This is a genomic window from Escherichia sp. MOD1-EC7003 (assembly GCF_002965065.1).
Classification (GTDB): domain Bacteria; phylum Pseudomonadota; class Gammaproteobacteria; order Enterobacterales; family Enterobacteriaceae; genus Escherichia.
Genome location: NZ_PTRE01000015.1, coordinates 1 through 57,671, shown reverse-complemented (window position 1 = coordinate 57,671; position 57,671 = coordinate 1). Strand labels below are relative to the sequence as shown.

At 52.0% G+C, this 57,671-nt stretch carries 53 protein-coding genes and 1 pseudogene (1 of these 54 running past the window's edge); 18 read left to right on the top strand and 36 right to left on the bottom strand.

Annotated features, from left to right (window positions below; all coding sequences use genetic code 11):
- The 3 genes in view from nlpE to A7090_RS02360 are tightly spaced (at most 13 nt apart) and all read right to left on the bottom strand, a layout consistent with a single transcriptional unit that may run on beyond the window.
- A protein-coding gene (nlpE, locus tag A7090_RS02370; protein WP_105272881.1) for an envelope stress response activation lipoprotein NlpE crosses the window boundary here: on the bottom strand, positions 1-219 show its 5' end (the start). 492 nt of this gene lie to the left of the window's left edge; only the first 219 of its 711 coding nucleotides appear in the window; the start codon lies at positions 217-219; its stop codon lies beyond the left edge, outside the window.
- A gap of 13 nt (positions 220-232) precedes the next feature.
- Positions 233-655, bottom strand: coding sequence for an alternative ribosome rescue aminoacyl-tRNA hydrolase ArfB (arfB, locus tag A7090_RS02365; RefSeq protein WP_105272880.1), 423 nt, complete (start codon positions 653-655; stop codon positions 233-235).
- Positions 652-1,197 carry a YaeQ family protein gene (locus A7090_RS02360; protein WP_105272879.1) on the bottom strand — a complete coding sequence of 182 codons (546 nt, stop codon included), beginning with the start codon at positions 1,195-1,197 and terminating at the stop codon, positions 652-654. Before A7090_RS02360 ends, arfB begins: the two co-directional genes overlap by 4 nt.
- A 165-nt stretch (positions 1,198-1,362) precedes the next feature.
- Between A7090_RS02360 and A7090_RS02355 the strand changes: the two genes are divergently transcribed.
- Both A7090_RS02355 and rof read left to right on the top strand, forming a co-directional pair.
- Positions 1,363-1,563, top strand: a complete 201-nt coding sequence (locus tag A7090_RS02355) for a YaeP family protein (RefSeq protein WP_000417058.1) — start codon at positions 1,363-1,365, stop codon at positions 1,561-1,563.
- Positions 1,550-1,810: a Rho-binding antiterminator gene (rof, locus tag A7090_RS02350; RefSeq protein WP_000062312.1), complete on the top strand. Its 261-nt coding sequence runs from the start codon at positions 1,550-1,552 to the stop codon at positions 1,808-1,810. Before A7090_RS02355 ends, rof begins: the two co-directional genes overlap by 14 nt.
- 48 nt (positions 1,811-1,858) lie before the next feature.
- Here rof and tilS read toward each other — a convergent pair whose 3' ends face one another.
- The 20 genes from tilS to rpsB form a co-directional block, all read right to left on the bottom strand.
- Complete coding sequence (tilS, locus tag A7090_RS02345) at positions 1,859-3,157, bottom strand: tRNA lysidine(34) synthetase TilS (protein ID WP_105272878.1); 1,299 nt, start codon at positions 3,155-3,157, stop codon at positions 1,859-1,861.
- A gap of 64 nt (positions 3,158-3,221) precedes the next feature.
- Positions 3,222-3,611, bottom strand: coding sequence for a VOC family protein (locus A7090_RS02340; RefSeq protein WP_000901098.1), 390 nt, complete (start codon positions 3,609-3,611; stop codon positions 3,222-3,224).
- Between the two features lie 164 nt (positions 3,612-3,775).
- Positions 3,776-4,030 (bottom strand): DUF4282 domain-containing protein, encoded by a 255-nt coding sequence (locus A7090_RS02335; protein WP_105272877.1) that lies wholly within the window; start codon positions 4,028-4,030, stop codon positions 3,776-3,778.
- Between the two features lie 221 nt (positions 4,031-4,251).
- Entirely contained in the window at positions 4,252-5,211 is a 960-nt protein-coding gene (gene accA / locus A7090_RS02330) for an acetyl-CoA carboxylase carboxyl transferase subunit alpha (protein WP_000055746.1), read from the bottom strand.
- Positions 5,212-5,223: 12 nt separating this feature from the next.
- Positions 5,224-8,706, bottom strand: a complete 3,483-nt coding sequence (dnaE, locus tag A7090_RS02325) for a DNA polymerase III subunit alpha (protein ID WP_105272876.1) — start codon at positions 8,704-8,706, stop codon at positions 5,224-5,226.
- A gap of 36 nt (positions 8,707-8,742) precedes the next feature.
- Positions 8,743-9,339: a ribonuclease HII gene (rnhB, locus tag A7090_RS02320; RefSeq protein WP_105272875.1), complete on the bottom strand. Its 597-nt coding sequence runs from the start codon at positions 9,337-9,339 to the stop codon at positions 8,743-8,745.
- A complete protein-coding gene (gene lpxB, locus A7090_RS02315) occupies positions 9,336-10,484 on the bottom strand; it encodes a lipid-A-disaccharide synthase (RefSeq protein WP_105272874.1) in 1,149 nt (382 codons plus the stop codon). Before lpxB ends, rnhB begins: the two co-directional genes overlap by 4 nt.
- On the bottom strand, positions 10,484-11,272 hold the full coding sequence (gene lpxA, locus A7090_RS02310; protein ID WP_000565979.1) for an acyl-ACP--UDP-N-acetylglucosamine O-acyltransferase: 789 nt from the start codon (positions 11,270-11,272) through the stop codon (positions 10,484-10,486). Before lpxA ends, lpxB begins: the two co-directional genes overlap by 1 nt.
- 3 nt (positions 11,273-11,275) lie before the next feature.
- Positions 11,276-11,731, bottom strand: a complete 456-nt coding sequence (gene fabZ, locus A7090_RS02305) for a 3-hydroxyacyl-ACP dehydratase FabZ (protein ID WP_000210739.1) — start codon at positions 11,729-11,731, stop codon at positions 11,276-11,278.
- 104 nt (positions 11,732-11,835) lie between these two features.
- Entirely contained in the window at positions 11,836-12,861 is a 1,026-nt protein-coding gene (lpxD, locus tag A7090_RS02300) for a UDP-3-O-(3-hydroxymyristoyl)glucosamine N-acyltransferase (RefSeq protein WP_001139282.1), read from the bottom strand.
- Between the two features lie 3 nt (positions 12,862-12,864).
- A complete protein-coding gene (gene skp, locus A7090_RS02295; protein WP_000758956.1) occupies positions 12,865-13,350 on the bottom strand; it encodes a molecular chaperone Skp in 486 nt (161 codons plus the stop codon).
- Positions 13,351-13,471: 121 nt separating this feature from the next.
- The gene (gene bamA, locus A7090_RS02290) at positions 13,472-15,895 is read right to left on the bottom strand and encodes an outer membrane protein assembly factor BamA (protein WP_105272873.1); all 2,424 of its coding nucleotides are present in this window, start codon (positions 15,893-15,895) and stop codon (positions 13,472-13,474) included.
- A gap of 29 nt (positions 15,896-15,924) precedes the next feature.
- Positions 15,925-17,277, bottom strand: coding sequence for a sigma E protease regulator RseP (rseP, locus tag A7090_RS02285; protein WP_105272872.1), 1,353 nt, complete (start codon positions 17,275-17,277; stop codon positions 15,925-15,927).
- Between the two features lie 11 nt (positions 17,278-17,288).
- A complete protein-coding gene (gene cdsA, locus A7090_RS02280; protein ID WP_105272871.1) occupies positions 17,289-18,146 on the bottom strand; it encodes a phosphatidate cytidylyltransferase in 858 nt (285 codons plus the stop codon).
- A gap of 12 nt (positions 18,147-18,158) precedes the next feature.
- A complete protein-coding gene (gene ispU / locus A7090_RS02275; protein ID WP_001520518.1) occupies positions 18,159-18,917 on the bottom strand; it encodes a (2E,6E)-farnesyl-diphosphate-specific ditrans,polycis-undecaprenyl-diphosphate synthase in 759 nt (252 codons plus the stop codon).
- A 188-nt stretch (positions 18,918-19,105) separates the two neighbouring features.
- Positions 19,106-20,302 (bottom strand): 1-deoxy-D-xylulose-5-phosphate reductoisomerase, encoded by a 1,197-nt coding sequence (gene ispC, locus A7090_RS02270; RefSeq protein WP_105272870.1) that lies wholly within the window; start codon positions 20,300-20,302, stop codon positions 19,106-19,108.
- Between the two features lie 92 nt (positions 20,303-20,394).
- A complete protein-coding gene (gene frr / locus A7090_RS02265) occupies positions 20,395-20,952 on the bottom strand; it encodes a ribosome recycling factor (RefSeq protein WP_000622418.1) in 558 nt (185 codons plus the stop codon).
- A gap of 291 nt (positions 20,953-21,243) precedes the next feature.
- A complete protein-coding gene (pyrH, locus tag A7090_RS02260) occupies positions 21,244-21,969 on the bottom strand; it encodes a UMP kinase (protein WP_000224573.1) in 726 nt (241 codons plus the stop codon).
- A 146-nt stretch (positions 21,970-22,115) separates the two neighbouring features.
- A complete protein-coding gene (gene tsf / locus A7090_RS02255) occupies positions 22,116-22,967 on the bottom strand; it encodes a translation elongation factor Ts (protein WP_105272869.1) in 852 nt (283 codons plus the stop codon).
- 257 nt (positions 22,968-23,224) lie between these two features.
- Positions 23,225-23,950, bottom strand: a complete 726-nt coding sequence (rpsB, locus tag A7090_RS02245) for a 30S ribosomal protein S2 (RefSeq protein WP_000246882.1) — start codon at positions 23,948-23,950, stop codon at positions 23,225-23,227.
- Positions 23,951-24,317: 367 nt separating this feature from the next.
- Between rpsB and map the strand changes: the two genes are divergently transcribed.
- The 6 genes from map to A7090_RS02210 all read left to right on the top strand — a co-directional run bounded on the left by map (position 24,318) and on the right by A7090_RS02210 (position 30,795).
- Positions 24,318-25,112 carry a type I methionyl aminopeptidase gene (map, locus tag A7090_RS02235; RefSeq protein WP_089631239.1) on the top strand — a complete coding sequence of 265 codons (795 nt, stop codon included), beginning with the start codon at positions 24,318-24,320 and terminating at the stop codon, positions 25,110-25,112.
- Between the two features lie 61 nt (positions 25,113-25,173).
- A complete protein-coding gene (glnD, locus tag A7090_RS02230) occupies positions 25,174-27,846 on the top strand; it encodes a bifunctional uridylyltransferase/uridylyl-removing protein GlnD (protein WP_105272867.1) in 2,673 nt (890 codons plus the stop codon).
- Between the two features lie 30 nt (positions 27,847-27,876).
- Positions 27,877-28,701, top strand: coding sequence for a 2,3,4,5-tetrahydropyridine-2,6-dicarboxylate N-succinyltransferase (gene dapD / locus A7090_RS02225; protein WP_105272866.1), 825 nt, complete (start codon positions 27,877-27,879; stop codon positions 28,699-28,701).
- Between the two features lie 51 nt (positions 28,702-28,752).
- Positions 28,753-29,565, top strand: coding sequence for a phosphodiesterase YaeI (gene yaeI / locus A7090_RS02220; protein WP_105272865.1), 813 nt, complete (start codon positions 28,753-28,755; stop codon positions 29,563-29,565).
- A 14-nt stretch (positions 29,566-29,579) separates the two neighbouring features.
- Positions 29,580-30,290 carry a hypothetical protein gene (locus A7090_RS02215; RefSeq protein ID WP_105272864.1) on the top strand — a complete coding sequence of 237 codons (711 nt, stop codon included), beginning with the start codon at positions 29,580-29,582 and terminating at the stop codon, positions 30,288-30,290.
- Between the two features lie 118 nt (positions 30,291-30,408).
- On the top strand, positions 30,409-30,795 hold the full coding sequence (locus A7090_RS02210; protein WP_105272863.1) for a DUF3461 family protein: 387 nt from the start codon (positions 30,409-30,411) through the stop codon (positions 30,793-30,795).
- A gap of 94 nt (positions 30,796-30,889) precedes the next feature.
- Here the strand turns inward: A7090_RS02210 and cdaR are convergent, their stop codons facing one another.
- From cdaR to dgt, 3 genes are all read right to left on the bottom strand, one after another.
- Positions 30,890-32,047, bottom strand: coding sequence for a DNA-binding transcriptional regulator CdaR (cdaR, locus tag A7090_RS02205; RefSeq protein ID WP_105272862.1), 1,158 nt, complete (start codon positions 32,045-32,047; stop codon positions 30,890-30,892).
- 154 nt (positions 32,048-32,201) lie between these two features.
- Positions 32,202-33,626, bottom strand: coding sequence for a serine endoprotease DegP (degP, locus tag A7090_RS02200; RefSeq protein WP_105272861.1), 1,425 nt, complete (start codon positions 33,624-33,626; stop codon positions 32,202-32,204).
- A gap of 129 nt (positions 33,627-33,755) precedes the next feature.
- Positions 33,756-35,273: a dGTPase gene (gene dgt / locus A7090_RS02195; RefSeq protein WP_105272860.1), complete on the bottom strand. Its 1,518-nt coding sequence runs from the start codon at positions 35,271-35,273 to the stop codon at positions 33,756-33,758.
- A gap of 83 nt (positions 35,274-35,356) precedes the next feature.
- Here dgt and mtnN point away from each other — a divergent pair, with 83 nt between their 5' ends.
- Genes mtnN through A7090_RS02180 form a run of 3 tightly spaced genes read left to right on the top strand, consistent with a single transcriptional unit; the run spans position 35,357 to position 37,509 of the window.
- Positions 35,357-36,055: a 5'-methylthioadenosine/S-adenosylhomocysteine nucleosidase gene (gene mtnN, locus A7090_RS02190; RefSeq protein ID WP_105272859.1), complete on the top strand. Its 699-nt coding sequence runs from the start codon at positions 35,357-35,359 to the stop codon at positions 36,053-36,055.
- Positions 36,048-36,848, top strand: coding sequence for a vitamin B12 ABC transporter substrate-binding protein BtuF (gene btuF / locus A7090_RS02185; RefSeq protein WP_105272858.1), 801 nt, complete (start codon positions 36,048-36,050; stop codon positions 36,846-36,848). The genes mtnN and btuF overlap by 8 nt, the downstream gene beginning before the upstream one ends.
- A gap of 37 nt (positions 36,849-36,885) precedes the next feature.
- Entirely contained in the window at positions 36,886-37,509 is a 624-nt protein-coding gene (locus A7090_RS02180) for a TRIC cation channel family protein (RefSeq protein WP_000964221.1), read from the top strand.
- A gap of 46 nt (positions 37,510-37,555) precedes the next feature.
- On the opposite strand, the gene erpA is transcribed toward A7090_RS02180, so the two are convergent.
- The 4 genes from erpA to yadX are packed head-to-tail and all read right to left on the bottom strand — an operon-like array spanning position 37,556 to position 39,462.
- Positions 37,556-37,900 (bottom strand): iron-sulfur cluster insertion protein ErpA, encoded by a 345-nt coding sequence (gene erpA / locus A7090_RS02175; RefSeq protein ID WP_001295564.1) that lies wholly within the window; start codon positions 37,898-37,900, stop codon positions 37,556-37,558.
- A complete protein-coding gene (yadW, locus tag A7090_RS25675; RefSeq protein ID WP_120795373.1) occupies positions 37,893-37,958 on the bottom strand; it encodes a small protein YadW in 66 nt (21 codons plus the stop codon). The genes erpA and yadW overlap by 8 nt, the downstream gene beginning before the upstream one ends.
- Before the next feature lie 23 nt (positions 37,959-37,981).
- Positions 37,982-39,403 (bottom strand): H(+)/Cl(-) exchange transporter ClcA, encoded by a 1,422-nt coding sequence (gene clcA / locus A7090_RS02170; RefSeq protein ID WP_105272857.1) that lies wholly within the window; start codon positions 39,401-39,403, stop codon positions 37,982-37,984.
- A gap of 11 nt (positions 39,404-39,414) precedes the next feature.
- On the bottom strand, positions 39,415-39,462 hold the full coding sequence (gene yadX / locus A7090_RS26410) for a protein YadX (RefSeq protein ID WP_211180485.1): 48 nt from the start codon (positions 39,460-39,462) through the stop codon (positions 39,415-39,417).
- 165 nt (positions 39,463-39,627) lie between these two features.
- On the opposite strand from yadX, the gene hemL reads away from it, so the two are divergent.
- Positions 39,628-40,908, top strand: coding sequence for a glutamate-1-semialdehyde 2,1-aminomutase (gene hemL / locus A7090_RS02165; RefSeq protein ID WP_105272856.1), 1,281 nt, complete (start codon positions 39,628-39,630; stop codon positions 40,906-40,908).
- Between the two features lie 157 nt (positions 40,909-41,065).
- Here hemL and fhuB read toward each other — a convergent pair whose 3' ends face one another.
- The 6 genes and pseudogenes from fhuB to hrpB all read right to left on the bottom strand — a co-directional run bounded on the left by fhuB (position 41,066) and on the right by hrpB (position 52,294).
- Entirely contained in the window at positions 41,066-43,048 is a 1,983-nt protein-coding gene (fhuB, locus tag A7090_RS02160) for a Fe(3+)-hydroxamate ABC transporter permease FhuB (RefSeq protein ID WP_105272855.1), read from the bottom strand.
- Positions 43,045-43,935, bottom strand: a complete 891-nt coding sequence (gene fhuD / locus A7090_RS02155) for a Fe(3+)-hydroxamate ABC transporter substrate-binding protein FhuD (protein WP_105272854.1) — start codon at positions 43,933-43,935, stop codon at positions 43,045-43,047. The genes fhuB and fhuD overlap by 4 nt, the downstream gene beginning before the upstream one ends.
- Positions 43,935-44,732 (bottom strand): Fe3+-hydroxamate ABC transporter ATP-binding protein FhuC, encoded by a 798-nt coding sequence (fhuC, locus tag A7090_RS02150; protein ID WP_105272853.1) that lies wholly within the window; start codon positions 44,730-44,732, stop codon positions 43,935-43,937. The genes fhuD and fhuC overlap by 1 nt, the downstream gene beginning before the upstream one ends.
- A 50-nt stretch (positions 44,733-44,782) precedes the next feature.
- Positions 44,783-47,026: pseudogene (fhuA, locus tag A7090_RS02145) on the bottom strand (ferrichrome porin FhuA).
- A 219-nt stretch (positions 47,027-47,245) separates the two neighbouring features.
- A complete protein-coding gene (mrcB, locus tag A7090_RS02140) occupies positions 47,246-49,771 on the bottom strand; it encodes a bifunctional glycosyl transferase/transpeptidase (RefSeq protein ID WP_105272852.1) in 2,526 nt (841 codons plus the stop codon).
- 93 nt (positions 49,772-49,864) lie between these two features.
- Positions 49,865-52,294 (bottom strand): ATP-dependent helicase HrpB, encoded by a 2,430-nt coding sequence (gene hrpB, locus A7090_RS02135; RefSeq protein WP_105272851.1) that lies wholly within the window; start codon positions 52,292-52,294, stop codon positions 49,865-49,867.
- Between the two features lie 73 nt (positions 52,295-52,367).
- Here hrpB and thpR point away from each other — a divergent pair, with 73 nt between their 5' ends.
- The 6 genes from thpR to folK all read left to right on the top strand — a co-directional run bounded on the left by thpR (position 52,368) and on the right by folK (position 57,145).
- Positions 52,368-52,898 carry an RNA 2',3'-cyclic phosphodiesterase gene (thpR, locus tag A7090_RS02130; RefSeq protein WP_105272850.1) on the top strand — a complete coding sequence of 177 codons (531 nt, stop codon included), beginning with the start codon at positions 52,368-52,370 and terminating at the stop codon, positions 52,896-52,898.
- 14 nt (positions 52,899-52,912) lie between these two features.
- Positions 52,913-53,617: a DNA/RNA nuclease SfsA gene (gene sfsA / locus A7090_RS02125; RefSeq protein WP_105272849.1), complete on the top strand. Its 705-nt coding sequence runs from the start codon at positions 52,913-52,915 to the stop codon at positions 53,615-53,617.
- Between the two features lie 177 nt (positions 53,618-53,794).
- A complete protein-coding gene (dksA, locus tag A7090_RS02120; protein ID WP_001155227.1) occupies positions 53,795-54,250 on the top strand; it encodes an RNA polymerase-binding protein DksA in 456 nt (151 codons plus the stop codon).
- 65 nt (positions 54,251-54,315) lie between these two features.
- On the top strand, positions 54,316-55,212 hold the full coding sequence (gene gluQRS / locus A7090_RS02115) for a tRNA glutamyl-Q(34) synthetase GluQRS (protein WP_105272848.1): 897 nt from the start codon (positions 54,316-54,318) through the stop codon (positions 55,210-55,212).
- 59 nt (positions 55,213-55,271) lie between these two features.
- Positions 55,272-56,669, top strand: coding sequence for a polynucleotide adenylyltransferase PcnB (gene pcnB, locus A7090_RS02110; protein WP_206748387.1), 1,398 nt, complete (start codon positions 55,272-55,274; stop codon positions 56,667-56,669).
- The gene (folK, locus tag A7090_RS02105) at positions 56,666-57,145 is read left to right on the top strand and encodes a 2-amino-4-hydroxy-6-hydroxymethyldihydropteridine diphosphokinase (protein ID WP_105272846.1); all 480 of its coding nucleotides are present in this window, start codon (positions 56,666-56,668) and stop codon (positions 57,143-57,145) included. The genes pcnB and folK overlap by 4 nt, the downstream gene beginning before the upstream one ends.
- Positions 57,146-57,671 lie beyond the last annotated feature (526 nt).

Sequence of the window (57,671 nt, the reverse complement as noted above, 5' to 3'; positions counted from 1 at the left end):
CTCATTCATCACCCATGTTCCCTCTTTTTCGAGGAACAGAGAGGTTTCGATTCCTTCGCAATCAGCACACGGCAGCACGCCACGCCAACTTTGCGGCATCGGTTTCAGTTCGGCTGCCTGCGCCGAAGAAAGCGTGTCGACTTCGGCCCGATTATTACATCCCATCAGTGTAAAGAGGCTGATAACAGCCATCGCTGTCACTATCGCTTTTTTCACCATCCATTCCTTCTTTTTATTCCCGACCGCTGCGCACTTTGCCACGCAACGCCTTCACGCTTGATTTTTGTGATTTCGATGCCAGCCTGCGCTCTTTCGATGCACGGGTAGGTCGTGTCGGTCGTCGGGCTTTTTGTTCTGTTGTTAATTCTTTAATCACAGCCACCAGCCGGGCCAGCGCCGCTTCGCGGTTCAGTTCCTGGCTGCGGTATTCCTGTGCCTTAATGACTATCACTCCATCACTGCTGATCAAATGATGACTAGCGGCAAGCAGGCGCTCTTTGTAATACTCTGGCAGGCTGGACGCCCGAATGTCAAAACGCAGATGAATAGCCGTTGAAGTCTTATTAACATGCTGCCCGCCCGCGCCCTGCGCACGGATGGCGGTGATCTCAAGTTCGCCATCGGGGATAGTAACATGTCGGGAAATCACAATCATGAAGGTCGTTGCCAGGCGATTAAGTTTACTTCCAGATTATTCTTATCATCCGATAACCAAATCACCCCATCCTGAATCGTTGCCTGCAGCGTCATGGTACGATCGGCAAAGGCGCTCACTTTTGCCAGTTGCTCATCGTCCAGATACCAGACGGAAAGATTGGCAAACTGTGCACATTTACGCTGATTTTGCTGCCACCAGATTTGCGCCGCCCGACTATTATAGGCAAACAGCGCCACCTCTGCGGCCTGGGTGCAGGCTTTCTTAATCCGCCGCTCATCCGGTAGCCCCAGTTCAATCCACAAATCAATGCCCAGGTGATCGTTACGCAGCCACGCTTCCGGCTCATCATCGGCACACAAACCTCGGGTAAATTGCAGACGTTCATCGGCATATTTCAACCACGCCAGCAGGCGCAGCATCATACGCTCCTGGGTTTCTGAAGGGTGGCGCGCCAGCGTCAGAGAGGCATCGAGAAACTGGTTGCGGTCGAGATCGGCCACATTAACCGTCGCTTTATAAATTGTCGCTTTAAGCGCCATAAGAAAACTCCTTTCGAATCAGGAGGCCATTGTAACGGAATACGTGCAGTTGCGGCGCTGATATTGCAGAAATGAGTGTGGTATAGTCATCTTGCGAAACAGGGTTTATCTTCGTAGGCTTAGACTTGCATCCACGGTTAAGTCAGAGTACTGACAGGAGGGCATGTGGAAAAATATTGTGAGTTAATACGCAAGCGGTACGCGGAAATCGCCAGCGGAGACTTAGGATACGTTCCGGACGCGCTGGGCTGCGTTTTGAAGGTGCTGAATGAAATGGCTGCCGACGACGCCCTTTCTGAAGCTGTAAGGGAAAAAGCAGCATACGCTGCGGCAAACTTACTGGTGAGCGATTATGTCAATGAATGATACGTATCAACCCATTAATTGTGATGATTACGATAATCTTGAGCTCGCCTGCCAGCATCATTTAATGCTGACACTTGAGTTGAAAGATGGCGAAAAATTGCAGGCAAAAGCCAGCGATTTAGTCTCCCGCAAAAATGTGGAGTATCTGGTCGTCGAGGCCGCTGGCGAAACCCGCGAGTTGCGCCTGGATAAAATTACCAGCTTTAGCCACCCGGAAATTGGTACGGTGGTGGTAAGCGAGTCCTGATTGACTTTCGCCGGATGCGACGTTTGAAGCGTCTTATCCGGTTTTCCCTTAACTAAGCGTTTTCTGCCAGACAAAAATTACGCCATTCTCTCCTTCAGCCACACCTTCTTGCGTAACAAAAACCCCTGCCGCCGCAATCAGTGTTTCGCCATAAAACAGCAGCGGCGTAGTATCACGCAGCCACGGCGGCACACCCAGTTCCTGCCAGATTTTCTTCAGCTTACGTCCACCGTTGCGCCCGACAATATGCAGCAATCCTGGCGCTTTGAAACGCACGCTGACTGCTTCGTCTGCACGTGGAGGGCGAATATCGCCCCCCGCAGTAAGCTGTACACTTCCCAGAGTTGCCGGTAATTCCAGCGGCTGTTGCCAGGCCTGCCACGGCACAATGGTTTCGCTTTGCCCGGTGACGGATTTAATCCACCACAGTTGCGACTGATAGCGTCGGATTTCAAAGGCGCCCAAACGTAAACAGGGGGAAGCATCCTCTCGCGCCAGCGCCACTTCCTGCCAGATCCTCACCAGCGCGTCGCGGGAAGGCATCGGTGCATTCTGTCCTGCCAGCCAGCGGCGGATAATCGCCGCGCGACGGACATCACTCATCGCCAGCATTGGCGCAATCTGCAGCGTCCCCTGCGGCATTTGGCAGTGCGCCAAATCATCTGCCAGCAGTTCATCTAACAGGCTCTCTTGTTCAGCACAAAGTGCGGCGCTGCGGGCCGTTGATTCGGCAAAATGCGGCCAACGCTGCTGCAATAACGGCACCACACGCAGGCGCAGGAAGTTACGATCGTAGCTATCATCCTGATTACTTTCGTCTTCAATCCAACGTAAATCATGCTCACGCGCCCACTGCTCCAGTTCTCCCCGCGTGCGGGCGAGCAACGGGCGGATAAGCCGCGTTCCAGCAAACTCCGAGATTTCCCCCATAGCCGAAAGCCCGGCAGGACCGCTACCGCGTTTTAGCGCCAGCAGAAAGGTTTCACATTGATCGTCAAGATGCTGCGCCGTAACCAGTACTTCACCGGGTAACAGAGTACGCGCAAATGCCTGATAACGTGCCTGCCGCGCCTGGGCCTCAATGCCCAGTCCTTCTTGCGCAAGTTGTACACGCTCGACCACCAGCGGCACCTGCCACTGTTGGCAGATGTTTTCACAATGCATAACCCAGGCATCAGCATTGGCACTTAAACCGTGATGCACATGGATAGCGCGCAGAGTGACGCCCGGATTTTCCGTCTGCCACTGCACCAACTGATGCAGCAGAACGGTGGAGTCAAGCCCGCCGCTAAAGGCCACCAGAATATGGCGTGAGGTGAGAAGTTGTCTATTGAGAGTGAGTGTCATGATGGTGCGATTTTACAGTAGCAATGCCCGGCACGTTACCGGGCAAATGTGGCGATGACAAGTCTTACTGCTCATACAGTTCCAACGGCAGCCCGTCCGGATCATTAAAGAACGTGAAGCGTTTTTGCGTGTATGGATCGACACGTATGGCTTCGCACTTCACATTATGACTTTCAAGATGCGCCACTGCCGCATCGATATCATCAACGCTAAAAGCCAGATGACGCAGACCACAAGCCTCCGGTCGGCTGGGGCGCTCCGGCGGGAACGGAAATGAGAAAAGCTCAATCACATATTGCCCATTAAGCGCCAAATCCCCTTTCCACGAGTCGCGCGCTTCGCGATAAACTTCGCTTTGCAATGTGAAACCGAGAATATCGCAGTAGAAAGCTTTGCTCACCGCATAATCCGTCGCAATAATCGCAATATGGTGAACCTGTTTTAAACCCAACATAGAATCTCCTGCATTGATATGATCCGCACGTGCATCGCTATATATTGATAATACGCATAAATTACAGGAAAGATGAATCAGACATTTACACTGAATTTAAAACAACATCTCAAACGCCTGTAATAGCGGTTGAGATGCGGCCTGATGAGGCGCTTTGCGGGGGATTACTCTGCACTATTCTTGCTAACACTCTCGGCAATGCGGCGCAAATATTCGTTATTCTTAAACGCTATCATAATTAATTCGAAAGTCATACGACAGCTAATAAGACCAATGACGGTATAAACTAACCCCAAGATAATGCTTCCGCTAAATATGAAGATGACACCGCCGATCAGTGTCAGCACCATAGCCAGCCAGTAAAAAAACACCAGTACACTCGGCATAAGAAGACGATCAAATCCTAAAATTGCTTTCATATTTTATCCTTAAAAATTCTATAAACCTGATAAGGTTATTATTTTTTAACCACTGTGTATATTGGTATATGCCTCCGAAATCGGAGTTATCAACGTGAGTTCAAGAATTTTATGGCTGGGGAAAGCGAAAGTAAGATTATCGAAACATATTTATAATATGACGAAATAAACTACATACAAAGAAGGGCCACCGAAGTGACCCTTTTCAGAACATTTGCTGATTACGCGTAGCCGTAGCTCATCAGGCGCTGATAACGACGATTTTTTAAATCTTCAGTGCTTAACACATCGAGATCGGCCAGATCTGCCAGCAGTTGCGCTTTCAAAGATGCCGCCATCGCTTCCGGGTTACGGTGGGCGCCACCCAGCGGTTCCGGGATGATGGAGTCGATCAGTTTCAGTTCTTTCAGACGCGGAGCGATGATCCCCATCGCTTCAGCCGCCAGCGGCGCTTTGTCGGCGCTCTTCCACAGAATGGACGCGCAACCTTCCGGCGAGATAACGGAATAGGTGCTGTATTGCAACATATTCACTTTATCACCCACGCCAATCGCCAGTGCACCACCAGAACCACCTTCCCCGATAACGGTGCAGATAGTCGGTACGCTAAGGCGAGACATTTCACGCAGGTTGCGTGCAATGGCTTCAGACTGCCCGCGTTCTTCTGCGCCCACGCCCGGATAAGCCCCTGGGGTGTCGATAAAAGTGATGATTGGCATCTTAAAGCGTTCAGCCATTTGCATCAGACGCAGTGCTTTGCGGTAACCTTCTGGCGCTGGCATACCAAAGTTACGGCGAATTTTTTCTTTGGTTTCACGCCCTTTTTGATGACCAATGATCATCACCGGACGACCATCGAGACGGGCGATACCACCGACGATAGCTTTATCGTCTGCATACGCGCGGTCGCCAGCCAGTTCGTCAAATTCATCAAATGCCAGGCGAACGTAATCCAGGGTATAAGGGCGCTGTGGATGGCGTGCCAGTTGCGCAATCTGCCATGCACCGAGATCGGCGAAGATTTTACGCGTCAGTTCTACGCTTTTTTCACGCAGACGATGCACTTCTTCATCGATGTTAATATCCAGTTTCTCATCCTGGCGGCTAACCGCAGTCAGAGAATCGATTTTCGCTTCCAGCTCTGCAATCGGCTGTTCAAAATCAAGGAAATTCAGACTCATAGTATTCCTGTATTAGTCAAACTCCAGTTCCACCTGCTCCGAACCAATGAGGCCACGGAGATCGTTTAATAAACGATCGCTCGGAGAGACACGCCACGTCGCGCCAAAACGCAACCGCGCACGTGCATCCGCCCTCTGATAGTAGAGATGTACTGGAATTGTCCCAGAGCGGTGGGGTTCCAGAGACTGACGGAGTCGGTTTAAAAGCTGGTCATCAATTTGCCTGTCCGTCAGCGAGATAGCAAGCCCGCGAGCATATTTTTCCCGGGCTTCGTCAATATCCATCACTTCGCGAGCGGTCATTTTAAGCCCGCCGCTGAAGTCATCAAAGCTGACCTGTCCGCTGACGATAAGTATGCGGTCTTTTTCCAGCAATTGCTGGTATTTATCCAGGGCGTCAGTAAACAACATGACTTCCAGGCGCCCGGAACGGTCATCCAGCGTGCAGATACCGATACGATTGCCGCGCTTGGTGACCATAACCCGCGCGGCAACAACGAGCCCCGCAGCCGTGGTGACTTTACCACGTTCTGTCGGGTGCATGTCTTTCAGCCTTACGCCTCCGACATAACGCTCAATCTCTTTTAAATACTGATTGATAGGGTGTCCGGTCAGGTACAGACCTAATGTTTCACGTTCCCCATCTAATACCACCTGCTCCGGCCACGGTTGGCAGCTGGCGTAGGATTGTTCAATTTGTTCCGGCTCTTCAGCCAGCACGCCGAACATATCGGCCTGACCGATGGCTTCCGCTTTCGCGTGTTGATCTGCGGCTTTTAACGCATCGCCCAGCGAGTTCATCAGCGCCGCGCGGTGTGGCCCAAGGCGGTCAAACGCCCCGGACATGATCAGTTTTTCCAGCACTCGCCGGTTTAACTTTTTAGTGTCGGTACGGGCGCAGAGATCAAACAGTTCGCGGAAGTAGCCGCCTTTATTACGGGCTTCGATGATCGCCTCAATCGGACCTTCACCTACCCCTTTGATCGCGCCAATACCATACACGATTTCACCGTCGTCGTTGACGTGGAAATGGTAAAGACCGGAGTTTATATCTGGTGGCAGGATTTTCAGCCCCATCCGCCAGCACTCATCCACCAGGCCCACCACCTTCTCGGTGTTGTCCATATCTGCGGTCATTACCGCCGCCATAAACTCTGCCGGATAATGCGCTTTCAGCCATAACGTTTGATATGACACCAAAGCATAGGCCGCAGAGTGTGATTTGTTAAATCCGTAACCAGCGAATTTCTCCACCAGATCGAAGATTTTCATCGCCAGTTCGGCGTTAATTCCGTTCTTTTCTGCACCTTCAGCAAATACAGAACGCTGCTTAGCCATCTCTTCCGGCTTTTTCTTACCCATCGCACGACGCAGCATATCTGCGCCACCGAGGGTATAACCAGAAAGCACCTGCGCAATCTGCATGACCTGTTCCTGATACAGGATGATACCGTAGGTTGGCTCCAGTACCGGTTTCAGGCTTTCATGCTGCCATTGCACGTCCGGATAGGAGATCTCTTCGCGGCCATGTTTACGGTCGATAAAGTTATCTACCATCCCTGATTGCAACGGACCGGGACGGAACAGCGCCACCAGTGCGATCATATCTTCGAAGCAGTCAGGTTGCAGACGCTTGATCAGGTCCTTCATGCCGCGCGATTCAAGCTGGAATACCGCCGTGGTTTCCGAGCGTTGCAGCATGTCGAAACTTTTCTTGTCATCCAGCGGGATCGCGGCGATATCCAGCGGTGGCTCACCATTCTTCGCCCGCCGCTTATTGATCATCTCCAGCGCCCAGTTGATGATGGTAAGCGTACGCAAACCGAGGAAGTCGAACTTCACCAGCCCGGCGTATTCAACGTCACTTTTATCAAATTGAGTGACTGGATGTTTGCCCTCTTCATCGCAATAAAGCGGCGCAAAATCAGTTATTTTGGTCGGCGCGATAACCACCCCACCGGCGTGCTTACCGGCGTTACGGGTCACCCCTTCCAGTTTGCGCGCCATGTCGATCAGCGCCTTAACCTCTTCATCCGCTTCGTAGATTTCCGGCAGCTGCGGCTCGGCTTCAAACGCTTTCGCCAGCGTCATCCCCGGATCGGGCGGGATCAGTTTCGAGATACGATCGACAAAGCCGTATGGATGCCCCAGCACGCGGCCTACGTCGCGGATCACCGCTTTTGCCGCCATCGTACCGAAGGTAATGATCTGCGATACCGCATCACGACCGTACATGTCTGCCACGTGTTCAATAACCTGGTCGCGTTTCTCCATACAGAAGTCAACGTCGAAGTCAGGCATGGAGACACGTTCCGGGTTAAGGAAACGTTCGAACAGCAGGTCAAATTCCAGCGGATCGAGGTCGGTGATTTTTAGCGCATAGGCCACCAGTGAACCTGCACCAGAACCACGGCCTGGCCCGACCGGTACGCCGTTATCCTTCGACCACTGGATAAATTCCATAACGATGAGGAAGTAACCCGGGAAGCCCATCTGGTTGATAACCTGAAGTTCAGTCTCCAGACGCTCGTCATATTCCGGGCGACGCTGAAGACGTTTTTCCTCATCAGGGAATAAAAATGCCAGACGCTCTTCCAGCCCTTCTTTTGCACGCTTGACCAGATAATCTTCGGTACTCATGTCTCCGGTCGGGAACTGCGGCAGGAAGTATTCACCCAGACGCACAGTCACATTACAGCGTTTGGCGATCTCAACGGTGTTGGCAAGGGCTTCGGGGATGTCGGCAAACAGCTCGCACATCTCCTCTTCGCTACGCATATATTGCTGCGGCGAATAGTTACGCGGGCGTTTAGGATCGTCGAGGGTAAAGCCGTCGTGGATCGCGACGCGGATTTCGTGTGCATCAAAGTCGCTGCTGTCGATAAAGCGAACGTCATTGGTCGCCACGACGGGCAAACCGCGCACTTCTGCCAGTTCCACCGCCGCGTGCAGGTAGCTTTCTTCGTCCGGCCTGCCGGTGCGGATCAGCTCGAGAAAATAGCGATCCGGGAAGTGTTCTTCATAAAACGCGACACACTCATCTACCAGTGCGCTGTTACCACGCAAAAGACTGCGTCCAACGTCGCCCATGCGCCCGCCGGAAAGGAGGATCAGCCCTTCGTTTAATTCGATAAGCCAGTTGCGATCAATGATCGGCCCGGCGGCACCGTAACCGCGCTGATACGCTTTTGAGATCAGCAACGTCAGATTCTGGTAGCCAGTATTGTTCGCCGCCAGCACCGTCAGGTGGGTTAACTCATCACCCAGCAGTTCGCTCTGAACGTTAAAATCTGCCCCGACGATGGGCTTAATCCCTGCGCCATGTCCCGCTCCGTAGAACTTCACCAGACCGCAAAGGTTGGTGAAATCGGTGATCGCCAGTGCTGGCATGCCCAACGCCGCCGCCTTTTTTACCAGCGGCGCGGTTTTGGCCAGGCCATCGATCATCGAGTAGTCGCTGTGCACCCGCAGGTGTACGAAACGTGGTTCAGACATCTTCAGATTCCGGTTTACTTAATATCGACACAAGAATCAGGACGCAAGTCCCAGTGCGCGTTTGACAGGCCCAAAGCTGCGCCGATGATGTTCCGTCGCACCATATTCAGCCAGTTTTTCCAGATGAAACGCGGTTGGATAGCCTTTGTGTTGGGCAAAACCATATTGCGGGAAAACAATATCCAGCGCCGCCATTTCGGCGTCGCGCGTCACTTTCGCCAGGATAGACGCGGCACTGATTTCCGGCACACGGCTGTCACCTTTAACCACTGCCATCGCAGGCATCGGTAATTTCGGGCAGCGGTTACCATCAATCAACACATATTCCGGTTCAATATGCAGCCCAGCAACGGCACGCTGCATCGCCAGCATGGTCGCGTGTAAAATATTCAGTTCGTCGATTTCGTGGGGTTCCGCGCGGCCCAGGCTCCAGCTCAACGCTTTCTCTTTGATCTCTTCACAGAGCGCCAGACGGCGTTTTTCGCTCAGCTTTTTGGAATCATTCAGCCCGGCAATCGGGCGAGCCGGGTCAAGGATCACAGCAGCAGTGACAACTGCGCCAACCAATGGCCCACGTCCGACTTCATCCACACCCGCAACCAGTTGCGTGTGCGGATAAACAAATTCGATCATTGTGCTAACTCCAGAACGGCTTGTGCCGCCTGCTCATCGGCATTGCAGCGGATCTGCAGATGCAGTTCGCGGAAGGTATCGTGCATCGCGTGGCTGGTTTTCCCGTTCGCCAACAGCGGTAACAGCGCCGCAGCCAGTTTTTGCGGCTCACACTCTTCCTGCAATAACTCTTTGACTAACTCTCTGCCCGCCAGCAAATTGGGTAGAGAAACATAATCAGTTTTCACCAGCCGCTTCGCCAGCCAGAAGGTAAAAGGCTTCATGCGATACCCTACCACCATCGGGCATTTCGCCAGCATGCACTCCAGTGCTGCCGTCCCCGACGCCAGAAGTGCCGCATCGCTGGCGACCATCGCCTCACGGCCCATTCCATCCAGCATATGAACCGAAAGGTCTGGCGCGGCTTCAGCTTTGATTCGTTCAAACTGCTCGCGGCGTTTGGCATTCACCAACGGCACCACGATCTCGAGATCCGGATATGTCTGGCGCAAAAGCTGAGCCGTCTTCAGGAAATCGGCACTAAGCATTTCGACTTCCGCACCACGGCTGCCCGGCAACAATGCCAGACAGTGGGCATCGTGAGGGATCCCCAACACATCACGGGCAGCATTTTTATCTGGATCTAACGGCATGGCATCAGCCATAGTGTGGCCGATAAAGCGGCACGGCACGTTGTATTTGTCATAAAACGCTTTTTCGAAAGGCAGAAATGCGAGCACCAGATCGGTGGCTCTGCCTATTTTGAAAACGCGTTTCTGTCGCCACGCCCAGACGGACGGACTGACGTAATGAATGGTTTTGATACCCTGCTTTTTGAGGTTACCTTCAAGGGTAATATTGAAGTCAGGCGCATCAATACCGACAAAAACATCTGGCTTCAGTTCGCCAAAACGCTTTGTCAGATCGGCACGAATATGCAGTAAGCGACGCAGACGCCCGAGCACTTCAACAATGCCCATCACTGCCAGCTCTTCCATTTCGTACCAGGCTTCGCAGCCTTCAGCCTGCATTCGTGGCCCGGCAACGCCAACAAAGCGGGCATTGGGCACACGTTCTTTCAGAGCGCGGATTAAACCGGCCCCCAGGATATCGCCGGAGGTTTCTCCGGCGACCAGGGCAATCGTTAATGGACGCTGTTCAGTCATTAACGAATCAGACCGCGCGTTGAGCGTGCAAAGAAATCGGTAAACGCTTTCACTTCCGGATACGTTTCTGCCAGTTCAGCAATTTCCGGTTTCACTTCATCAAGCGTTTTACCGCTGCGATAAATCAGCTTATACGCATTGCGGATAGCGGTAATCGCCTCACGGCTGAATCCGCGACGCTTCAGCCCTTCGATATTGACACCGAACGGCGTTGCGTGGTTACCCTGCGCAATGACATAAGGAGGAACGTCTTGCGCCACACCAGAGCAGCCGCCAACCATCACATGCGCACCAATGATGCAGAACTGATGGACTGCGGTCATACCGCCGATGATCGCGAAGTCGTCTACCGATACGTGACCCGCCAGCGTTGCGTTGTTGGCGAGAATACAGCGGTTACCTACCGTACAATCGTGCGCAATGTGCGCGTTGATCATCAGTAAGTTGTCGCTGCCCACCTTCGTCAATCCACCGCCCTGGACTGTGCCACGATGAATGGTGACGCTTTCGCGAATGCGGTTACGATCGCCGATTTCCACACGGGTCGGTTCGCCAGCATATTTCAGATCCTGGTTAACTTCGCCGATGGAGGCGAACTGATAAATCTCATTATCACGGCCAATTTTAGTATGGCCATTCACGACAACGTGAGATTTCAGTACGGTGCCCTCACCAATTTCGACATGGGGTCCAACAATACAAAAAGGACCAATGTGAACGTTGGCGCCAATCGACGCGCCCTCTTCCACAATGGCGGTTGGATGCACAAAGGCAGATTTATCAATCACGTATCAGGCCTCCCGGCTACGAGCACACATCATCGTTGCTTCGCAAACTACTTTACCGTCGACCAGAGCAACCCCTTTAAAACGAGTCAGGCCGCGGCGCGTTTTTTCGAAAGTGACTTCCATGATCATTTGATCGCCTGGTACGACCGGGCGCTTGAAGCGCGCTTCGTCAATACCGGCGAAGTAGTACAGCTCACCCGGTTCCAGTTTTCCTACGCTTTTAAACGCCAGAATACCTGTTGCCTGTGCCATTGCTTCCAGAATCAGCACACCCGGGAAAATCGGTTTTCCAGGGAAATGGCCCTGGAAGAATGGCTCATTGACAGAGACATTTTTTACTGCCCGCAGAAAACGACCTTCTTCAAAATCCAGCACGCGATCCACCAGTAAGAATGGGAAACGGTGCGGCAGAAGCTCTAAAATCTCTTCAATCTGCAGAGTATGAGTGTTAGTAGTCAAGATACTCTTCCTGTCAAAATATAAGAAACGACAATAATAACACGGCCTGCCGCAATCGTAAGAATGAGACAGGCCGTAAAGTTTGGCGAACAAAAGATGGAACGTTAGTCTTGTTGATTAACCTTGCGCTCAAGCGACTTCAGACGCTTGCTCATGTCATCAATGTTCATCACCAGTGCAGCGGTTTTACGCCAGACTTTGTTAGGTTGCAGCGGAATGCCTGAGGAATAGACGCCAGGTTCAGTGATGGGACGCATTACCATACCCATGCCCGTAACCGTCACTTTGTCGCATATTTCCATATGCCCGTTGATTACGCTGGCTCCGCCGATCATGCAGTAACGACCAATTTTCAGGCTGCCCGCCATAATGACGCCACCGGCAACCGCCGTATTGTCGCCAATCACGACGTTATGTGCAATCTGGCACTGGTTATCAATGATCACACCATTGCCGATCACGGTGTCATCCAGCGCGCCGCGATCGATAGTGGTACATGCGCCGATCTCCACGCGATCGCCAATAATTACGCGACCAATCTGCGGGATCTTCACCCAGTTACCCCGATCGTTGGCATAGCCAAAGCCATCTGCGCCAACCACGGTTCCGGACTGGATCAGGCAATTCTGACCGATCTGGATCTCATGGTATATGGTTACGTTCGCCCAGAGACGCGAACCTGCACCGATTTTGCTGTTTTTACCTACGAAGCAACCGGCACCGATAATCACGTTATCGCCCAGTTCAACGCCGGACTCAATCACCGCGTTAGCGCCAATTGATACGTTGTTACCCAGCTTCGCCGTCGCATCAATCACTGCACTCGGTGCAATATTCTGCGCGGGCTGCGGCGTGGTATCTAAAATTTGCGCCATGCGCGCGTAAGTCAGGTAGGGATTCTTCACCACCAGCGCAGCACTTTTCGCGAAAGGAAGATCGTCCTGGGTCATGACAACCGCGGACGCCTGGCACAAGCCTAAATGCTCACGGTATTTTGGGTTGACCATGAACGTGATGTGACCTGTTTGTGCAGATTGCATGGACGCAACGCCGGTGATGACGATATCGCCATCACCGTGTAGTTCTGCATCCAACTGCTGCGCTAAATCAGCCAGTCGAATTGAAGGCATTACTTATTTAACCTGTTTCAGTACGTCGGCAGTGATGTCTTTAACATCGCTGCTGTTGTAAGCAACGGCGTTTGCATCAACAACCAGATCGATGTCCTGGCTGTTGGCAACGGATTTCACTGCAGTCTGGATACGAGTAACCAGTTTGCCGCGTTCTTCGTTGGAACGACGTGCGCGATCCTGCTCAAAAGCCTGCGCTTTCTGAGCAAAAGTCTGGCGCTGGGCCATAACATCTTTTTCCAGCTTAGTACGATCGCTGCCCGCTTTCATGGACTGCAGCTTTTTCATTTTAGCCTGCAGATCGGTTTCCATACGCTGCAGTTCGCTGGCACGGCCTTTGAACTCATTTTCCAGCGTGTTAGAAACACCGGTTTTCTGCGCTACCTGCTGGAACAGGCTGCCCATATTGACGATTGCAATTTTGTCAGCCGCCTGAGCAGAAGTTGCCAGTGCTAAACCGAGACCTGCAGCTAATAACCACTTTTTCACAATAAACTCCTTACCATCCCATTTGCACCGGAAGGTGCAGTTCTTTGCGTGGCCCGGCGATCTTATATCGATCGCCTAAAGTCATCGCTACACTACCACTACATTCCTTTGTGGAGAACACTTACCAGGTTTTACCGATGTTAAACTGGAACTGTTCTGCCTTGTCTCCATCGTACTTTTTGAACGGCTGGGCGTAGGAGAACACCAACGGCCCCAATGGGGACATCCATTGTAATGCGATACCCGCAGACATACGGATATTGCTTGGATCACTATAATCAGGAACACCAGCCTCTCTCATCGAAGCCGTATCCTGCCAATTGGTATCCCAAACGGTACCCATATCCAAGAAGAAAGAGGTACGCACCGAGTTGGTATATTTCTCACTGATAAACGGCGTTGGCGTTATAAATTCCAGACTAGCGACAGCCATCGCATTACCACCCACCGCATCATCTGACTTACAACCATTACTGTTGGTGCACTCTTCGTAATCATCGTTATTGTCGTAATCAGGATCGGTATGTGCTCCATAGCCATAAACAGCTTTCGGACCAATGGTGTTGGACTGGAAGCCACGCACCGTGCTGGAACCACCGGCATAGAAGTTCTCATAGAACGGCATCTCTTTACTCCCTATGCCGTCACCATAGCCCCAGCGAGTACGACCCAGCACGACCCACTTATGATCGTCATCGATCGGTATATAGCTCGTGGTGTCCAGCGATACTTTGTAGTATTCGTTGTCCGACCCAGGAACTGTCACTTTACCCGTCAGGTTGACGCGCGTCCCCTCTGTTGGGAAATAACCGCGGTCAAGTCTGTTATACGTCCAGCCGTAGTTAAAGGTGAAGTCATCAGCGTCAAAGCTGTCTTCTCCATAGGCACCCACCGATGCGAGATAGCGCTCCATCGCAACCTGCGGTTGCATGTTGGACAGAGAGTTATGTACATAACCCAAGCCAGCACGCAGTGAGTTATATTCGTTGATCGGGAAGCCCAACGTCACGTCTGTACCATAACTCTTGTTGGTATAGTCGGACAGGTCCGCGTCATCTGCCTGGAAATCATTGTAGAAGATACGACCGCCAAGGCTTACACCATCTACGGTGTAATACGGGTTGGTTACCGACAGTTCAGCATAGGTCTGGTAATCGTTTTTGGTCCCGTTGATACCAACGGCATAACCCGTACCTAACCAGTTATCCTGTTGCACGCCAGCCTGGAAGCTCACGCCACTTTCAGTACCGTAACCAATCCCGAAGTTGAAGCTACCGGTATTACGTTCTTTCACCTTGTAGACGACATCAACCTGGTCCGGGCTACCCGGAACACGTTGGGTATCGGTATCGACAGTTTCAAAGAAGCCAAGACGATTCAGACGTTCCTTACCCTGATCAACCAGATCGCTACCCAGCCATGCACCTTCCATCTGACGCATTTCACGACGCAGGACAGCATCTTTCGAGGTATCGTTACCTTCAAAACGGATCTTACGCACATAGAAACGGTTACCCGCATCAACGTTCACACGTAATTTAACGGTTTTGTCGGCATCGTTGATTTCGGGCATCGACTGTACGCGCGGATAGGCATAACCATAGCGACCGAGAAGCTTTTTAATGTCATCTTCCATTTTGGTCACTTTGGTGCCGTTATACAGCTCGCCCGGCTCGATCTTAGTCAACTGCTCAATTTCAGCGGAGTGCCCGGCAAGGTTGCCGCTCACTTCAACACCAGAAAGCTTGTACTGTTCGCCTTCGGTGATGTTCACCGTGACGTAAATACCTTTTTTATCTGGCGTCAGACTGACCTGGGTAGAGTCGATGTTGAAACGGGCATAACCGCGATCCAGATAGTAACTGCGCAGGGTTTCAAGGTCGCCCGCCAGTTTCTGTTTCTGGTATTTACGATCGCCTACCACGTTCCACCACGGCACTTCGTCACGCAGTTGGAAATGAGAGATCAGTTCGTCGGTGGTGAAAGCATGGTTACCAACAATATTGATTTGTTGGATTTCTGCTGACACACCTTCCTGGAACACCAGTTTTAGATCAACACGGTTGCGCGGCAGCGGGGTCACGACAGCTTTAACGCTGGCGCTATATTTACCGACGCTGTAGTAGAAGTCTTCCAGACCTTTCTCGATATCGGCAATAGTGGTGCGATCGAGGGATTCGCCCACACGCACGCCAGAAGCCTCAAGGTTTTGCTTCAGCATGTCATCTTTCACCGATTTGTTACCGGAGAAAGTAATGCTGGCAATGGTCGGACGTTCTTTTACCTGAACCAGAAGGGTATCACCATCACGAAGGACGCGAACATCCTCAAAGTTGCCGGTAGCAAACAGAGCGCGAATAGTATTACTGATATCTTCATCATTAACCGTGTCGCCTGTGCGCACCGGCATACTGAGGAGGGCCGCACCAACGGCGACACGCTGAAGGCCTTCGAAATGAATATCTTTCACTACGAACCCTTCAGCACCGTATACGGTGGCGCTGCTAAACAGCAGCGACGCTATGAGCAACTTTTTCATCGCCATCGTTATTATGCGTTCTTCCTAACTAACTCTCATAACCGAGAGAAATCATTGAAAAGTGCAAGCCCCATTAACAGCACCAGCAGAATCGAGCCAATGCGATAACAAAAGTCTTGAACCCGCTCGGATACCGGTCCGCCCTTGATCTTTTCGATCGCAAGGAACAGCAGATGCCCCCCGTCAAGTACGGGCAACGGAAACAGGTTAATTATCCCTAAGTTCACGCTAATAAGCGCAAGAAACGGCAGGTAATAAACAACCCCGAGTTCCGCTGTCATCCCAGCCCCCTTGGCGATAGAGATCGGCCCACTGAGGTTGTTCAGTTTCACATCACCGGTGATCAATTTTCCCAGCATACTGACCGTCAGCTTCATCAACTGCCACGTTTTGTCTGTGGCTTCGACGATGGCGTTGAACGGCCCATACTGGCGTACAACTTTATACTCATCTGGCAAAGGAATAACTTTCGGCTCAATACCAACGAAACCAATCGCCTTACCATTGCCCGGTCTACTCTCCGGGATTAATGTCAAAGACAAAGGACTCCCCTGCCTTTCGATTTCTAACGCTAAGGATTTACCCGGGTTATCCCGGACAAGCATCACAAAGGTCACCCATTGCGTTAAAGGCTGACCATCGACTTTAACGATCCTGTCGCCTGCTTGCAAACCTGCCTTACTTGCCGCCGAGTTTGATTGCACATTTTCCAGTACAGGTTCAATTTGCAGCCCTCGAGGACGAATCCCCAGCGAAGATACCGGATCTTCTTTATCAGGCTTAAACGCCCAGTGACGTAAATCGAGCTTTACATCCCGGTGTTGGTCGCTACCAAATGGCGCTACCGTAATGGTGGTGCTTTCATCGCCAATTTTATCGACCAACTGCAAACGCACGGCATCCCAATCAGGCGTTTCGATACCATCTACAGCTTTTAGTTCCGTACCTGGTGCAATTTGTGCTTCCGCAGCTATCGAATTGGCTGCTATTTCGCCAACCACCGGACGTACCCCAGGCACACCAATGATAAAAACCAGCCAGTAGGCAAAGATAGCAAAAATGAAGTTTGCAACCGGACCTGCGGCAATAATCGCCGCACGTTGGCCAACAGATTTATTATTGAAAGCATGATGGCGGAGTTCCGGAACGACCGGTTCTGCGCGCTCATCCAGCATTTTGACATAACCGCCCAACGGGATCAGGGCGATGACATATTCGGTGCCTGACTTATCAGTTCGGCGCCAGAGCGCCTTACCAAAACCTATTGAGAAACGCTCAACGCGAACACCACAACGCCGGGCAACCCAGAAATGACCAAATTCATGTACGGAGATAAGTACACCCAGCGCAACGATGAACGAAGCCAAATCCCAGAGAAAACTCAGCATAATACCTTCCGTTAAAGCGTCCTGAATGCCAGCAACAACAAGCAAGCAAAGACCGGTACAGCAGCCGTCAGGCTATCAATACGATCTAAAATACCACCGTGTCCTGGAATTAAATGACCACTGTCCTTAATTCCTGCTTCACGCTTAAACATACTCTCGGTCAGATCGCCGAGCACTGAGGCTAACGCTGCGACAATAGAGCAAATGAGTAAAGTGACCGGGGCGACGTCGAGATTTGCCCACATGCCATAGCCCCATGAGATTACCGCTGCGGTCGCAAGCCCGCCAATAAAGCCTTGCCAGGTTTTACCCGGAGAAACCTTCGGTGCCAGCTTATGTTTACCAAACAATTTGCCAAACATATATGCACCTGAGTCAGCACCCCAAACCAGGATCATGACATAGAGCAGCCATATTGCGCCACTGTAATGATTCTCGTCGTAGTGCCAGGCCCGTAACGCCAGCATGCCCCAGAAGAAGGGAACAATGGTTAGCACGCCAAAAATGATGCGCAATATTTTGGAGTTACGCCAGATTGCCGCGGAACCTGGGTAAAACAGCACCAGCAATAGCGCGGCAATCCACCACCCCAGCGAAGCCCAAAGCGAGATTTCAACCAGCGGTTGATGAATATTTCGGTGATACTCTGGCAGCAGAAAAAGCATCAGCGCCAACAATAACCCGCACAGCACCGCCAACCAGACTCTCTGCGAGCGAGTGGTAAAACCGCTAAGCTGTCCCCATTCCCACGCCGCCAGCATGCAGACCACCAGCGTAACAATAGCGAACCCCACCGGCGGCAACAGAAACAACGCCGCGATGACAACGGGTATTAAAACAAAAGCAGATATCAGGCGATACTTCAGCAAAAGCGACCCCCATCAGGCTGTTTCATCACCGGGCTCGGTGCCGCCGAAACGACGCTCTCGATTAGCAAAGGCATTTAACGCCCCTTCAAAGTCTTGTTCATCGAAATCGGGCCAGAGAACATCTGTAAAGTAAAGTTCGGCATAGGCAATTTGCCAAAGCAAAAAGTTACTAATGCGATGCTCCCCCCCAGTCCTAATCACTAAATCTACAGGGGCCAGTTCATGCATACAGACATGCTGGTTTAGCATCTCTTCATCTATCTGATCTGGTTGCAGGTTTCCTTGCTGCACCTTTTCAGCCAGTTGCCTGACTCCCTGGACTATATCCCAGCGTCCACCGTAGTTTGCCGCAATATTCAGCGTCAGACCGGTATTCCCGGCTGTTAGCGCTTCCGATTTACGAATACGTTCTTGCAAACGCGAGTTAAAGCGACTGGTATCGCCAATAATACGCAGACGCACGTTATGTCGGTGCAAGCTTTTGACTTCGCTATCGAGCGCCCACACAAACAGTTCCATTAACGCACTGACTTCCTGCGCTGGTCGGTTCCAGTTTTCACTACTAAAGGCATACAGCGTTAACGCCTCAATACCGCTGTTGGCCGCAAAAGAGACAGCCCGACGGACGGATTTTGCCCCGGCTTTATGCCCAAAGGCACGAATCTTCCCTTGCTTTTTTGCCCAGCGCCCATTGCCGTCCATAATGATCGCAACATGACGACAGCCATGCGCTGGCAATTTTTCGCTAAGTGGTTGAGTAGCAGACAACATCACGCGTTTCTTATTCCCTGACAGGGTTTACGGTACTCAGGAATACTGAAGCCTATACAAAAAAAAGCCGTGTAAAACCACGGCATACCTGATCTTATAAAGCCAACTACTTACGATCAGATGGCGCAGACTATATCACTGAAGCCCTACGCTAACAAATAGCGCGACTCTCTGTAGCCGGATTATCCTCAGCTTGCGAGACGCATCACCTCTTTTCTGGCGACTTCACGCGCGTTCGCATCAACAGATAACACGTCTTCCACACATTGTGGTTCGCGCATATCCATTTTTTCCAGTACGGATAAATTCAACGCAGCGATATCCGTAAAGCGAATTTGTTGCGCAAGAAAAGCTGCAACGGTGATCTCGTTTGCGGCATTTAATGTCGTCGTCGCTGCCTGGCCTTGTTCGAACGCCTCCATCGCCAATTTCAGGCATGGATAACGATCATAATCCGGTGCGGCAAATGTCAACGCACTTAGTTTGCAAAAATCGAGCGGCTTCACGCCAGAGTTCACGCGATTCGGCCAGGCCATGGTGTGGGCAATTGGCGTACGCATATCCGGTTCCCCCAACTGCGCCAGAACACTGCCATCCTGATAACGCACCATTGAGTGAATCACTGACTGCGGGTGAATCAGCACTTCCATCTGGCTGGCGCTGGCGTTAAACAACCAACGCGCTTCAATGTATTCCAGACCTTTGTTCATCATGGTAGCCGAATCAACAGAAATTTTACGCCCCATCGACCAGTTCGGATGGCGACAGGCTTGATCGGGCGTCATTGTTGCCAAATCGCGCAATGGCGTCTCACGGAAAGGGCCACCAGACCCGGTAAGTAAAATGGACACCACGCCATTTTGCTCAAGGTCAGCGTATCCCAGATTATGCTGGATAGGTTGCGGTAAACTCTGAAAAATGGCGTTATGTTCGCTATCGACCGGTAATAATTGCGCTTTGCTCTGCTTTACGGCGTCCATAAACAGACGTCCGCAGGTGACCAGTGATTCTTTATTAGCCAGCAAAATGGTTTTACCCGCGCGGATCGCCGCAAGCGTCGGTAACAGGCCAGCCGCGCCAACAATCGCCGCCATCACCTGATCAACATCTTCAAGCGCAGCCATATCACAAGCGGCTTGTTGCCCACTTAAGACTTCGGTGCGGCTACCCTGTTGCTGTAGCATTGTTTTAAGAAGTTTCGCACTCGCTTCATCGTCCATTACGGCATAGCGGGGAGAGAATTCCAGGCACTGTTCTACCATGCGAGTGACATTTTTGCCTGCCACCAGCGCAACTACGCGGAAGTGTTCGGGATTATGGCGCACCACGTCCAGCGTGCTGCAACCAATCGAGCCGGTCGAGCCCAGAATGGTGAGTTGCTTCATGAAACATCCAGAGTTGAGACAGAATAAAAAGCAAAACGCCGCCAGCCGATCCGCAAGGACCTACTGAGCGGCGTTTTTTGTCGTTCAAGAAATCAGAACTGCATCAGTTCTGCTTCTTTGTCTGCCAGCGCCGCTTCAATTTTCTTGATTGCAGCATCAGTCAGTTTCTGTACATCGTCCTGAGAACGGCGATCGTCGTCTTCGCTGATCTCTTTATCTTTCAACAGCGCTTTCACTTTGTCGTTCGCGTCACGACGCACGTTACGTACTGCAACACGCGCCTGTTCTGCTTCACCACGAACGATTTTGGTCAGATCTTTACGACGTTCTTCCGTCAGCGGCGGCAGCGGAACACGGATGTCGCTACCCGCAGAGTTCGGGTTCAGGCCGAGATCGGACGCCATAATCGCTTTTTCAACAGCCGGTGACATTGAACGATCAAACACGTTGATTTTCAGAGTACGGGAATCTTCTACCGTTACGCTTGCCAGCTGACGCAGCGGCGTCGGCGTGCCGTAATATTCCACGACAATGCCATCCAGCAGGCTGGGAGAAGCACGACCCGTGCGTATTTTGCTGATTTGGGTTTTGAACGCTTCTACGCATTTATCCATGCGTACTTCAGCATCTTTTCTGATATCGCTAATCACGTTACGAATCCTTGAAAACTTGTCTCAGTCAGACCAGACAGTCACACACAGTGGAAGTGTGCTAAGTATAGCCCTGATTAAACATATTACGGGTAATCGTCTGGATTATTAGGCTATTTTATTTGCCATTTTGGCCCCAGGCAGTGCTCGCAATCCTCACGTACTTTTGTACGCTTCGGTTGCTGCGCGCTGGCCGTGACCAAACTGCCTGCAACAATAACGCCTTATAACCAGACTTACGCCCCCGCGATACTTACGCGGAATCTTACCCTTATTTATCCATCACGGGAATTATTCCGTGATTAAAGTCCCTTCTTTTTCACCCATTACCACACGGCGCAGCGCACCCGGTTTGTTCATGTTGAAAACACGAATAGGTAATTTATGGTCACGAGCCAGCGTAAAGGCCGCCAGGTCCATGACTTTCAGCTCTTTTTCCAGCACTTCGCTGTAAGTCAGTTGCTCGTACATGGTTGCGGTTGGATCTTTCGCCGGATCAGCAGTAAACACGCCGTCAACTTTGGTTGCTTTCAGCACCACATCGGCTTCAATTTCGATACCACGCAGGCAAGCTGCTGAGTCGGTAGTAAAGAACGGGTTACCTGTACCGGCGGAGAGGATCACCACACGGTTGTTGCGCAACAGGCTGATAGCTTCTGCCCAGCTGTAGCTGTCGCACACGCCATTCAATGGAATAGCGGACATCAGACGAGCGTTCACATAGGCGCGGTGCAGTGCATCACGCATTGCCAGGCCGTTCATTACGGTCGCCAGCATCCCCATGTGGTCGCCCACAACGCGGTTCATACCCGCTTTCGCCAGACCAGCGCCACGGAACAGGTTACCCCCACCAATCACCACACCAACCTGAATACCCAGTTCAACCAGTTCTTTGATTTCCTGAGCCATGCGATCCAGTATGCTTGCATCAATACCGAAGCCTTCCGTGCCCTGCAGAGCTTCGCCACTCAACTTAAGCAGAATGCGTTTATAGACGGGTTTTGCATTGGTAGCCATGTTTCTTTCCTGAGACTGTCAACGATTGAAATGAATTAATACCGGCGACATTGTACGTCGCTTTTCAGCGCAGCCCCATAAGGGTTAGCTGAATTTACAAGATGGGCGCAAAAAGAAGCCGCCCTCAGGCGGCTCCTTTTCGATAATTAAGACTGCTTGGACATCGCAGCAACTTCTGCTGCAAAGTCAGTCTCAACTTTCTCGATGCCTTCACCCACTTCAAAGCGGATGAAGCCAGTCACTTCAGCGTTATGCTCTTTCAGCAGCTGACCAACAGTTTTGCCTGGTTCCATAACGAACGGCTGACCGGTCAGAGAAACTTCGCCGGTGAATTTCTTCATGCGGCCTTCAACCATTTTCTCTGCGATTTCTTTCGGCTTACCAGACTGCATAGCGATATCCAGCTGTACCTGGTATTCTTTTTCTACCACTTCAGCGGATACGTCTTCCGGTTTGATGAATTCTGGTTTGCTTGCAGCAACGTGCATAGCGATGTGTTTAACCAGTTCTTCGTCAGCGCCTTTAGCAGCAACCAGAACGCCGATACGCGCACCGTGCTGATAAGAACCCAGAACGTCGCCTTCCAGCGCAGCAACGCGGCGAATATTGATGTTTTCACCAATTTTCGCTACCAGCGCAACACGTTCTTCTTCGAACTGTGCTTTCAGAACTTCAACGTCAGTGATTTTGCCAGCAACAGCTGCATCCAGAACTTTGTCTGCGAACGCCTGGAAACCTGCGTCTTTTGCAACGAAGTCAGTCTGGCAGTTAACTTCCAGAATGATGCCGTAGTTGCCGTCGATTTTGGTTTTGATCACGCCGTCAGCAGCAACGTTGCCTGCTTTTTTCGCTGCTTTAATAGCACCGGACTTACGCATGTTTTCGATTGCCAGCTCGATGTCGCCGTTAGCTTCAGTCAGTGCTTTTTTGCAATCCATCATGCCTGCGCCAGTACGCTCACGCAGCTCTTTTACCAGGGATGCGGTAATTTCAGCCATTCTAAAATCCTCGGAGATGTGATCTGCCCGGCATTAAACCGCACAGATATAAAAGTGAAAAAGGGGGCCATATGCAGGCCCCCTAACCAAACGTGTACTACCTGGTCTATAAGGGCTCTCCCCCTTCATATTTCACGCCGCAGATGCGTTGTCTTCGCTCGTTCATCCCGACCACTTACTGATGTAAGCTCCCGGGAATTCTCGAGCTTGCCGCCTTTCTGCAACTCGAACTATTTTGGGGGAGTTATCAAGCCTTATTACTCAGCTTCTACGAAGCTTTCTTCCGCCTGGGAAGCCAGATCCTGAGAACGGCCTTCACGTACGGTTGCAGCAACAGCACCCAGGTACAGGGTCACAGCACGGATTGCGTCGTCGTTACCCGGGATAACGAAGTCAACACCGTCCGGATCAGAGTTGGTATCAACGATAGCAAATACCGGAATACCCAGGTTGTTTGCTTCTTTGATAGCAATGTGCTCGTGGTCAGCATCGATTACAAACAGAGCGTCCGGCAGACCGCCCATGTCTTTGATACCGCCCAGGCTGTTTTCCAGTTTCTCCAGCTCACGAGTGCGCATCAGCGCTTCTTTCTTGGTCAGCTTGTCGAAAGTACCGTCCTGAGACTGAGTTTCCAGGTCTTTCAGACGTTTGATGGACTGACGAACGGTTTTCCAGTTAGTCAGCATACCGCCCAGCCAGCGATGGTTCACGAAGAACTGATCGCAGCTCAGAGCAGCGTCTTTCACCGCTTCGCTTGCAGCGCGTTTAGTACCAACGAAAAGGATTTTACCTTTGCGAGAAGCAATCTTGTTCAGTTCAGCCAGAGCTTCGTTGAACATCGGTACAGTTTTCTCAAGGTTGATGATGTGAACTTTGTTACGCGCACCGAAGATGAACGGCTTCATTTTCGGGTTCCAGTAACGGGTCTGGTGACCGAAGTGAACACCAGCCTTGAGCATGTCGCGCATGGAAACAGTTGCCATGATTAAAACCTCTATATAAAAGTTGGGGTTATGCCTCCACGTATCCCATATTACCGACCCCAAAGGGCACCCCGGAATATGTGCCGATACGTGTGTGTTGTTACACAAAGTGAGATTGTCGCTTCCGTCCAGTCTGTGTATACGAAATGGATCGGAAGTCCGGCGCGCTTTATACCACAAATACGTCGTGGACACCAATAATTGTTGGTGCGCTCTACAGCATCAGACGATGAATTTTCTATTATAGAAAACGTTCTGTGGCATGTTTGGCGAAATTCAGAATGATTCTCAATTTATCCTGGTGTGATACCATTGACGGCACTTACATATATATTGTCGGTATCACCGACGCTGATGGACAGAATTAATGACTATCTCAATCAAGACCCCAGAAGATATCGAAAAAATGCGCGTCGCTGGCCGACTGGCTGCCGAAGTGCTGGAGATGATCGAACCGTATGTTAAACCAGGCGTCAGCACCGGCGAGCTGGATCGCATCTGTAATGATTACATTGTTAATGAACAACACGCGGTTTCTGCCTGCCTCGGCTATCACGGTTACCCGAAGTCCGTTTGTATCTCTATTAATGAAGTGGTGTGCCACGGTATTCCGGACGACGCCAAGCTGCTGAAAGATGGCGATATCGTTAACATTGATGTCACCGTAATCAAAGATGGTTTCCACGGCGATACCTCGAAAATGTTTATCGTCGGTAAGCCAACCATCATGGGCGAACGTCTGTGCCGCATCACGCAAGAAAGCCTGTACCTGGCGCTGCGGATGGTAAAACCAGGCATTAATCTGCGCGAAATCGGTGCGGCAATTCAGAAATTTGTCGAAGCAGAAGGCTTCTCCGTCGTTCGTGAATATTGCGGACACGGTATTGGTCGCGGCTTCCACGAAGAACCGCAGGTGCTGCACTATGACTCCCGTGAAACCAACGTCGTGCTGAAACCGGGGATGACCTTCACTATTGAGCCAATGGTCAACGCGGGTAAAAAAGAGATCCGCACCATGAAAGATGGCTGGACGGTAAAAACCAAAGATCGCAGCTTGTCTGCACAATATGAGCATACTATTGTGGTGACGGATAACGGCTGCGAAATTCTGACGCTACGCAAGGATGACACCATCCCGGCGATAATCTCGCACGACGAATAAGATGAAGCCGGCGAATGCCGGCTTTTTTAATGTGATAATTTAATCTTATGGGTGGCGCACAATGAATACCCTTCCCGAACAGTACGCAAATACCGCTCTCCCCACCCTTCCCGGTCAACCACAAAATCCATGTGCCTGGCCCCGTGACGAATTAACTGTTTGTGAGATAAAAGCCCATATTGACACCTTCCAGCGTTGGCTGGGCGATGCCTTTGATAGCGGGATCTCCGCAGAGCAATTAATTGAAGCGCGCACCGAGTTTATCGACCAACTCCTGCAACGGTTATGGATTGAAGCGGGATTCAGCCAGATTGCCGATCTGGCACTGGTTGCCGTCGGTGGCTATGGTCGTGGCGAGCTGCATCCACTTTCAGACATCGATTTACTGATTTTAAGTCGTAAAAAGCTCCCGGACGATCAAGCGCAAAAAGTGGGCGAGTTGTTAACGCAGCTCTGGGATGTGAAGCTGGAAGTCGGTCATAGCGTGCGCACGCTTGAAGAGTGCATGCTGGAAGGGTTATCGGATTTAACCGTCGCCACCAACTTGATCGAATCCCGCTTATTAATTGGCGATGTGGCACTCTTCCTCGAACTGCAAAAACACATCTTCAGCGAAGGATTCTGGCCTTCTGACAAGTTCTACGCGGCGAAAGTTGAAGAACAGAACCTGCGCCACCAGCGTTATCACGGCACCAGCTACAACCTTGAGCCAGACATCAAAAGCAGCCCCGGCGGCTTGCGCGATATTCACACTCTGCAATGGGTCGCTCGCCGCCATTTTGGCGCGACCTCGCTGGATGAGATGGTTGGATTTGGCTTCTTAACCTCAGCGGAGCGGGCAGAATTAAACGAATGCCTGCATATACTGTGGCGTATTCGCTTTGCCCTGCATCTGGTCGTCAGCCGTTACGATAATCGCCTGCTGTTTGATCGCCAGCTTAGCGTCGCCCAGCGACTGAATTACAGTGGTGAAGGTAACGAACCGGTCGAGCGGATGATGAAGGATTACTTCCGCGTTACGCGCCGCGTCAGTGAACTCAACCAGATGCTGCTGCAACTGTTCGATGAAGCCATCCTGGCCCTACCCGCCGACGAAAAGCCCCGTCCGATTGACGATGAGTTTCAGCTACGTGGCACACTGATCGACCTGCGCGATGAAACACTGTTTATGCGCCAGCCGGAAGCCATCTTGCGTATGTTTTACACCATGGTGCGCAACAGTGCGATCACCGGCATTTACTCCACCACACTGCGTCAGTTGCGCCACGCCCGTCGCCATCTGCAACAACCGCTATATCATATTCCGCAAGCGCGAAAATTGTTTTTGAGCATTCTACGCCACCCCGGAGCGATGCGGCGCGGACTATTGCCAATGCATCGCCATAGCGTGCTCGGCGCGTACATGCCGCAATGGTCGCATATCGTCGGGCAAATGCAGTTTGACCTGTTCCACGCCTACACGGTGGATGAACATACTATTCGCGTAATGCTGAAGCTGGAGAGTTTTGCCAGTGAAGAAACGCGCCAGCGCCATCCGTTGTGTGTGGACGTCTGGCCACGCCTGCCGTCAACTGAACTTATCTTCATCGCGGCGCTGTTTCATGATATCGCCAAAGGGCGCGGCGGTGACCACTCCATACTCGGCGCACAAGACGTGGTACATTTTGCCGAACTCCACGGGCTGAACTCGCGTGAAACACAACTGGTCGCCTGGCTGGTTCGTCAGCACTTGCTGATGTCGGTCACCGCCCAGCGCCGCGATATTCAGGACCCGGAAGTGATCAAGCAGTTTGCCGAAGAAGTTCAAACGGAAAATCGTCTGCGCTATCTGGCATGCCTGACAGTGGCTGATATTTGCGCCACCAACGAAACGCTGTGGAATAGCTGGAAGCAGAGTCTGTTGCGCGAACTCTATTTTGCCACCGAAAAGCAGCTACGACGCGGAATGCAAAACACGCCGGATATGCGCGAACGCGTTCGTCATCACCAGCTCCAAGCGCTGGCACTGCTGCGTATGGACAATATTGACGAGGAGGCACTGCACCATATCTGGTCACGCTGCCGGGCAAACTATTTTGTTCGTCACAGTCCAAATCAACTGGCCTGGCACGCACGCCATTTGCTACAGCATGATTTAAGTAAGTCATTAGTGTTGCTAAGCCCACACGCCACGCGTGGAGGCACCGAGATTTTTATCTGGAGCCCGGACCGCCCCTATCTGTTTGCCGCCGTCTGTGCCGAGCTAGACCGTCGAAACTTAAGCGTTCACGACGCGCAAATTTTTACCACCCGCGACGGTATGGCGATGGATACATTCATTGTCCTTGAGCCGGACGGCAGCCCACTTTCCGCAGATCGCCATGACGTTATTCGCTTTGGTCTGGAGCAGGTGCTGACACAAAGTAGCTGGCAGCCACCGCAGCCACGTCGCCAACCGGCTAAATTGCGCCATTTTACTGTTGAAACCGAAGTGACGTTTTTGCCGACCCATACCGACCGCAAATCATTCCTCGAACTGATCGCCCTCGATCAGCCAGGACTGCTGGCACGGGTGGGGAAAATTTTTGCCGATCTGGGAATTTCGCTTCATGGCGCCCGAATTACAACCATTGGCGAGCGAGTAGAAGATTTATTCATAATTGCCACCGCTGACCGGCGTGCGCTTAATAACGAGTTGCAGCAGGAAGTGCATCAGCGGTTGACAGAGGCCCTCAATCCAAACGATAAAGGGTGATGTGTTTACTGATATGAAAAGAGTTTAACAATGCAGCAGTTACAGAACATTATTGAAGCCGCTTTTGAACGCCGTGCCGAGATCACGCCAGCCAATGCAGATACCGTTACCCGCGAAGCGGTAAATCAGGTGATCGCCCTGCTGGATTCCGGCGCACTGCGTGTAGCGGAAAAAATTGACGGTCAGTGGGTGACGCATCAGTGGTTGAAAAAAGCGGTGCTGCTCTCTTTCCGTATTAATGATAATCAGGTGATTGAAGGGGCAGAAAGCCGCTACTTCGATAAAGTGCCGATGAAATTCGCCAACTACGATGAAGCGCGTTTCCAGAAAGAAGGCTTCCGCGTGGTGCCGCCAGCCGCCGTTCGCCAGGGGGCGTACATCGCACGCAACACCGTGTTGATGCCATCCTACGTTAACATCGGCGCATATGTTGATGAAGGCACCATGGTTGATACCTGGGCGACCGTCGGTTCCTGTGCGCAGATTGGTAAAAATGTCCACCTTTCCGGTGGTGTAGGTATCGGCGGCGTGCTGGAGCCGCTGCAGGCTAACCCGACCATCATTGAAGATAACTGTTTCATCGGCGCACGTTCTGAAGTCGTGGAAGGCGTGATTGTCGAAGAAGGCTCCGTGATTTCCATGGGCGTATACATCGGTCAGAGCACCCGAATTTACGATCGCGAAACTGGCGAAATCCACTACGGTCGCGTTCCGGCAGGTTCAGTGGTTGTTTCTGGCAACCTGCCGTCGAAAGATGGCAAATACAGCCTTTATTGTGCAGTTATCGTTAAGAAAGTTGACGCGAAAACTCGCGGCAAAGTTGGTATCAACGAACTACTGCGTACCATCGACTAAAAGTCAGTACACGGGCAGCATGACGCTGCCCGTTTTTTGCAGGGATGGACAATGATTTCACGCAGGCGTTTTATACAGGCTGCCGCCGCGTCGTTAGCTGTCGGTTTAGGTTTCAGTGATATACATTACTGGGAACCTGGTTGGCTTGAATTAACCCAGCATCGTATCGCCTTCTTTAAGGATCAAGGCCCCCCCTTCAAAATCCTTTTTCTTGCCGATCTCCACTATTCGCGCTTTGTTCCTCTCCCCCTGATTTCTGAAGCCATTGCCCTTGGCGTGGCACAAAAACCCGATTTGATATTGCTGGGTGGCGATTATGTCTTATTTGATATGCCGCTGAATTTTTCAGCGTTCAGTGACGTACTCTCACCACTTGCCGAATGTGCACCGACGTTTGCCTGTTACGGCAACCATGATCGCCCTGTCGGCACGCAGAAGAATCGCTTAATTGGCGAGGCGCTAACATCAGCGGGAATTACAGTGTTGTTTAATCAGGCCACCGTCATTGCCACCCACAAGCGGCAATTTGAACTGGCAGGAACGGGGGATTTATGGGCTGGACAATGTAAACCGCCCCCCGCTGGCGAAGTCCATATCCCCCGACTGATACTGGCACATAACCCTGACAGTAAAGACGTTATGCATGATGAACCCTGGGATTTGATGCTGTGTGGGCATACGCACGGCGGTCAACTACGCATACCGTTTGTTGGCGAACCTTTCGCCCCCGTCGAAGATAAAAGATATGTTGCGGGGCTAAACGCTTATGGTAAACGACAAATCTACACCACTCGCGGCGTGGGAAGTTTATATGGCTTACGTCTGAACTGCCGCCCGGAAGTGACAATGCTGGAACTGGTTTAACTGGATACTCAATAATGGAATATTTTCTCGGTGGTTATATGTTGCTGCATTGCCTGCCCGTTGAGGGGCTTCATCAGCAACTTAAAGGTAAACCACTGCTAACGTGCAGTACTTGTTTTAATGAAAGTCTGCTTTGTGCCTGGTCTTACGCGTGGTTAGGTTCCGATAAAGATTCTCCTTATGATGGCAGTATGTCACTTTACGAACATCTGGAAGCCACCTTTTTGCTTACTGACAAAGACAGAGAACAGATCAGCATCCGCGTAAATGATTGGTTCAATGAAGATAAAGTTGGCTGGGAAAGCATTTTTATGGATAAATCGACCGCTATTGAATATAAACACACTTTCTTTCCCAATATCGAGAATTGCTACCTCCTTGCAATCTATATCAGAGAACCGGATATACAAGCGTTCTCCCTTTATCCATCCCATGATGGTATTGCTGCAAGGCTTCTTCGCAGGCAGCCTGAACGAAATGAAATGGATGAAAAGTTATTAGGTTACGATATTCTGGGTCTGGAAATCGGCGGGCAGTTCCATACATCTCACTGCCATCCATTGTATAACGAACTCCACCAGCGCTTCGGTCTCACCCTTAATCAACACGGACTTTATAACGAAATCCCGGACTGGCAACCAGTCGTGGACTATATGAACGACGACGCCACGGGATGCGAACCCGTCCCCTGGGGTATCGCCAGAATAAAGCAGGTAATTTTTTAATTTTTACGCCATGATTGAAGTCTGAAAGAAAAGGCTTTCTGCGATCGCCGTCGAGCCGGACGGGCCAGGCAAAATGCTAAGATAAGCACAATTTACTGACTCATTTTGAGGTAACGCTATGTACGACAATCTGAAAAGTCTGGGTATTACCAATCCTGAAGACATTGATCGTTACAGCCTCCGGCAGGAAGCCAACAACGATATTTTGAAAATCTATTTCCAGAAAGACAAAGGCGAGTTTTTCGCCAAGAGCGTGAAATTTAAATATCCACGTCAGCGCAAAACGGTGGTCGCCGATGGTGTGGGTCAGGGTTATAAAGAAGTACAGGAGATCAGCCCTAACCTGCGTTATATCATTGATGAGCTTGATCAAATCTGCCAGCGTGACCGCAGCGAGGTTGATCTTAAGCGTAAGATCCTCAACGATTTACGTCACCTTGAGTCGGTAGTGACCAATAAGATCAGCGAAATTGAAGCCGATCTGGAAAAACTGACGCGCAAATAATCCCTGACTGATGGTTAGCTCGGGTAATCTCCTCTCCCCTTCGGGGAGAGGGTGAGGGGTACACGCCTGCGCCGCCTCGAGCTTAACGCATAATCTACCGCTCTTCATCCAACTGCAACGCCACATACAGCAGCAACCTGTCATCAAAATTGCCCAAATCCAGCCCGGTCAGTTCCGATATACGATTAAGCCGATACTCCAGGGTATTACGATGAATAAACAGCGCCTTTGACGTTGCCAGTGGTTGCACATTGTGGCGAAACCACGCCGCCAGTGTTCGCCGCAGTAAGCCGTTATTGTCCATCGCTTTGAGTCGCGCCAGCGGTCGCGCCAGTTCGTTGGCCTGCCAGTCGCCACGCAAACTGTCGAGTAACACTGGTAACATCAGATCCTGATAAAAATAGCATCGACTTTCGGGCATCCGCTGTTTACCCACCACCATCGTCGTTTTCGCCGTACGATAGGATCGGGCAATACTGCCAGGACCGGTAAAATAGTTGCCCAGCGAAACGCGAAAACGCAGCTGGCCGTACTCTTTCATACGGGAGATCAGTTGCTCAACTCGCTTACGATGATCTTCTGCATCCCAGCGCCCAAAAGAGTTCAACGCCGGTTTCAACACCACCATTTCGGTCAGCGAGACAATCGCCACCAGATTATTACGCTCGGGCGTAGTCAGCGCGTTTTGCAGTTGCTGTAACTCTGCCATTGCGCTGTCCACACCAAGCTGACCGCTGTCAACCTCAACAATAGCCACCACTCGCGGTTGATTGAGATCGATCCCCAGCCGTTGCGCCCATTCAGTAAGTGCGGGAGTATTCTCCTCAGCCTGAATCAGGTTCATCACCAGTTCTTCCCGCAAACGACTATCCTGCGCCAGCAGATGCATCAACCGTGACTGTTCCAGCATCATTTCAGCCGTCATGCAGACCAGTTCGCCATATTTACGCAGATTCTCAGGCTCACCAGTCAGGCCAATGACGCCGACAATTTCACCTTCCAGCCGTAACGGTAGATTTATCCCCTGCCGCACACCGTGCAGATGACGTGCCACCGCATCATCGATATCGACAACTCGTCCCTGTGAAAGTACCAACAATGCACCTTCGTGCAATTCTCCAATACGCTCACGATCGCCGCTGCCGATAATTCGCCCGCGGGCATCCATTACGTTGATATTGGTATCGATGATGCGCATGGTACGTGCCACGATATCCTGCGCCATTTTGGTATCAAGATGCCAGCCAGCCATAAGTCCTCCGTTATGCATGGCTTAGCATAAGGAAGTAGATGACGTTCGGCATTGTGCAAATGCACAAAGGATGATGAAGATATATGGAGTTGTGGTGAAGTTCACAGATTGTAAGGAGCACCCCTTCCCGTTTTCAGGAAGGGGTTGAGGGAGATTACTGCATTAACAGGTAGATGGTGCTGTCGCCGCGCTGAATGTTCAGAGCCAGCACAGATGGTTTACTGTCGAGAACTTTACGCAGTTCAGCAATGTTTTTCACTGCCTGCTGGTTCGCGCCAATAATCACATCACCTTTCTTCAGGCCGATCTGCGCAGCCGGAGTCCCCGTTTTCACGTTGTTCACTACCACGCCCTGATCTTTGCCTTTGTTGCTCATCTCAGCGCCTTCAATGCCGTTGAAGATGGAGCTGGAATCAACCTGATTCTGGCTGCTCTGCTGCAGTTCCAGATTCACGTTAACCTGCTTACCATCGCGCAGTAAGCCCAGGGTCAGTTTGCTGCCCACCGGCATAGTCCCCACCTGAGCACGCAGCGCGGCAAAGCTGCTGATTGGCTTACCGTTCAGTGAGGTGATCACATCACCTGCTTTAATGCCCGCTTTTGCAGCGGAGGAGTTAGGCAGAACCTGGCTTACGAAAGCACCGCGCTGGGCGTCAACTTTCATCGCTTTCGCCAGTTCAGAGTTAAGCTCAGTACCCATAATACCCAGCTCACCGCGTTTCACCTGGCCGTATTCCACCATCTGCGAGGTCAGGTTTTTCACCATATTGCTCGGGATAGCAAAACCGATACCGATGTTACCGCCGTCCGGTGCGAGGATCGCAGTGTTAATACCGATCAGTTCGCCGTTCAGGTTAACCAGCGCACCACCGGAGTTACCACGGTTGATTGCTGCATCGGTCTGGATGAAGTTTTCGTAGTTTTCGGCATTCAGGCCGCTACGCCCCAGCGCAGAGACAATCCCGGAAGTTACCGTCTCGCCCAGACCAAACGGGTTACCAATTGCTACGGTGTAATCACCCACGCGCAGCGCATCAGAATCTGCCATCTTAATTGCGGTCAGGTTTTTCGGGTTCTGGATCTGGAGCAGCGCAATATCAGAGCGCGGATCTTTGCCAACCATCTTCGCGTCGAACTTACGACCATCGCTCAGTTGAACTTTAATCACCGTTGCGTTATCAACAACGTGGTTGTTGGTGACGACATAGCCTTTATCGGCATCAATGATGACACCGGAACCCAGCGCCATGAATTTTTGTTGCTGGCTGCCGCCATTGCCGCCCTGGCCCCCCTGGCAGAACGGAGAGCTCTGGAACGGAGAACCGTCCTGGCAGAACGGAGAATCATCACCGAAGAACTGTTGGAAATTACGCGGCATACGCGGCGTATTAACAGTTGTGCTACCTTCTACGTTAATGCTGACCACTGAAGGCATCACCTTTTCGAGCATCGGTGCAAGGCTTGGCATCTGCTGGGCAGTCGTTGCGAAAGAAGTCTCAGCCGCCGTTGCAGAGAGCGGAGATAACGCCAAACCTAAACTCAGAGCCAATGCACTCAGTGCTAATGTGGTTTTTTTCATGTATTTCAGTCTCGATTAACAGATAACGCAAAATTGCTGTGTTCTTCAGATTCATTTTATAGCGCGAAGTTCCGAACTAAAGTTTCTGCAAAAGGTAAAAATTTATTGTTCATCTTTACAAAAGCCTGGTTATTGTTCTACGGCCATCAGACGTCGGTATTCATCCCATGCATAGAGGTCTGTCATACCGCTGATATAATCCTGTAGTAAGCGGCAGCGGTAATAATATTCCCATAGCGGAAACTCAGGAGAATCTGACGGTAATTTACTGACAGCCTCGACATAGGCCAGCCGATGGCGCGTCGAGAGTTTGTGGAATAAGCGCGATTCAATGGGGAAACGTTTCACCCGTTCTTTTTCTACCAGCTCAGTAAAGTCTGATAACGACAGGCTTAATAAAGGGCGATAAATCTCTAATAATCCGCTAATGACCCGGTAGCCCTGCAATTCAAGCTGCTCGACATCTGGATGGCTAAACACATGTTTTACAGCGACATTTTTATATAGTTTTAGAAGATCGCTGCATTCACTGGCATCTTCCAATAAGGCATGATTAAACGTTCCGGCGAAAATCGCAGGCAGATTATCAATAAATCGTTGTGCCGCGTAGGGCACCAGTTTATTTAGGGTATTTACCCGTAAATACATAAAAAACTGATCTTCCGTACTGCGGCTTAAGCTATTTGAGCGTGATTTTTCCCAGGCATTTTCAACCACTAGCGAAAAGAGCGAACCTTTCTCATGCTGGCCCCACGCCTCGTGCAAATGGTGATAAAGCTGCTCAACGGTAAATATTCTTTTCTCTACGGCATCTTCAAGGTCTGCCACACAATAGGAGATATCGTCGGCAGCTTCCATAATCCACGTTAATGGAAAACGACTGTAAAGCACCAAATTAAGTTCTTTACGCAACCGGGCAATATAGGCTTCTTCAGAAAGATAATAACCTGGTTTTTTCATTAAATAGTGATGTGTCTCAGGCGTTTCGCCACGCCACCACGCCGGACGGGTATATTTTAAAATACCGCCAACCTGTGCCCAGGTGAGATTCATCCGCATCAATGTATGCACCAGACGAATACCTTGTGCATTACCCTCAAAATGACATAAGTCCTGACGAATCTTGCGCCGCAGCTCGTTAAGCCGTTCTTCCCCTTCCCGTAAACGCAACGCAGCTACACTGCATCGATCGTCGGTCAGTGGCTGACTTTCGGCATCTGCCGGGTGCAAACGTTGGCGAAACCAGTCATTTATCGCCGCTTCGCCAAAATGACCAAACGGTGGATTACCGATATCGTGCATCAGACATGACATCTCAACAATACTTTCAAAAGGTCCCGTCAGTTCATCCAGACCATACGCTTCCAGTAATTTAAGCTCTTTCAGACGGCTTAAAATTTCTTTGGCGATGTAGCGCCCCACCTGCTGGACTTCCATCGAGTGAGTAAGACGCGTACGCACCGCGGCATTACGCTCCAGTGGAAAAACCTGGGTCTTTTGTTGCAGACGGCGAATTGCCGGTGAGTTGATGATACGCCCGCGATCGCTCTCGAAGATCCGCAGGATCTCATGTTCGGTTTTAACGCCCTGCGGTGAACGGTAACGACGATGCCAGTTTATTTTTTTTCGGAAATCAATCTGTGCCATGTCCTCTCCCGCGTGAGAAATACGCTTCCCCGTAAGCGCATGGTAAACTATGCCTTCAAATCGGGCTTATCGCGAGTAAATCTATGAAAATCGGCATCATTGGTGCAATGGAAGAAGAAGTTACGTTGCTGCGTGACAAAATCGAAAACCGTCAAACTATCAGTCTGGGCGGTTGCGAAATCTATACCGGCCAACTGAATGGAACCGAAGTTGCGCTTCTGAAATCGGGCATCGGTAAAGTCGCTGCGGCGCTAGGTGCCACTCTGCTGTTGGAACACTGCAAGCCAGATGTGATTATTAACACCGGTTCTGCCGGTGGCCTGGCGCCAACACTGAAAGTGGGAGATATCGTCGTCTCGGACGAAGCACGTTATCACGACGCGGATGTCACAGCATTTGGTTACGAATACGGTCAGTTACCTGGCTGCCCGGCAGGCTTCAAAGCTGATGATAAATTGATCGCTGCCGCTGAGGTCTGCATTGCCGAACTGAATCTTAACGCTGTACGTGGCCTGATTGTTAGCGGCGACGCTTTCATCAACGGCTCTGTTGGCCTGGCGAAAATCCACAACAACTTCCCACAGGCCATTGCTGTTGAGATGGAAGCGACGGCAATCGCCCATGTCTGCCACAATTTCAACGTCCCGTTTGTCGTAGTACGCGCCATCTCTGACGTAGCCGATCAACAGTCTCATCTTAGCTTCGATGAGTTCCTGGCTGTTGCCGCTAAGCAGTCCAGCCTGATGGTTGAGTCACTGGTGCAGAAACTGGCACATGGCTAAGTCACTGTTCAGGGCGCTGGTCGCCCTGTCTTTTCTCGCGCCGCTGTGGCTCAACGCCGCGCCGCGCGTCATCACGCTTTCTCCCGCCAACACTGAACTTGCCTTTGCCGCCGGGATCACGCCGGTTGGGGTCAGCAGCTATTCCGACTATCCTCCACAAGCGCAGAAGATTGAGCAGGTTTCTACCTGGCAGGGGATGAATCTGGAACGCATTGTGGCGCTGCAACCCGATCTGGTGATTGCCTGGCGTGGAGGTAATGCCGAACGGCAGGTTGACCAGCTGGCGTCACTGGGAATAAAAGTGATGTGGGTCGATGCGACAAGCATTGAACAAATTGCCAATGCGTTACGTCAACTGGCCCCCTGGAGTCCGCAACCGGACAAGGCCGAACAAGCCGCGCAATCCCTGCTGGACCAGTACGCGCAATTGAAAGCCCAATATGCTGATAAACCTAAAAAACGTGTTTTTCTGCAATTCGGCATTAATCCACCATTTACCAGTGGAAAAGCGTCAATTCAGAACCAGGTACTCGAAGTTTGTGGTGGAGAAAACATCTTTAAAGACAGCCGGGTACCCTGGCCGCAAGTTAGCCGCGAACAGGTGTTAGCACGCGCGCCACAGGCGATTGTCATTACAGGTGGACCGGACCAAATTCCTAAAATCAAACAATACTGGGGTGAACAGCTCAAAATTCCCGTTATTCCTCTCACGAGTGACTGGTTTGAACGTGCAAGCCCACGTATTATCCTCGCAGCAAAACAGCTCTGTAATGCGCTTTCACAGGTAGATTAGTGCCTGACCTTTTCAGGTGCTCAGTGGGGATAGAACAATGCTCGTCTATTGGCTGGATATAGTCGGCACAGCGGTATTTGCCATCTCCGGCGTTTTACTCGCCGGAAAATTGCGTATGGACCCTTTTGGTGTCCTGGTATTGGGCGTGGTTACCGCAGTAGGCGGCGGGACAATTCGCGACATGGCGCTGGATCACGGCCCGGTATTTTGGGTGAAAGATCCCACCGATCTGGTCGTTGCAATGGTCACCAGCATGCTGACCATCGTGCTGGTGCGCCAGCCAAGACGCTTACCAAAATGGATGTTGCCGGTGCTGGATGCCGTTGGTCTGGCGGTGTTTGTCGGTATTGGCGTGAATAAAGCCTTTAATGCGGAAGCTGGTCCGTTAATCGCGGTCTGTATGGGCGTCATTACTGGCGTTGGCGGCGGGATCATTCGTGATGTACTGGCCCGCGAAATCCCCATGATTTTACGCACAGAAATCTACGCAACAGCCTGTATTATCGGCGGTATTGTGCACGCTACGGCTTATTACACATTTTCCGTACCACTGGAAACAGCCAGTATGATGGGCATGGTCGTGACGCTATTGATTCGGCTGGCGGCTATTCGTTGGCACCTTAAGCTACCGACGTTTGCGCTGGATGAGAATGGGCGTTGAAGAGAGAAGATATGCCGGATAGCTTATCCGGCACATGAACAACAGTTTAGATGCTGAAGGAAGAACCGCAACCGCAGGTGCTTTTCGCGTTCGGGTTGGTCACGATGAAACGAGAACCTTCCAGACCTTCGGTATAGTCAACGGAACCGCCGACCAGATATTGCAGGCTCATCGGGTCAACCACCAGGCCAACGCCCTGTTTTTCGATGGTCATATCACCTTCGTTCACCTGATCATCAAAGGTGAAACCATACTGGAAGCCGCTGCAACCACCACCGGTGATATACACGCGTAATTTCAGATTCGGGTTATCTTCGTCAGCGATCAGGCTTTTAACTTTGTTGGCTGCTGCATCGGTAAACTCCAGCGGCAGTGCTACGTCATCACTCATATTTTGCTCCAAACGACATCGGCAATTGGGCAAATTCTAACCCAATAATAATCGCCATTATCTAATACCCTGGTATTTCGTTCAAGTATTCTCGCTGGCTGATGCGGCCTTGCTTCGCGCCAGTTGCTCAGCTTCCTGTTTTGCCAGTGTGCGCGCAAGAATCGCCGAGTATAGCGGTTTCCCGCCGGTAAATTGTGCCAATAGTGTTGCGCCAAGACCGGTAATAATCATTGGCAAAATGAGCTGGTAGTTATCGGTCATCTCCAGAACCAGGATAATCCCCGTTAGCGGCGCGCGAATAGATGCCGCCAGTAACGCCCCCATTCCGGCAATAGCAAACGTCCCCGCCTCAAGGTGATATTGCGGAAACAGCTCAACGGCAACCATTCCGAAAGCGGTTCCCAGCACAGTACCCAGCGCCAGCATCGGGGCAAAAATACCGCCCGGCGCGCCGGAAGAGAAGCAGAGTAAGGTGGTAATGATCCGCGCGACGAAGATAAACACCAGCATTCCCATGCTGAAATTTCCCGCCGTTGCGATAGGAATCAGGTTAAAACCGCCGCCCGAAGTTGCTGGTGCCACAAACCCCAGCAATCCACACAGACCGCCAATTGCACCGCCCATTAGCACCCATTTGGTAATATTGCCGCCGTGCACACGGTGCAGCAAATCCTGCATCCCCAGCACCCATTTATTAAAAATAGGGCCGAAAATGCCAAAAATAATACCGAGGATTAGATAAAGCCATAGCGTATTAAGCGGCGCGTCAGAAAGTTTACCGACGTCAATCAATGCAACTTCATGATTAAAAATCCGGTACATAATGGTCGACATAATGACGCCAATAAATACCGCTTTAATCGAAATTAATGTATAGCGAAACTGCGGACGCATCTCTTCGATAATAAACAGAATCCCTGCCAGCGGCGCGTTAAAGGCCGCCGCAAGCCCGGCAGCTGCACCGGTTGCCAGCAGCGTATGGCGAGCTTCGTCACCTTTCAGGCGAAAAATATCAAGCACCATCCGACCGATATTACCGCCGAGCTGCACGGTTGGCCCTTCGCGCCCCAGCACCATGCCGCCGCCGAGTGTCCCCAGCCCGCCAAAGAATTTCACCGGCAATACACGCCACCAGCGAACGGGACGTTGATCTTCCAGCGCCCCTTCAATTTCCGGGATACCCGAACCACCTGCTTCCGGCGCGTATTTGCGCACCAAAAAGTAGCCGAACATCGCCAACACCGCCGAACAGAGAAAAGCGACGGTTAACAGAAGTGGATAATTATCAGCAGTATGTACCAGCGCCCCCATACGCTGGTTCTGCAACCAGGTGACGCCTTTATCAAAAGCAACCGCCGCCAGCCCGACAAGCGTGCCGACGACTGCCGCCATAAACAAAATAGCTAATGGGGTTTTATCGCGCTCAAGAAGTTGGCGAATCAGTTGTCTGCGTCGCAGACGCGCAGCCTGCGGTGTTTCTAAAGAGGGAGTATCAGTTTTCATCCAATGATCACTTATTGGTCATACAAATAAGATGACGGCATTTTACTCGCACGTTCCATGAAAATCCTTTGCAAAGCGTAATGTTTCAAATGCACAAAACTTTTATACTCTAAGAAATCAGGATTGCACCTGTACAAGCAACCTGATGTTTGACGAGTATTTAACTTGTTATGAATAACATAGAATAGCAGCCATTCACTTTTTCTACGAATCAGGACCCCTCCATGAGTAAGTCTGAAAATCTTTACAGCGCAGCGCGCGAGCTGATCCCTGGCGGTGTGAACTCCCCTGTTCGCGCCTTTACTGGCGTGGGCGGCACTCCACTGTTTATCGAAAAAGCGGACGGCGCTTATCTGTACGATGTAGATGGCAAAGCCTATATCGATTATGTCGGTTCCTGGGGGCCGATGGTGCTGGGTCATAACCATCCGGCGATCCGCAATGCTGTGATAGAAGCCGCCGGGCGCGGTCTGAGCTTTGGCGCACCGACCGAAATGGAAGTGAAAATGGCGCAACGGGTGACCGAACTGGTCCCGACCATGGATATGGTGCGCATGGTGAACTCCGGCACCGAGGCGACGATGAGCGCCATCCGTCTGGCCCGTGGTTTTACCGGTCGCGACAAAATCATTAAATTCGAAGGTTGCTACCACGGTCACGCTGACTGCCTGCTGGTAAAAGCCGGTTCTGGCGCACTCACCTTAGGTCAGCCAAACTCGCCGGGCGTTCCGGCAGATTTCGCCAAACATACCTTAACATGTACTTATAACGATCTGGCTTCTGTACGCGCCGCGTTTGAGCAATACCCGCAAGAAATTGCCTGTATTATCGTCGAGCCGGTGGCCGGCAATATGAACTGTGTTCCACCGCTGCCAGAGTTCCTGCCGGGTCTGCGCGCGCTGTGCGACGAATTTGGTGCGTTGCTGATCATCGATGAAGTGATGACCGGTTTCCGCGTGGCGCTGGCTGGCGCACAGGATTATTACGGCGTAGTGCCAGATCTCACCTGCCTGGGCAAAATCATCGGCGGTGGAATGCCGGTAGGCGCATTCGGTGGTCGTCGTGATGTAATGGATGCGCTGGCCCCGACCGGTCCGGTCTATCAGGCGGGTACGCTTTCCGGTAACCCGATTGCGATGGCAGCCGGTTTTGCCTGTCTGAATGAGGTCGCACAGCCGGGCGTTCACGAGACGCTGGATGAGCTGACAACGCGTCTGGCAGAAGGTCTGCTGGAAGCGGCAGAAGAAGCGGGTATTCCGCTGGTGGTAAACCACGTCGGCGGCATGTTCGGTATCTTCTTTACCGACGCCAAGTCCGTGACGTGCTATCAGGACGTAATGGCCTGTGACGTCGAGCGCTTTAAACGTTTCTTCCATATGATGCTGGATGAAGGTGTTTACCTGGCACCGTCGGCGTTTGAAGCGGGCTTTATGTCTGTGGCGCACAGCATGGAAGATATCAATAACACCATCGATGCTGCACGTCGGGTGTTTGCGACGTTGTGATCCCGCATTGTTTGTCGGATGCGGCGTAAACGCCTTATCCGACCTACAGATCAGGAGCGTTTATAGGCCCGATAAGACGCCCCAGCGTCGCATCGGGCATCCTTTGCCGCGTAAACGCTTTATCCATCCAGGAGTTAAGGGCCGTTATATGGAAAAATTAACGGCTCTGCTTTCTCAACAAATAGATAAAATACGGCGCGCCGATAAAGGTCGACAGCAGCCCCGCTGGGATCTGGAATGGAAACAGCACCATTCGCCCACACCAGTCAGCGAACACCAGCAGTAATCCTCCCACCAGCGCCGAAATCACGATGTGCGGCATCGTCCGTCGAAAGCCCATCATCCGTGCCATATGCGGAGCCATTAAACCGACAAAACTCAATGGTCCAATGGTCATCGTCGCGGTCGCCGTCAGGCAAGCCGCTAACAGCAGCAGTGCAATTCGCGTCGGCGTCAGCGCCATTCCCACGGCTCGTGCGGTATCACCGCCCAGCGGTAGAATGGTCAGCCAGCGGCGGCACAGCGGGGTAATTGCCAGCAAAATCACCATCACAATTCCGGTACGCCAGACCTGCGCATCGGTGGCGTTGTAGGTCGAACCAGAGATCCAGGTCAGCACTTGCGCCATTCGCGGGTCACCACTTGCCTGCAACATCATCAAAAGCATGCTGAACGCGGTGCTTAACGCCATCCCCGCCAGTAACATGCGGTGTGGGGAAAATCCACCGCGCCCGGCAGCAAGCATAATGATCAGCAGCGTCGCCGCCGCACCGAGGCTCCCCGCAGGCAGCAACCAACCAAAGGCATTACCTGGCACTAAAAACAGCATCAGCACCACGCCAAACGCCGCGCCGGAGCTAATCCCCAGCACTTCGGGGCTTGCCATCGGGTTTCCGGTCAGCCGCTGGATAATGCAACCCGCCACCGCCAGCATCACACCCGCAAACAGTGCTGCCATAATTCGTGGCCAGCGCCAAGGCATCAAATCCTCGAACAACGCCCCGCTTGCCCACGCCCAGCCGTGCGCATCTCGACCAAACGACAGCGACACCAGCACGGCAATCACCAGCAGTACGCCGCCCGCAAGGGCAAACGCCAGCACATGTTGGCGTTCAGCAGCGACCCGATCGTTAACCTTCATATCTGGCGCGCTAATGCTGCGTAAACGCGGCAGCAGCCACAGCAGTATCGGCGCACCAATCAGTGCAGTGACTGAACCGGTGGAAACCTCCATCCACACACGAGTCAGCCAGAGGATGATTTGATCGGAAAGCCAGAGGATCAATGCACCAATCAGCGACGCCAGCAGCAGTCTTGGCAGCAGTCGCCGCGCGCCCAGCATTTTTGCCAGCAGCGGCGCGAACAAACCGATAAAGCCGATAATCCCTACCGCGTTCACCAGCAGAGCACTGATGACTATCGCCAACGACAGTGCCGCCAGACGCGCCAGCGACAAGGCCAGTCCGAGATTACGCGCCACACCATCATCAAGCCCCATCAGGGTTAACGGGCGAAGTAGTAGCAACGTCAGCATCACGCCGCCCAGCAGCTGCGGCCATAAACGCTCAACGCCACCCCAGTCGGTTTGCGTCAGCGTTCCAGTACTCCACAGGAACATGCTTTGCAGCTGGTCGTGATGGAAGATAACCAGTAACTGATTAATTGCCCCGCAATAAAGGCTCACTACCAGCCCTGCGAGGATCAGCGTTACCGGCGAAAGCCGTTTCCCCCACGCGACGCCAAAGACGATTAAGCCAACGACGCAAGCGCCTGCCAGCGCGGCAAACTGGCTCGCCATCGCCCCAGGGATCGCCCAGAGCGTAGTGACGGTAATTCCCAGTTGCGCGCCTGTAGCAACGCCCAGCGTCGTCGGTTCTGCCAGCGGGTTACGCAGCACTTGCTGAAACAGTACGCCCACCAGCCCCAGACCCGCGCCCACCAGTAGAGAAATCGTCAGACGCGGCAGCAAGCTGTAGTGAAAAATCATCTGCTCGATGAGGTCAATATCCGGCGACCAGGCAGCCTGCGCCCACTGGCTACGCGGCAGCGCCTGCGAGAAGTTCATCCAGGTCAGCGCCGTAGCGACAATCACCAGCAGCGCCAGCAATAATGCCGGGAAAAGCGCAATACGTTTACTCACGCTTTACCTCCAATGGCGTTGTCCAGAACGCGCACAAAGTGCATTGCCGAGAGTGTCGCGCCATAGAACCAGACGGCGGGTACGCGCTGAAAGCGTCCAGCACGGACAAACGGCATTGCCTGCCACAGCGGGGTTGCCATTAGCGCGTCCATGTCTTTGCTGTTGTCATGATCAAAACAGAGCACATCAACGTCTTTATACGCTGCCAGACGATCGATACTGACGGCGGTACTGCCCCAGAAGTTGGTTTCCCCCTGCCAGGCATTTGGGATGCCGTATTCATCGAGAATTTCCTGGAACAAGCTGTTTGGACCGAAGACCAGCATATGGCGCGGATCGATAAGCGTCGTCAGTAATAACGGGCGTGCACCACGCTTCACAAAGCGAGGTTTCATACTGCGAATAACATCTTCATATTGCGCTAAATGCGTTTCGGCTGCGCTTTGCAGGTTAAGTAAATTTGCCATTTCCGTCAGCGATTTACGCGCCATCGCCAGCGGCTTTTTGCCATCGCTGAAGTTAAATCCGCGCCCCGGCGCAATGCGTGCCAGCATTTCTGGTGAAGGGCCATATCCCGCCGACCAGACCATAAACGACGGTTTCATTTCGGTCAGCAATTCGAGGTTAGGTTCTGTACGCAAACCAACGTCAATTACCGATTCCGGCAATGGCGGTTCGCTGACCCACAAGCGATAGCTAATGGTATCTGCCACGCCGTAAGGCACGATGCCGAGCGCCAGCAGTAATTCCACCGGCAACCACTCCAGCGCCACAATACGATTAAGATCAATAGCCGCCGCGCGGGCGGTATTCATCTGCCATAACAACGGAGTAAGTGCCATCGCCGTTAACAGTCGACGGCGCGAAATTAGAGGTAAGCCGCTCATCAATAAACAAAACTCACAGGTGCAGCACCCGCCGGATGCGGCAAAATCCCCATCGGGATGCCATAAATCATTTCGAGGGTTTCGCCGCGCATCATTTCCGCAGGCGTTCCCTGCGCAATCATTTCACCGCCGCGCAGAGCAACCAGATAATCACAGTAGCGCGCCGCCATATTGATATCATGCAGCACGGCAATGACCGTCAGGCCACGTTCCTGACTTAAACGGTGCACCAGCGCCAGTACATCAACCTGGTGGGCGATATCCAGCGCCGAGGTTGGTTCGTCCAGCAACAGACAGCGGCTATCCTGCGCTACCAGCATGGCGATCCACGCCCGCTGACGTTCGCCGCCAGAGAGGCTATCGACCAGTCGATGCGCCAGCGATTTTAACCCAACCAGCGCGATAGCTTCCTCGACCTTTTCGCGATCTGCCACGCCAAAGCGCCCCAGCGCGCCATGCCACGGGTAACGGCCAATCGCCACCAGTTCACGCACCGTCATCCCTTCAGCCGGGGGAAGTTGCTGCGGCAAATAAGCCACTTTGCGGGCAAACGCTTTGCTGTTCCAGCTTTCCAGCGGCTGGGCATCCAGAAGAATCTCCCCTTCCGACGGTGGCTGATGACGGCCCAACATTTTTAACAGCGTGGATTTACCAGAACCGTTGTGACCAATCAGACCGGTCACTTTCCCGGCTGGAAAGGTTAACGACAGCGGATGCAAAAGCGTGCGCCCGGGCACACGAAAGGAGATATTACGCAGTGCAAAAGTGGTATCGGAATGATTCGTGTATTCCTGCATAACAGCCAACTTGTGAAATGGGCACGGAAATCCGTGCCCCAAAAGAGAAATTAGAAACGGAAGGTTGCGGTTGCAACGACCTGACGTTCTGCGCCCCAGAAGCAGCCATAAGTGTTAAAGCAGCTGGCGACGTATTCACGATCGAACAGGTTGTTGACATGCAGCGCCACGTTGGAGCCCGCCATGCCGACTCGCGCCAGATCATAACGCACTAACGCATCCACGACCGTATAACTTCCCACTTTAAAGGAGTTAGCCGGATCACCATAGCTGGAGCCAGTATAACGACCACCAGTACCCAGCGTTAAACCAGAGAGCGAGCCTTCAAAGAAGGTATAGTCAGCCCATAAGGATGCCATATGTTTTGGCACCTGTGCAGGCGTATTGCCTTTGTAGTTGGTGTCAGTAGTAAATTCCGCATCGGTATAGGTGTACGAACCAACCACGTTAACGCTCGCCGACAACGCTGCTTTCGCTTCCAGTTCCACGCCACGCGCACGAATCTCACCGCCTTAAACCGAGAAATATGAACCATTCGGGTCCGCCATCAGGTTGTTGGTTTTGGTGAGCTGATACAGCGCGCCAGTCACCACAATTGGGCGATCTTCTGGCACATATTTCACGCCGACTTCATACTGTTTGCCTTTTGACGGTGCAAAAATGTTACCACTTTCACCCGTCTGTGAAGCAGGTTCAAACGATTCACTGTAGCTGAAATACGGCGTTACGCCGTTGTCGAACAGGTAGTTAACACCACCACGCCAGGTGAACTGTTTATCATCACGTTTATCGGTATTACCTGAAACGCGATTGAAAGACTCTTGATCTGCCCAGTCATAACGACCTCCCAGTGTGACGAGCACGTTATCCCACTGAGCCTGATCCTGAACATAAACGCCTGTTTGCTTTTGCTTATTCAGGATTTGGTAAGGGCCGGAGTTATCCGGGTCTTTGGCATTGAAATCGAAATCGGTATTCACCGGATTGTACAGATCGAGCAGCGGTACGGAGTCGTCGTAACCAAACCAGGCGTTGATGTCATTACGCATTCGCATGAAATCGACACCCGTCAGCAGGGTATGGTCGATATCGCCGGTGGCAAACTTGCTCTGCAACTGGGTATCAACGGAGAAGTTTTGCAGCTTCTCATCATCAACAACGTATTTACGTGCCAGGTAGTGACCTTTATCGGCTGGCGCTAAAGCGGCACACTGTTTGCTGTAAACATTCGCCGGATCGGAGCAGACGCCGTAACCATAAACGCTATTTTGCGAGGTTTTGTTTTCAGCAAAGCGCAAGTTCTGACGCACAGTAAAAGTATCGTTAAATTCGTGGTCGAAGCTGTAGCCCACCATTTTCTCATTACGAGAATAGGTGTTGTTTTTCGCCCCATCGTTAAAGTCTGTCGGCAGACGCTTACCGTTCGGCAACGTGTCAACCGTCCCCTCTTTCGGCAACCAGCCGTAATAACCGGTTTCCGGTTCATTCTGGAAGTAAGAAAGGAAAGTGAAATTGGTTTTATCATTCGGACGCCAGGTGAACGCTGGAGCAATAGCATAACGCTGCTCTTCAGCGCCCTTCTGCTGGGCATTGGCAGAACGCGCAAGACCGGTCAGGCGATAAGAGTAAACGCCGTCATCATCCAGTGCATCGCTGAAGTCAAAACCAGTCTGGAACAGGCTGTCAGTACCGGCTTTAAACTGAACTTCTTTCAATGGTTCCGTGGTCGGGCGCTTGCTAACCATGTTCAACAGGCCACCAGGACTGCTTTTACCGTAAAGCACGGAAACCGGACCACGCATAATTTCAGCACGTTCCAGCATATACGGATCAATAACTGCATCGTTATAGAAGTTACCCTGCATCTTCAGGCCATTCAGATAGTTGTTCTGGCTTTGGCCGTCAGCCGCGAAACCACGGATGATCAGGTAGTCGTAGGTGTTGGATGCGCCACGAGTTCCCACGGCAACGCCTGGGGTGTAGCTAAGCGCCTCTTTTACTGACTTAGGCTGATGCAGCGCCATCTCTTCGGCAGTCACAACAGAAATAGACTGTGGCACTTTTTGAATCGGCGTATCGGTTTTGGTGCCGGTAGCAGACTGTCGCGCAGCAATAGTTGCAGCTGGCCCCCATGCGCTTTCTTGCGGCGCAGGTGCAGCGGTAACGGTGATAGTGTCTTCTTTCGGTTCAACCGCTGCCTGTGCATAAACAGACATGCCGCTAACCGCTATGGCTACTACAACTGCGATTTTACGCAGTGAGTGTTTTGGCTGAGCAGTTTTGGAACGGGCCATTGGTATATCTCTGATGTGAAGTGAATGATAATGTAAATGAGAGTGATTATTATAAAGATAAGATAGTATTCGAAACGCTGGCGGGTTCGCAAGCGATACGCAATCTGAGCGTTCATGAAGGGTTAATAAACAACCAGATGAAAAGGAAGGGTTAATACTTTAGGTGGGATGTTATTTTACCGGATGGCAACTCGCCATCCGGTATTTCACGCTGAGACGTTAATTACTACCAAACATATCCTTGATCCAACCGGCTACACCGTCGCTGTCTTTCTGCTCTTGCTGAACAGGTTGCTGTTGCTGCGGCTGAGAAGACTGATCAAATGGATTGCCTGACGGTTGCTGCTGCATCTCACTCTGCTGGCACAGCGATTGTGGATCGCTGGTCCAGACCGGTAGGACACGCATGCCACCGCTGCAAACAAAGTTGCCGTCGTAGTCCACGCCCATATCTGCAATATCTTCTGGTGGAACAAGATTCAGCGGCGTTGGCGTCTGGTTAGCCAGATAACGCTGATAAATCGACATGGCCCCGCTGGCACCATACAGTTTAGTCGGCTGGTTGTTATCACGGCCTACCCAGGTGATGGTCACCGTGCTGCCGTCAATGCCTGCAAACCAGGTATCAACGTTGTTGTTGGTTGTCCCCGTTTTGCCTGCCAGATGCAGATTTGGATATTTCGCCCCAAGCTGACGCCCCGTACCGCGTTGTACAACCTGCTGCATGGTCCATAGTGTCAGATACGCCGCCTGCGCCGGAACAGCACGTTCTGCCTGCGGGAAGCTCTGATACAGCACCTTGCCATCTTCCGCGATTACCGAACGCAGCGCAGAAAGCGGTGCACGGTTACCGCCGCTGGCGATGGTCTGGAATGCCTGCGCCACTTCAATTGGCGTTAAGTTCAACGCTCCCAGCAGCATTGCCGGAACCGGATGCAGCTGATCTTTCGGCACGCCCAGTTTAATCCAGGTATCCGTAACCGCAGGCAGCCCCAGCGCCATCCCCAGATTCACCGTCGGCACGTTCATCGAACGAGTCAACGCATCCACCAGCATCACTCTGCCACTTTCGCTATAACGGCGATCATCGTTTTGCGGTGACCAGACCTGGCCATTCGGCTGACGCAGCGCGATTGGCGCATCCGCAATCCACGTGTTCAGGCGATAGATTTTCGGCTGGCTTAAAGCCGTCAGATAAGTCGCCGGTTTTGCAAGGGAACCAATCGAACGACGCGCCTGCATCGCACGGTTGTAGCCCGCAAACTGCGGCTCAGAACCACCGACCATCGCACGAACTTCACCACTAAAGCGGTCGACGACCACAATCGCGGTTTCCAGATCGCTCAACTTACGCTGTTTCTTCAGTGCCGGAATGCCTTCCACAGCGGCTTTTTCTGCCGCGTCCTGGGCCACAGAGTCAAAGGTTGTGAAAATCTTCACGCCGGAGAGATCTTTTACCTTATCGCCCAGTTTCGCCTGCAGCTCCTGACGCACCAGTTGCATAAAGGCTGGCTGTGGAGAGATTACCCCACCGCGCGGCTGAACACCCAGCGGACGCGCACTCAACATGTCATAGAGTTCTTGATCAATAATCTGTTGCTGTTGCAGCAGTCGCAGTACCAGATTACGTCGCTCCAGCGCCAGTTTCGGGTTACGCCACGGGTTATAGATAGACGCGCCTTTCACCATACCAACCAACAACGCCTGCTGATCGAGGCTCAATTCTTCTACCGGGCGACCAAAGTAATACAGGCTCGCCAGCGGGAAGCCGCGGATTTCGTTGTCACCGCTCTGACCGAGATACACCTCGTTCATATACAGCTCAAGAATGCGGTCTTTGCTGTAACGCGCGTCCATGATCAGCGCCATGTAAGCTTCGTTCGCTTTACGCCAGTAAGAACGTTCGCTGGAGAGGAACAGATTTTTCACCAACTGTTGCGTCAGCGTACTCGCTCCCTGCACCGTGCGTCCGGCTGTCAGGTTTGCCAGCACCGCACGTCCGATGGAGTAAAGACTGATCCCATCATGCTCGTAAAAATGACGGTCTTCTGTCGCCAGCAAAGTATCCACCAGCAAATCAGGGAAACCACTGCGCGGAACAAACAGACGTTGCTCACCATTTGGCGAGGAGATCATGGTGATCAGGCGCGGATCAAGACGGAAGAAACCGAACTGACGGTTGTTCTCCATATTGACGATGGTCGCCAGATGATCGCCATCAAAGGTCAGACGCGCACGCACCTGTCCTTCTTTGCTGTCCGGGAAATCAAACGGACGGCGGATCATCTCAATACTGTTGGCCTGCACAGTAAATTCGCCAGGGCGCGTCATTTTCGACACCTGACGATACTGGGTCGCCTCCAGCAACTTCACCATCTCGTTCTTGCTGATGGTCATGTCTGGCTCAAGGTTGACCATTCGGCCATAAACTGCCGCAGGCAGTTGCCAGACCTTGCCATCAATACGGCTGCGAATTTTTTGATCGAGATAAACGCCGTAAATGGCGATCAGCACGGCAAAAACAATAGCCAGTTTTAGCAGCAACCATAACCAGCCGCGTTTGCCACGAGGCTTACGCCCTTTGCCTTTGCCCTTACCTTTGCGCGGCATCGGTTCTTCATCCTCATAGTCATCATAATCGTCGTAATCATCGTCATCTTCGTAACGACGACGGCTTACCTTTTGTTTGACCGGACGCGTCGGTTTCCTTTTGCGTCCAATTGGCTCGCGATCATTCCCGGCCATGCTTTTTCTCCGCAATATTCAGGCGCAAAAGCCCAATTTTCTGTTCTTCTGTAACAAGACAGAAGAAGATATCTCTCAAATTTGCTTTGGTGTTCACGAATACTTTTTCGTCCGTCGCGTTGGCGCCGTGTTTGCCGGGTCGTCCGGCCAGACGTGTTTGGGATAACGCCCTTTCATCTCTTTTTGCACCTCACGGTACGCTCCTTTCCAGAAGGCACTCAAATCTCGTGTGATTTGTAATGGCCTTTGGGCGGGTGAAAGCAACTCCAGCACCAGTGGCACGCGCCCCTGGGCGATCGTCGGATTGGTGGCCTCACCAAACATCTCCTGCATTCTCACCGCCAGCGCGGGCTGGTTATCTTCATGATAACGAATGGCGATCCGGCTTCCCGTCGGCACAGTGTAATGCGCAGGCAATTCACTATCCAGACGTTGCTGCATTCCCCAATCAAGTAATCCGCGTAGTGCCTGATAAATGTCGAGTGATTTCAGGCCGCGTAGTGAATGTACGCCGCTCATATGTGGCAGCAGCCACGTTTCCAGCGTCGCCAACAAACTTTCATCATCAACCGCTGGCCAGTCATATTCCGGCAACCACTTTGCGGCGCATAACAAACGCAAGCGTAGCTGTTCCGCTTCCACCGTCCAGTTGAGCACGCTTAAACCTTTATCACGAATGCCGTTAAGCATTGCCTGATGCAACTCGTCTTCTGAAGGTTTCGCCAGCGGCTGCACTTTTATCGTCAACTGACCGATTTGCAGCCGACGCCAGGCTTTCAGCGTACCTTGCGCGTCATCCCATTCCACGGTGTCAGATTGCTGCACCAGTTGCGGACAGCGTTGTACTAATTCATCGATATCGACCGGTAGCGCCAGTAAAATTCGCGCATCCGGCGAGGCGCTACCCTGCAATAATAACGGCGCGATCAACCATTCGTGGCGGCTTAGTGCGTCGTCGGCCTCAAGCATCGCCCCCATGCCGTTTGCCAGTTGATAACGTCCATCTTGCCCACGGCGGCGAGCAATGCGATCGGCAAACGCCCCGGCAAGTAGCGGTGCGATAAGTGAACTGTCTGCCTCGCCGCCGCGTATGTTTAAGCGCTTTAACAGTTGCTGGCTACGTTGCTGCCAGGCTGGTTGATTGCGCGAAAACGCCAAGTCCATGTCGCAGGTGCCCATCCGTGGTGGCTCTTCGAGAATGGCGGCAATTTTTGCAGCGGTCGCCGCTTCGTCGTCGTTCTTTGCGCTCACCAGCATTGCCGCTAAACGCGGATCGTTACCCAGCGTCGCCATTTTCTGCCCTTTCGTGCTCAGCCGTTCACCCTCCAGCGCCCCCAGCATCTGTAACAGACGTTTCGCGGCCTGTAGATTCACCGCTGGCGGTTGATCCAGCCAGCTCATCTGCGTCGGATCGCTGCATCCCCATTGCAGTAATTCCATCAGCAAACCGGAGAGATCGCTTTGTAAGATCTCCGGTTCACTTTGCGCAACAGCGCGTTCTGCTTGTTCTTTGGCGATTAAATGCAGGCAGATACCCGGCTCCAGACGCCCGGCACGCCCGGCGCGTTGCGTCATTGATGCCTGGCTAACGCGTTGAGTCATCAGTCGCGTTAGCCCCGTGCGCGGATCAAAGCGCGCCACACGTTCATGAGCACAATCCACCACCAGACGAATACCTTCGATGGTTAAACTGGTTTCAGCAATATTGGTCGCCAGCACTACTTTGCGTATTCCTTGCGGTGCCGGGAGGATCGCTTTTCGCTGCTCGTTCAGCGACAACGCGCCATAAAGCGGGCAGAGCAACACATCACTGCCGATGCGCGAAGTCAGTTGTTCCTGAACGCGCTGAATTTCTCCGACACCAGGTAAAAATAACAGTAATGATCCGCTTTCCTGACGCAGCAATTCGGCGGTGGCACTCGCCACGGCTTCATCAAAACGCTGATGAGCGGGCAGCGGTAAATAACGGCGTTCAACCGGAAACGAGCGCCCTTCTGAGATGACGACAGGCGCTTCTGGCAGCATCTGCTGTAAACGGTCGTTATCCAGCGTAGCCGACATAATCAGTAGTTTAAGGTCATCACGCAGACCGTGTTGCACATCGAGTAACAGCGCCAACGCCAGATCAGCCTGCAAACTGCGTTCATGAAATTCATCGAGGATCACCAGCCCAACACCGCTCAGTTCAGGGTCACGCTGAATCATGCGTGTCAACACGCCTTCAGTAACCACTTCCAGGCGGGTATCTGGCCCGACGCAGTTTTGCGCGCGCATCCGGTAGCCAACGGTATCGCCTGGCTTTTCGTTAAGCTGATCGGCCAGTCGTTGCGCAACGTTACGCGCCGCCAGACGACGCGGCTCCAACAGGATAATTTTTCCGTTAATGCCAGGATGCGCCAGTAGTTGCAGCGGCAGCCAGGTTGATTTTCCGGCCCCGGTCGGCGCATTTAATAACACCTGCGGCGCACCATCGAGGGCAGCAAGTAACTCAGGTAAGACGGCAGCAACGGGCAACGACGACACAAAACGCTCCAGAGGGTTAACATTCTTCGCGCCACATTGTAGCATCGCGGTAATTCATAACCGAGTGCCTCACATGTCTGAACCGCAACGGCTGTTCTTTGCTATTGACTTACCGGCAGAAATCCGCGAACAGATTATCCACTGGCGCGCCGCACAGTTCCCACCTGACGCGGGACGTCCGGTCGCCGCCGATAATTTACATCTGACACTGGCATTTTTAGGCGAAGTGAGCGCAGAGAAAGAGAAGGCACTTTCTCTTCTGGCCGGACGGATTCGTCAACCCGGTTTCACACTCACGCTTGATGACGCCGGTCAATGGCTGCGTTCGCGTGTGGTGTGGTTAGGGATGCGTCAGCCGCCACGCGGCTTAATCCAGTTGGCAGACTTGCTACGTTCACAGGCTGCCCGCAGTGGTTGTTTTCAAAGCAATCGTCCGTTTCATCCACATATCACCTTATTGCGCGATGCCAGCGAGGCGGTGACAATCCCGCCGCCAGGTTTTCACTGGTCGTATGCGGTGACGGAGTTCACCCTTTATGCCTCCTCGTTTGCCCGTGGACGTACACGCTACACGCCACTAAAACGCTGGGCGCTAACGCAATAACAAGGATTGTCGCAATGGAATTTTCTCCCCCTCTACAGCGCGCGACGCTAATTCAGCGTTACAAACGTTTTTTAGCCGATGTGATCACACCCGATGGTCACGAATTAACACTACACTGCCCGAATACGGGGGCCATGACCGGTTGTGCAACGCCTGGCGATACCGTCTGGTATTCGACTTCAGACAACACCAAACGGAAATACCCACACACCTGGGAATTAACGCAAAGCCAGAGCGGGGCATTTATTTGCGTCAATACACTTTGGGCTAACAGGTTGACGAAAGAGGCTATCCTTAATGAATCAATTTCAGAACTGTCAGGCTATAGCTCACTGAAAAGCGAAGTAAAATACGGCGCCGAGCGCAGTCGTATTGACTTTATGTTGCAGGCAGATTCGCGCCCAGACTGCTATATTGAAGTGAAATCGGTTACGTTAGCGGAGAACGAACAGGGATACTTTCCCGATGCGGTCACTGAACGAGGCCAGAAACACCTTCGGGAGTTGATGAGCGTAGCGGCTGAGGGCCAGCGTGCGGTTATCTTTTTCGCCGTGCTGCATTCAGCCATTACACGGTTTTCACCCGCGCGCCACATCGATGAGAAATACGCGCAACTATTGTCAGAAGCTCAACAGAGGGGGGTAGAAATTCTGGCTTACAAAGCGGAACTTTCTGCTGAAGGCATGGCTCTTAAAAAATCACTGCCGGTTACATTGTAGTAGAGTTAGTAACTGGTTAATTTACATTCTGGTCGCGTGCGCAAATACGCTTTTCCTCACACAGTTGTCAAGTGTTACGTTTAGATAATTGCTATCCGGAAAAGCATCTGCTATTTATAGCGGCCTCATTTTTCCCCCGAACATGGGGATCGATAGTGCGTGTTAAGGAGAAGCAACATGCAAGAAGGGCAAAACCGTAAAACATCGTCCCTGAGTATTCTCGCCATCGCTGGGGTGGAGCCATATCAGGAGAAGCCGGGCGAAGAGTATATGAACGAAGCCCAGCTGGCGCACTTCCGTCGTATTCTGGAAGCATGGCGTAATCAACTCAGGGATGAAGTCGATCGCACCGTTACACATATGCAGGATGAAGCAGCCAACTTCCCGGATCCGGTAGACCGTGCAGCCCAGGAAGAAGAGTTCAGCCTCGAACTGCGTAACCGCGATCGCGAGCGTAAGCTGATCAAAAAGATCGAGAAGACGCTGAAAAAAGTGGAAGACGAAGATTTCGGCTACTGCGAATCCTGCGGTGTTGAAATTGGTATTCGCCGTCTGGAAGCGCGCCCGACAGCCGATCTGTGCATCGACTGCAAAACGCTGGCTGAAATTCGTGAAAAACAGATGGCTGGCTAATTACAGCCGTTCCATCACATTTACCACAGGCGGGAAATGCTCCCGCCTTATTTTTAATCAAAGAGATGACAGACACACAGTATATTGGTCGCTTCGCCCCCTCACCTTCCGGCGAACTTCATTTTGGCTCTCTGATCGCCGCACTTGGCAGCTATCTACAGGCACGTGCCCGGCAAGGTCGCTGGCTGGTACGCATTGACGATATCGACCCGCCTCGTGAAGTTCCCGGTGCCGCAGAAACTATCCTGCGCCAGCTGGAACATTACGGTCTGCACTGGGACGGCGATGTTCTCTGGCAATCGCAACGTCACGACGCCTATCGCGAAGCACTCGCCTGGTTACGTGAGCAAGGCCTAAGTTATTACTGCACCTGTACGCGCGCGCGTATTCAAAGCATTGGCGGTATTTACGACGGTCACTGCCGGGAGTTGCATCATGGACCAGATAACGCCGCAGTGCGTATCTGCCAGCAGCATCCGGTCATCCAGTTTACTGACCTGCTGCGCGGCATTATTCACGCCGACGAAAAACTGGCGCGAGAAGATTTTATTATTCATCGCCGTGATGGTTTGTTTGCCTATAACCTGGCGGTGGTAGTGGATGATCACTTCCAGGGCGTAAGCGAAATTGTCCGCGGTGCAGATTTGATCGAACCGACAGTACGGCAAATCTCGCTGTACCAGCTTTTTGGCTGGCAGGTGCCAGATTACATTCATTTGCCACTGGCGCTTAACCCACAAGGCGCTAAACTTTCCAAGCAGAATCATGCGCCTGCATTGCCGAAAGGCGATCCGCGCCCGCTACTAATCGCGGCGCTTCAATTTCTGGGTCAGCAGGCAGAAACACACTGGCAGGATTTCAGCGTCGAGAAAATCCTCCAGTCAGCGGTCACAAACTGGACGCTGACTGCCGTGCCAGAGTCGGCAATTGTAAATTCAACATTCTCAAATGCCTCATGCTGAGCTATGATTAGCCGCTATTTTTTTGTCCTGAATGATGTTTGACACTACCGAGGTGTATTATTTTTACCCGAGTCGCTAATTTTTGCCGCAAGGTGCTAAGCCGCGAGGAGAGCGAGGCTGAACAGGCCGTCGCCCGTCCACAGGTGACGGTGATCCCGCGAGAGCAGCATGCTATTTCCCGCAAAGATATCAGTGAAAATGCCCTGAAGGTAATGTACAGGCTCAATAAAGCGGGATACGAAGCCTGGCTGGTTGGCGGCGGCGTGCGCGACCTGTTACTTGGCAAAAAGCCGAAAGATTTCGACGTGACCACTAACGCCACGCCTGAGCAGGTGCGCAAACTGTTCCGTAACTGCCGTCTGGTGGGGCGCCGTTTCCGTCTGGCTCATGTGATGTTTGGCCCGGAGATTATCGAAGTTGCGACCTTCCGTGGGCACCACGAAGGTAACGTCAGCGACCGCACGACCTCCCAACGCGGGCAAAACGGCATGTTGCTGCGCGACAACATTTTCGGTTCCATCGAAGAAGACGCCCAGCGCCGCGATTTCACTATCAACAGCCTGTATTACAGCGTGGCAGATTTTACTGTCCGTGATTACGTTGGCGGCATGAAAGATCTGAAGGACGGCGTTATCCGTCTGATTGGTAACCCGGAAACGCGCTACCGTGAAGATCCGGTACGTATGCTGCGCGCGGTACGTTTTGCCGCCAAGCTGGGCATGCGCATCAGCCCGGAAACCGCAGAACCAATCCCTCGCCTCGCTACCCTGCTGAACGATGTCCCACCGGCGCGCCTGTTTGAAGAGTCTCTTAAGCTGCTACAAGCAGGCTACGGTTACGAAACCTATAAACTGCTGTGTGAATATCACCTGTTCCAGCCGCTGTTCCCGACCATTACCCGCTACTTTACGGAAAATGGCGATAGCCCGATGGAGCGGATCATTGAGAATGTGCTAAAGAATACCGACACGCGTATCCATAACAATATGCGCGTGAATCCGGCATTCCTGTTTGCCGCCATGTTCTGGTATTCGCTACTGGAAACAGCACAGAAAATTGCTCAGGAAAGCGGCCTGACCTATCACGACGCTTTCGCGCTGGCGATGAACGACGTGCTGGACGAAGCCTGCCGTTCACTGGCGATCCCGAAACGCCTGACGACGTTAACCCGCGATATCTGGCTGTTGCAGTTGCGTATGTCCCGACGTCAGGGTAAACGCGCCTGGAAACTGCTGGAACATCCTAAGTTCCGTGCGGCTTATGACCTGTTGGCCTTGCGCGCTGAAGTTGAACGTAACGCTGAACTACAGCGTCTGGTGAAATGGTGGGGTGAGTTCCAGGTTTCCGCGCCGCCAGCCCAAAAAGGGATGCTGAACGAACTGGATGAAGAACCGTCACCGCGTCGTCGTACTCGTCGTCCGCGCAGACGTGCCCCGCGTCGTGAGGGCACCGCATGACCGTGGCGTATATTGCCATCGGCAGCAATCTGGCCTCTCCGCTGGAGCAGGTCAATGCTGCCCTGAAAGCATTAGATGACATTCCTGAAAGCCGCATTCTTGCCGTTTCTTCGTTTTACCGCACTCCACCGCTTGGCCCTCAGGATCAGCCAGATTACCTCAATGCTGCCGTAGCGCTGAAAACATCGCTCGCCCCTGAGGAGTTGCTTAATCACACTCAACGCATTGAGTTGCAACAAGGGCGCGTGCGTAAAGCTGAACGCTGGGGACCACGCACGCTGGACCTGGACATCATGCTGTTTGGCAATGAGATGATTAACACTGAACGCCTGACAGTGCCACACTATGATATGAAAAACCGCGGATTCATGCTGTGGCCACTGTTTGAAATCGCCCCTCAAGCCACCTTTCCCGACAACCAAACCATCGCGCAGGTATTGCATTCTGCGGGTTTTCCTGCGCCAGAGTTCTGGTAAGTCTCTCAGGGTCTTCTTGTGAAAAGGGTGGTTAACACCACGTGAAGATCAACTCCGACGCTTTTCTCGATAATACTTCATTATCTTTTCTGCTGATCCGTCAGGAGAAGCCCTGTTCATACAAAAAATTTTTGCCATCAAAACGATTAAGATCAATAAGTCTAGTTGTAAATAATAAATTTTATATCAATAACACAACAATATACAGCATAATATTTAACCAACCCATCTAAAAAATCAAAGAAAGACAATATAATATACATATATGATATTATATATTGAGGTAAGAAAGCACCACACTGCATGAACGATACTGACAAATTGACTCACGATAGATAATTTTTTTGATTTTTATATATTTACCACAAATATAAATAGAACATGTGATCGTCGAATTATCTTATTTATTTTCAATGTATTATTCAATACCCTTCACAATAATCCTAGCAAATCATGTCAATAGAAAACGATTATTCTTTCATGCATTGAATATAATTAACCTCTTGAATCTATTTAAACAAAATAT

What these genes read in the sequence shown, in the direction of transcription:
- tsf (WP_105272869.1), bottom strand. Translation starts at nt 22,967, where the DNA reads ATGGCTGAAATTACCGCATCCCTGGTAAAAGAGCTGCGTGAGCGTACT.
- degP (WP_105272861.1), bottom strand. Translation starts at nt 33,626, where the DNA reads ATGAAAAAAACCACATTAGCACTGAGTGCATTGGCTCTGAGTTTAGGT.
- mtnN (WP_105272859.1), top strand. Translation starts at nt 35,357, where the DNA reads ATGAAAATCGGCATCATTGGTGCAATGGAAGAAGAAGTTACGTTGCTG.
- dnaE (WP_105272876.1), bottom strand. Translation starts at nt 8,706, where the DNA reads ATGTCTGAACCACGTTTCGTACACCTGCGGGTGCACAGCGACTACTCG.
- A7090_RS02180 (WP_000964221.1), top strand. Translation starts at nt 36,886, where the DNA reads ATGCTCGTCTATTGGCTGGATATAGTCGGCACAGCGGTATTTGCCATC.
- accA (WP_000055746.1), bottom strand. Translation starts at nt 5,211, where the DNA reads ATGAGTCTGAATTTCCTTGATTTTGAACAGCCGATTGCAGAGCTGGAA.
- dgt (WP_105272860.1), bottom strand. Translation starts at nt 35,273, where the DNA reads ATGGCACAGATTGATTTCCGAAAAAAAATAAACTGGCATCGTCGTTAC.
- ispU (WP_001520518.1), bottom strand. Translation starts at nt 18,917, where the DNA reads ATGTTGTCTGCTACTCAACCACTTAGCGAAAAATTGCCAGCGCATGGC.
- yaeI (WP_105272865.1), top strand. Translation starts at nt 28,753, where the DNA reads ATGATTTCACGCAGGCGTTTTATACAGGCTGCCGCCGCGTCGTTAGCT.
- A7090_RS02210 (WP_105272863.1), top strand. Translation starts at nt 30,409, where the DNA reads ATGTACGACAATCTGAAAAGTCTGGGTATTACCAATCCTGAAGACATT.
- tilS (WP_105272878.1), bottom strand. Translation starts at nt 3,157, where the DNA reads ATGACACTCACTCTCAATAGACAACTTCTCACCTCACGCCATATTCTG.
- dksA (WP_001155227.1), top strand. Translation starts at nt 53,795, where the DNA reads ATGCAAGAAGGGCAAAACCGTAAAACATCGTCCCTGAGTATTCTCGCC.
- erpA (WP_001295564.1), bottom strand. Translation starts at nt 37,900, where the DNA reads ATGAGTGATGACGTAGCACTGCCGCTGGAGTTTACCGATGCAGCAGCC.
- sfsA (WP_105272849.1), top strand. Translation starts at nt 52,913, where the DNA reads ATGGAATTTTCTCCCCCTCTACAGCGCGCGACGCTAATTCAGCGTTAC.
- lpxD (WP_001139282.1), bottom strand. Translation starts at nt 12,861, where the DNA reads ATGCCTTCAATTCGACTGGCTGATTTAGCGCAGCAGTTGGATGCAGAA.
- mrcB (WP_105272852.1), bottom strand. Translation starts at nt 49,771, where the DNA reads ATGGCCGGGAATGATCGCGAGCCAATTGGACGCAAAAGGAAACCGACG.
- rseP (WP_105272872.1), bottom strand. Translation starts at nt 17,277, where the DNA reads ATGCTGAGTTTTCTCTGGGATTTGGCTTCGTTCATCGTTGCGCTGGGT.
- cdaR (WP_105272862.1), bottom strand. Translation starts at nt 32,047, where the DNA reads ATGGCTGGCTGGCATCTTGATACCAAAATGGCGCAGGATATCGTGGCA.
- clcA (WP_105272857.1), bottom strand. Translation starts at nt 39,403, where the DNA reads ATGAAAACTGATACTCCCTCTTTAGAAACACCGCAGGCTGCGCGTCTG.
- btuF (WP_105272858.1), top strand. Translation starts at nt 36,048, where the DNA reads ATGGCTAAGTCACTGTTCAGGGCGCTGGTCGCCCTGTCTTTTCTCGCG.
- A7090_RS02360 (WP_105272879.1), bottom strand. Translation starts at nt 1,197, where the DNA reads ATGGCGCTTAAAGCGACAATTTATAAAGCGACGGTTAATGTGGCCGAT.
- hemL (WP_105272856.1), top strand. Translation starts at nt 39,628, where the DNA reads ATGAGTAAGTCTGAAAATCTTTACAGCGCAGCGCGCGAGCTGATCCCT.
- rnhB (WP_105272875.1), bottom strand. Translation starts at nt 9,339, where the DNA reads ATGATCGAATTTGTTTATCCGCACACGCAACTGGTTGCGGGTGTGGAT.
- folK (WP_105272846.1), top strand. Translation starts at nt 56,666, where the DNA reads ATGACCGTGGCGTATATTGCCATCGGCAGCAATCTGGCCTCTCCGCTG.
- A7090_RS02215 (WP_105272864.1), top strand. Translation starts at nt 29,580, where the DNA reads ATGGAATATTTTCTCGGTGGTTATATGTTGCTGCATTGCCTGCCCGTT.
- fhuD (WP_105272854.1), bottom strand. Translation starts at nt 43,935, where the DNA reads ATGAGCGGCTTACCTCTAATTTCGCGCCGTCGACTGTTAACGGCGATG.
- thpR (WP_105272850.1), top strand. Translation starts at nt 52,368, where the DNA reads ATGTCTGAACCGCAACGGCTGTTCTTTGCTATTGACTTACCGGCAGAA.
- rof (WP_000062312.1), top strand. Translation starts at nt 1,550, where the DNA reads ATGTCAATGAATGATACGTATCAACCCATTAATTGTGATGATTACGAT.
- A7090_RS02335 (WP_105272877.1), bottom strand. Translation starts at nt 4,030, where the DNA reads ATGAAAGCAATTTTAGGATTTGATCGTCTTCTTATGCCGAGTGTACTG.
- glnD (WP_105272867.1), top strand. Translation starts at nt 25,174, where the DNA reads ATGAATACCCTTCCCGAACAGTACGCAAATACCGCTCTCCCCACCCTT.
- ispC (WP_105272870.1), bottom strand. Translation starts at nt 20,302, where the DNA reads ATGAAGCAACTCACCATTCTGGGCTCGACCGGCTCGATTGGTTGCAGC.
- arfB (WP_105272880.1), bottom strand. Translation starts at nt 655, where the DNA reads ATGATTGTGATTTCCCGACATGTTACTATCCCCGATGGCGAACTTGAG.
- rpsB (WP_000246882.1), bottom strand. Translation starts at nt 23,950, where the DNA reads ATGGCAACTGTTTCCATGCGCGACATGCTCAAGGCTGGTGTTCACTTC.
- fhuC (WP_105272853.1), bottom strand. Translation starts at nt 44,732, where the DNA reads ATGCAGGAATACACGAATCATTCCGATACCACTTTTGCACTGCGTAAT.
- lpxB (WP_105272874.1), bottom strand. Translation starts at nt 10,484, where the DNA reads ATGACTGAACAGCGTCCATTAACGATTGCCCTGGTCGCCGGAGAAACC.
- bamA (WP_105272873.1), bottom strand. Translation starts at nt 15,895, where the DNA reads ATGGCGATGAAAAAGTTGCTCATAGCGTCGCTGCTGTTTAGCAGCGCC.
- map (WP_089631239.1), top strand. Translation starts at nt 24,318, where the DNA reads ATGACTATCTCAATCAAGACCCCAGAAGATATCGAAAAAATGCGCGTC.
- A7090_RS02340 (WP_000901098.1), bottom strand. Translation starts at nt 3,611, where the DNA reads ATGTTGGGTTTAAAACAGGTTCACCATATTGCGATTATTGCGACGGAT.
- dapD (WP_105272866.1), top strand. Translation starts at nt 27,877, where the DNA reads ATGCAGCAGTTACAGAACATTATTGAAGCCGCTTTTGAACGCCGTGCC.
- gluQRS (WP_105272848.1), top strand. Translation starts at nt 54,316, where the DNA reads ATGACAGACACACAGTATATTGGTCGCTTCGCCCCCTCACCTTCCGGC.
- pyrH (WP_000224573.1), bottom strand. Translation starts at nt 21,969, where the DNA reads ATGGCTACCAATGCAAAACCCGTCTATAAACGCATTCTGCTTAAGTTG.